Origin of the sequence: Parafilimonas sp., assembly GCF_051953455.1 — a bacterium.
In the GTDB taxonomy this organism is placed as follows: Bacteria; Bacteroidota; Bacteroidia; order Chitinophagales; family Chitinophagaceae; genus Parafilimonas.
In genome coordinates this window covers 1-57671 of record NZ_JBQCIT010000034.1, presented here as the reverse complement: position 1 = coordinate 57671, position 57671 = coordinate 1, and the positions used below count along the sequence as shown (strand labels likewise).

The 57671-nt window shown below is 39.7% G+C and carries 49 protein-coding genes and 2 pseudogenes (1 of these 51 running past the window's edge); 14 read left to right on the top strand and 37 right to left on the bottom strand.

The window, feature by feature from the left end; genetic code table 11:
* Both ACTHN6_RS13675 and ACTHN6_RS13670 read left to right on the top strand, forming a co-directional pair.
* Positions 1-472, top strand: the 3' portion of a protein-coding gene (locus ACTHN6_RS13675) for a hypothetical protein (protein ID WP_440436330.1). The gene continues 611 nt to the left of window position 1, outside the view; 472 of the gene's 1083 nt are visible here — the last part of the coding sequence; its start codon lies off the left edge, out of view; its stop codon occupies positions 470-472.
* A 22-nt stretch (positions 473-494) separates the two neighbouring features.
* Entirely contained in the window at positions 495-1247 is a 753-nt protein-coding gene (locus ACTHN6_RS13670; protein WP_440436329.1) for an energy transducer TonB, read from the top strand.
* Positions 1248-1503: 256 nt separating this feature from the next.
* On the opposite strand, the gene ACTHN6_RS13665 is transcribed toward ACTHN6_RS13670, so the two are convergent.
* A complete protein-coding gene (locus tag ACTHN6_RS13665; protein WP_440436328.1) occupies positions 1504-3618 on the bottom strand; it encodes a Helicase associated domain protein in 2115 nt (704 codons plus the stop codon).
* Positions 3619-3855: 237 nt separating this feature from the next.
* Positions 3856-4431 carry a hypothetical protein gene (locus ACTHN6_RS13660; protein WP_440436327.1) on the bottom strand — a complete coding sequence of 192 codons (576 nt, stop codon included), beginning with the start codon at positions 4429-4431 and terminating at the stop codon, positions 3856-3858.
* A 361-nt stretch (positions 4432-4792) separates the two neighbouring features.
* Here ACTHN6_RS13660 and ACTHN6_RS13655 point away from each other — a divergent pair, with 361 nt between their 5' ends.
* The 3 genes from ACTHN6_RS13655 to ACTHN6_RS13645 all read left to right on the top strand — a co-directional run bounded on the left by ACTHN6_RS13655 (position 4793) and on the right by ACTHN6_RS13645 (position 7652).
* Positions 4793-5272, top strand: a complete 480-nt coding sequence (locus tag ACTHN6_RS13655; protein WP_440436326.1) for an Lrp/AsnC family transcriptional regulator — start codon at positions 4793-4795, stop codon at positions 5270-5272.
* A gap of 61 nt (positions 5273-5333) precedes the next feature.
* Positions 5334-6302, top strand: coding sequence for an EamA family transporter (locus ACTHN6_RS13650; RefSeq protein WP_440436325.1), 969 nt, complete (start codon positions 5334-5336; stop codon positions 6300-6302).
* 153 nt (positions 6303-6455) lie between these two features.
* Positions 6456-7652 (top strand): MFS transporter, encoded by a 1197-nt coding sequence (locus ACTHN6_RS13645; RefSeq protein ID WP_440436324.1) that lies wholly within the window; start codon positions 6456-6458, stop codon positions 7650-7652.
* Between the two features lie 50 nt (positions 7653-7702).
* Here ACTHN6_RS13645 and ACTHN6_RS13640 read toward each other — a convergent pair whose 3' ends face one another.
* The 20 genes from ACTHN6_RS13640 to mraZ form a co-directional block, all read right to left on the bottom strand.
* Positions 7703-8038, bottom strand: a complete 336-nt coding sequence (locus tag ACTHN6_RS13640; RefSeq protein WP_440436323.1) for a hypothetical protein — start codon at positions 8036-8038, stop codon at positions 7703-7705.
* A gap of 170 nt (positions 8039-8208) precedes the next feature.
* Positions 8209-8973, bottom strand: a complete 765-nt coding sequence (locus ACTHN6_RS13635; RefSeq protein ID WP_440436322.1) for a hypothetical protein — start codon at positions 8971-8973, stop codon at positions 8209-8211.
* 22 nt (positions 8974-8995) lie between these two features.
* Positions 8996-9430 carry an ABA4-like family protein gene (locus ACTHN6_RS13630; RefSeq protein ID WP_440436321.1) on the bottom strand — a complete coding sequence of 145 codons (435 nt, stop codon included), beginning with the start codon at positions 9428-9430 and terminating at the stop codon, positions 8996-8998.
* Positions 9431-9550: 120 nt separating this feature from the next.
* Positions 9551-10120, bottom strand: coding sequence for a Crp/Fnr family transcriptional regulator (locus tag ACTHN6_RS13625; protein WP_440436320.1), 570 nt, complete (start codon positions 10118-10120; stop codon positions 9551-9553).
* A 275-nt stretch (positions 10121-10395) separates the two neighbouring features.
* Positions 10396-11898 (bottom strand): hypothetical protein, encoded by a 1503-nt coding sequence (locus tag ACTHN6_RS13620; protein ID WP_440436319.1) that lies wholly within the window; start codon positions 11896-11898, stop codon positions 10396-10398.
* Between the two features lie 420 nt (positions 11899-12318).
* Positions 12319-13185: a serine hydrolase gene (locus ACTHN6_RS13615; RefSeq protein ID WP_440436318.1), complete on the bottom strand. Its 867-nt coding sequence runs from the start codon at positions 13183-13185 to the stop codon at positions 12319-12321.
* Positions 13186-13262: 77 nt separating this feature from the next.
* A complete protein-coding gene (locus ACTHN6_RS13610; protein WP_440436317.1) occupies positions 13263-13781 on the bottom strand; it encodes an ExbD/TolR family protein in 519 nt (172 codons plus the stop codon).
* A 242-nt stretch (positions 13782-14023) separates the two neighbouring features.
* Entirely contained in the window at positions 14024-15838 is a 1815-nt protein-coding gene (gene ftsZ, locus ACTHN6_RS13605; RefSeq protein WP_440436316.1) for a cell division protein FtsZ, read from the bottom strand.
* A 164-nt stretch (positions 15839-16002) separates the two neighbouring features.
* On the bottom strand, positions 16003-17409 hold the full coding sequence (gene ftsA / locus ACTHN6_RS13600; RefSeq protein ID WP_440436315.1) for a cell division protein FtsA: 1407 nt from the start codon (positions 17407-17409) through the stop codon (positions 16003-16005).
* Between the two features lie 197 nt (positions 17410-17606).
* Positions 17607-18659: a cell division protein FtsQ/DivIB gene (locus tag ACTHN6_RS13595; RefSeq protein ID WP_440436314.1), complete on the bottom strand. Its 1053-nt coding sequence runs from the start codon at positions 18657-18659 to the stop codon at positions 17607-17609.
* Positions 18660-18713: 54 nt separating this feature from the next.
* Complete coding sequence (murC, locus tag ACTHN6_RS13590; RefSeq protein ID WP_440436313.1) at positions 18714-20117, bottom strand: UDP-N-acetylmuramate--L-alanine ligase; 1404 nt, start codon at positions 20115-20117, stop codon at positions 18714-18716.
* Entirely contained in the window at positions 20118-21275 is a 1158-nt protein-coding gene (gene murG, locus ACTHN6_RS13585) for an undecaprenyldiphospho-muramoylpentapeptide beta-N-acetylglucosaminyltransferase (RefSeq protein ID WP_440436312.1), read from the bottom strand.
* On the bottom strand, positions 21276-22583 hold the full coding sequence (locus ACTHN6_RS13580; protein ID WP_440436373.1) for an FtsW/RodA/SpoVE family cell cycle protein: 1308 nt from the start codon (positions 22581-22583) through the stop codon (positions 21276-21278).
* A 74-nt stretch (positions 22584-22657) separates the two neighbouring features.
* A complete protein-coding gene (gene murD, locus ACTHN6_RS13575; protein ID WP_440436311.1) occupies positions 22658-23998 on the bottom strand; it encodes a UDP-N-acetylmuramoyl-L-alanine--D-glutamate ligase in 1341 nt (446 codons plus the stop codon).
* A gap of 100 nt (positions 23999-24098) precedes the next feature.
* The gene (mraY, locus tag ACTHN6_RS13570) at positions 24099-25415 is read right to left on the bottom strand and encodes a phospho-N-acetylmuramoyl-pentapeptide-transferase (RefSeq protein WP_440436310.1); all 1317 of its coding nucleotides are present in this window, start codon (positions 25413-25415) and stop codon (positions 24099-24101) included.
* A gap of 39 nt (positions 25416-25454) precedes the next feature.
* Positions 25455-26918 carry a UDP-N-acetylmuramoyl-L-alanyl-D-glutamate--2,6-diaminopimelate ligase gene (locus tag ACTHN6_RS13565; RefSeq protein ID WP_440436309.1) on the bottom strand — a complete coding sequence of 488 codons (1464 nt, stop codon included), beginning with the start codon at positions 26916-26918 and terminating at the stop codon, positions 25455-25457.
* Complete coding sequence (locus tag ACTHN6_RS13560; protein ID WP_440436308.1) at positions 26918-29029, bottom strand: penicillin-binding protein; 2112 nt, start codon at positions 29027-29029, stop codon at positions 26918-26920. The genes ACTHN6_RS13565 and ACTHN6_RS13560 overlap by 1 nt, the downstream gene beginning before the upstream one ends.
* A gap of 17 nt (positions 29030-29046) precedes the next feature.
* The gene (locus ACTHN6_RS13555) at positions 29047-29397 is read right to left on the bottom strand and encodes an FtsL-like putative cell division protein (protein WP_440436307.1); all 351 of its coding nucleotides are present in this window, start codon (positions 29395-29397) and stop codon (positions 29047-29049) included.
* A gap of 174 nt (positions 29398-29571) precedes the next feature.
* On the bottom strand, positions 29572-30483 hold the full coding sequence (gene rsmH, locus ACTHN6_RS13550) for a 16S rRNA (cytosine(1402)-N(4))-methyltransferase RsmH (protein WP_440436306.1): 912 nt from the start codon (positions 30481-30483) through the stop codon (positions 29572-29574).
* A 9-nt stretch (positions 30484-30492) separates the two neighbouring features.
* Positions 30493-30945, bottom strand: a complete 453-nt coding sequence (mraZ, locus tag ACTHN6_RS13545; RefSeq protein ID WP_440436305.1) for a division/cell wall cluster transcriptional repressor MraZ — start codon at positions 30943-30945, stop codon at positions 30493-30495.
* Positions 30946-31282: 337 nt separating this feature from the next.
* On the opposite strand from mraZ, the gene ACTHN6_RS13540 reads away from it, so the two are divergent.
* A complete protein-coding gene (locus ACTHN6_RS13540; protein WP_440436304.1) occupies positions 31283-32533 on the top strand; it encodes an S-adenosylmethionine:tRNA ribosyltransferase-isomerase in 1251 nt (416 codons plus the stop codon).
* On the opposite strand, the gene ACTHN6_RS13535 is transcribed toward ACTHN6_RS13540, so the two are convergent.
* The 4 genes from ACTHN6_RS13535 to ACTHN6_RS13520 all read right to left on the bottom strand — a co-directional run bounded on the left by ACTHN6_RS13535 (position 32528) and on the right by ACTHN6_RS13520 (position 36304).
* Positions 32528-33403, bottom strand: a complete 876-nt coding sequence (locus ACTHN6_RS13535) for a lysophospholipid acyltransferase family protein (RefSeq protein ID WP_440436303.1) — start codon at positions 33401-33403, stop codon at positions 32528-32530. The genes ACTHN6_RS13540 and ACTHN6_RS13535 overlap by 6 nt on opposite strands.
* Before the next feature lie 16 nt (positions 33404-33419).
* A complete protein-coding gene (nadB, locus tag ACTHN6_RS13530) occupies positions 33420-35027 on the bottom strand; it encodes an L-aspartate oxidase (protein ID WP_440436302.1) in 1608 nt (535 codons plus the stop codon).
* Between the two features lie 155 nt (positions 35028-35182).
* Complete coding sequence (locus ACTHN6_RS13525) at positions 35183-35350, bottom strand: DUF1328 family protein (protein WP_440436301.1); 168 nt, start codon at positions 35348-35350, stop codon at positions 35183-35185.
* Positions 35351-35491: 141 nt separating this feature from the next.
* Entirely contained in the window at positions 35492-36304 is an 813-nt protein-coding gene (locus ACTHN6_RS13520) for an enoyl-ACP reductase FabI (RefSeq protein WP_440436300.1), read from the bottom strand.
* Positions 36305-36562: 258 nt separating this feature from the next.
* Between ACTHN6_RS13520 and ACTHN6_RS13515 the strand changes: the two genes are divergently transcribed.
* Positions 36563-37273: a hypothetical protein gene (locus ACTHN6_RS13515; RefSeq protein ID WP_440436299.1), complete on the top strand. Its 711-nt coding sequence runs from the start codon at positions 36563-36565 to the stop codon at positions 37271-37273.
* A 59-nt stretch (positions 37274-37332) separates the two neighbouring features.
* Here the strand turns inward: ACTHN6_RS13515 and ACTHN6_RS13510 are convergent, their stop codons facing one another.
* The 5 genes and pseudogenes from ACTHN6_RS13510 to ACTHN6_RS13490 form a co-directional block, all read right to left on the bottom strand.
* Positions 37333-38610 carry an amidohydrolase family protein gene (locus ACTHN6_RS13510; protein ID WP_440436298.1) on the bottom strand — a complete coding sequence of 426 codons (1278 nt, stop codon included), beginning with the start codon at positions 38608-38610 and terminating at the stop codon, positions 37333-37335.
* A gap of 45 nt (positions 38611-38655) precedes the next feature.
* Positions 38656-39047: pseudogene (locus tag ACTHN6_RS13505) on the bottom strand (four helix bundle protein).
* Positions 39048-39076: 29 nt separating this feature from the next.
* A complete protein-coding gene (locus tag ACTHN6_RS13500; RefSeq protein ID WP_440436297.1) occupies positions 39077-42088 on the bottom strand; it encodes an amidohydrolase family protein in 3012 nt (1003 codons plus the stop codon).
* A gap of 230 nt (positions 42089-42318) precedes the next feature.
* Positions 42319-42816, bottom strand: a complete 498-nt coding sequence (locus ACTHN6_RS13495; protein WP_440436296.1) for a GNAT family N-acetyltransferase — start codon at positions 42814-42816, stop codon at positions 42319-42321.
* Between the two features lie 41 nt (positions 42817-42857).
* Positions 42858-43976, bottom strand: coding sequence for a Gfo/Idh/MocA family protein (locus ACTHN6_RS13490; protein WP_440436295.1), 1119 nt, complete (start codon positions 43974-43976; stop codon positions 42858-42860).
* Between the two features lie 361 nt (positions 43977-44337).
* Between ACTHN6_RS13490 and ACTHN6_RS13485 the strand changes: the two genes are divergently transcribed.
* The 6 genes from ACTHN6_RS13485 to murB all read left to right on the top strand — a co-directional run bounded on the left by ACTHN6_RS13485 (position 44338) and on the right by murB (position 53203).
* Positions 44338-45009, top strand: a complete 672-nt coding sequence (locus tag ACTHN6_RS13485; protein ID WP_440436294.1) for a peptidase M10 — start codon at positions 44338-44340, stop codon at positions 45007-45009.
* 69 nt (positions 45010-45078) lie between these two features.
* Positions 45079-45489 (top strand): hypothetical protein, encoded by a 411-nt coding sequence (locus ACTHN6_RS13480; RefSeq protein WP_440436293.1) that lies wholly within the window; start codon positions 45079-45081, stop codon positions 45487-45489.
* A 179-nt stretch (positions 45490-45668) separates the two neighbouring features.
* Positions 45669-50477 carry a PKD domain-containing protein gene (locus ACTHN6_RS13475; RefSeq protein ID WP_440436292.1) on the top strand — a complete coding sequence of 1603 codons (4809 nt, stop codon included), beginning with the start codon at positions 45669-45671 and terminating at the stop codon, positions 50475-50477.
* Between the two features lie 109 nt (positions 50478-50586).
* Entirely contained in the window at positions 50587-51603 is a 1017-nt protein-coding gene (locus tag ACTHN6_RS13470; protein ID WP_440436291.1) for a PorP/SprF family type IX secretion system membrane protein, read from the top strand.
* A 109-nt stretch (positions 51604-51712) separates the two neighbouring features.
* Complete coding sequence (locus ACTHN6_RS13465; protein ID WP_440436290.1) at positions 51713-52102, top strand: T9SS type A sorting domain-containing protein; 390 nt, start codon at positions 51713-51715, stop codon at positions 52100-52102.
* 78 nt (positions 52103-52180) lie between these two features.
* Positions 52181-53203 carry a UDP-N-acetylmuramate dehydrogenase gene (murB, locus tag ACTHN6_RS13460; protein ID WP_440436289.1) on the top strand — a complete coding sequence of 341 codons (1023 nt, stop codon included), beginning with the start codon at positions 52181-52183 and terminating at the stop codon, positions 53201-53203.
* A gap of 14 nt (positions 53204-53217) precedes the next feature.
* Here the strand turns inward: murB and ACTHN6_RS13455 are convergent, their stop codons facing one another.
* The 6 genes from ACTHN6_RS13455 to ACTHN6_RS13430 all read right to left on the bottom strand — a co-directional run bounded on the left by ACTHN6_RS13455 (position 53218) and on the right by ACTHN6_RS13430 (position 57152).
* Positions 53218-53403 (bottom strand): hypothetical protein, encoded by a 186-nt coding sequence (locus ACTHN6_RS13455; RefSeq protein ID WP_440436288.1) that lies wholly within the window; start codon positions 53401-53403, stop codon positions 53218-53220.
* Positions 53404-53489: 86 nt separating this feature from the next.
* A complete protein-coding gene (locus ACTHN6_RS13450; protein ID WP_440436287.1) occupies positions 53490-54218 on the bottom strand; it encodes a DUF4290 domain-containing protein in 729 nt (242 codons plus the stop codon).
* A 168-nt stretch (positions 54219-54386) separates the two neighbouring features.
* Entirely contained in the window at positions 54387-55178 is a 792-nt protein-coding gene (locus ACTHN6_RS13445) for a TPM domain-containing protein (RefSeq protein ID WP_440436286.1), read from the bottom strand.
* A 117-nt stretch (positions 55179-55295) separates the two neighbouring features.
* Positions 55296-55757, bottom strand: coding sequence for a TPM domain-containing protein (locus ACTHN6_RS13440; RefSeq protein WP_440436285.1), 462 nt, complete (start codon positions 55755-55757; stop codon positions 55296-55298).
* Between the two features lie 9 nt (positions 55758-55766).
* Entirely contained in the window at positions 55767-56378 is a 612-nt protein-coding gene (locus tag ACTHN6_RS13435) for a LemA family protein (RefSeq protein WP_440436284.1), read from the bottom strand.
* 120 nt (positions 56379-56498) lie between these two features.
* Positions 56499-57152 carry a hypothetical protein gene (locus ACTHN6_RS13430; RefSeq protein ID WP_440436283.1) on the bottom strand — a complete coding sequence of 218 codons (654 nt, stop codon included), beginning with the start codon at positions 57150-57152 and terminating at the stop codon, positions 56499-56501.
* Positions 57153-57385: 233 nt separating this feature from the next.
* Between ACTHN6_RS13430 and eno the strand changes: the two are divergent.
* A pseudogene (gene eno, locus ACTHN6_RS13425) lies at positions 57386-57671 on the top strand (phosphopyruvate hydratase); the annotation flags it as partial.

Below are 57671 nucleotides of genomic sequence, written 5' to 3'. Positions count from 1 at the left end.
CTTTGTTTATTTATATGGCGCCGAAAGCACGAAATACAATAAGTTTATTCATGTGGCACGGTTTCCAAAATCAAATCCCTTCAATATTAAATACTGGAATGGCACGGCATGGGTAAAAAATGCCAGTCAAAGTGTACGCGTTCAGGGTGGCGTATCCGAAGGGTTTTCCTTCTTTGAATACCAGGGTAAACAATATCTTTTGTCGCAGGAAAACCTGCTCGGGCCCGATATTTACCTGTGGGATGCAGCCAGCCCTGTTGGTCCGTTTACAGGAAAAAGGCTTGTTTATACCACGCCGCAAAAAATCGGCAATTTTAATGTATGGACGTACAACGCAAAAGCACACCCGCAGTTTATTGATAACGGCAGGTTGCTCGTGGGTTATTGTTCCAATTCACAAACTGCGCAGGGCTTAATTAAAAATGCAGATACTTACCGGCCTTATTTTGTGTGGGTGAGTAACTGGCAGTAATTTTAATGGCTAAATTTTTTTCATGAAACATAAATCCTTAATTGTTGCGTTGGCATTCCCGTTTATTTGTTCAGCTCAAACCGACTCGTCTGTAATTTATACAAGCAAGAGCGGAAAGCTTACAACAAAAGACAGCGCTTTTATTTACAGCGTTAAAACAAAACATAACAACCTGTGGCATGTGGTTACGTACTTCAGCAGCAATAATAAACTGCAGTCGGAAGGGGATTTTGCAGATGATGACCTGCTTAAACCGGTTGGGAAATTTGATAATTACCTGGAAGATGGCACTTTAAATACCACCTGCAATTATGTAAACGGGCTGATAACGGATAAAACTTATTATTATAAAGATGGAAAGAAAAAATCGTTTATTGCTTATAATTCAGGCGGGGTGCCGCAGCAGAAGGGCTGGGATGAGAACGGGAAAGAAATTGCAGGTTTTGTAGTGGAACAGGAAGCAAAATTTAAAGGCTCCTGGAATAAATACCTTGAGAAAAAACTGGACGCCCGTGCCGTGAGCAAGTCCGGAATGCCGCCGGGTTTATATACAGTTACGGTGGCTTTTGTTGTCAGCCCTGATGGTTCAATAACAGATGTAAAAATTGATTCAGACCCCGGCCATTGCACAGCCTGCGCGGCAGAAGCCTTCAACATTATTTCAAATGCCCCTGCCTGGCAACCGGCCATCCAGAATAATGAACCGGTAGCTTACCGGCAAAAGCAAAATATAAGTTTTCAAATTACAGAAAATAAAAAAGGAAAAAAGGATTAAAAGTTGAATTCACTAAATAATAGTAGAAGCCGTTGGTGAAGAACACCAGCGGTGGCGGAGGTTTTCTTTTGATATAAGTTTTACACGGAAGAAAAGTTACAAACTTTAATATAAATGCGGCGAAGTTGCAAACTTCGCCGAGACACCCGAACACTTCGCTGAGCTGGGAAGGGGGAAGGTTGATTACAGATTACACTTCATTCAATCTTTCTCTTTCAAAAGAAAATAAATTAATACATATTACTTCGTAGTCTCCTCAATGACATTGGTACATAGGATGCATTGTTGCCTGCTGTTTTGTCCCAGGGGATGAATTTACTATCCACTGAAAATCTAATTTTTCAAGCTTTTCAATTCTTTCAGGAGTAAGCGATTTCCATTTTTGTCTCCAAGCAAGTCGTTGTCTAACTACAAAGTCATGCAAGTCCTCGTCATAAGACTTTTTAACAAAGCAATGCCCTTTTCTTGCTTTGTGTTCTGCAAGCATCTCGTAATATACATTCCATTCAATTTCATATCTGTCTTCAGATAGAAAAATAATTCCAAGTCCTTTCAGAAGATTAGCTTGCTCCAAATATTCTTCTTTTTTAAATCTTCTTCTTTGGTTATAAAGCCAATTGCCTATTTCTTTATCAATATAATTTCGGTCTATTTTATTAACATCAATTCCTGCTTCCTTCAAAGATTTTAGTTTCTCATAGTTAATCATCCATTCTCTAGTGATATAGCTTTTCTTTTTCCCACTTTTTTTCCTCTCACCGACTAATTTTACTCCGGTCATGCCTAATATCTCTAATCTTTGTTTACGCTCAGGTGTTGTTCCTCTTGTTCTTACTCTATAGACAAAGCCTCCTAATTTAGGGTCTCCAACATAATTCAACGGAACATCAAAATTTCCTTTTTCTTTAAAGTAATATAAAAGACGCTCTACACTAAGTTCAAATTTATGTTGCTCTCTATCCCAGATAAAACCTTCACCTTCCAAAAGAGCGATTCTTTCGGCTGTCATTGACAGCACTTTCCTTTTGTAATTTGTACTTTGACTATTACACCAAGTTCCTAAAAATGACTCTTCTGCGACTTCACCATTTTTCAATGGCTCCCTTCTGTATTTCTTCTTGAATTCCGAATATCTCGCCAAGTTATTTAGCCAAGTCACATCATCTTTTCTTGCATTCGATAAAGTATTATTAGGCAATTCCCAAGGAAAATTTATACTATCAAGCTTTTCTATTTGGTATGGTTCAAGTGTTCTGCGTATTCCTCTTTTGTACAGTCGTTGTCTTGTGCACCACCTTGCAAGAAATGTTAATTCATCAGTATTGTCCATTTTGTCTTCCACATAAGAAAGACCTGTTTCTTTATGGTATGCTTTTAGTTTTTCGAAATTTATTTCCCATGTTATTCTGTGTCTTAATTTATTGCTATCATCAAAATAAAAGCCAGCCTCTTCAAGTAATTCAAAATGCTCTGTTGGAATTAAATTGGTTTTATAAAGAACTTTTTGCTTTATATACCAATGATAAAAACTCCTGTCTTCGTAATCCCTAGGAACTAAAGGAGTATTATTTTCTTTTAGATAGTTTTTAAACTTCTCAAATCCTATATGCCAATTAGCTAAATACCTTTCAGTTATTACAATCCTCCGATTACGAATCCTGACGTCCGTTTCGGTTTCAATATCTTCTAGTTCGTCAATGCTGATTTCTTCTAATGGTATAGGCTTAAAGAAATTTTCTTCGTTATCATTTTTGGGGGCTTCTGGAGGAATAAAGTCCTCGCCTGCGAATAGTTTTTCCTCGTCATACAAAAGTCCTTCTGAAATCCATTTATCCAAATTCTCCTTAGTGAGTTTCGCAAGATTATTATGAGATTTTTGAATCAAATCTTTAAAGTGTTCTTCGATTTGGTTTAAAATTTTTATCCCCGCTGAATCATTTCCGATAAATTCTATCAAAACTGATGATTCTACGTTTGTTAATAGTCCGGGCTTTGTTACGTTTGATGAGCCAATAATAATTCGATGTGCTTTATCACCTTTAAAAACATAAATTTTAGGATGAAAGATTGCTCTTGGTATTTTTATAGGATTATGGTAGATAAATGTTGGTATTTCTAATTCTAATAGTTGCCTTAACGCTTGTTCTGAAGTGCCATTGTCATCAATTCCGATATAAAAGACAATCTCCCTAAAACAGTCTTTCCTTTCTTTTATTTTTTCTATAAAAATGCGGATTCCTGACAATGATGCATAGGCAATGAACCCCTGAAAGATGTCATAGTTAGGGTCACCAAATGAACTTCTTAAATAATTAGCAACTGTTCTATTTGGGTCTGCACCAAATCCATGTCCAATAAAATCAACTGTCATAGTGTAGAGGGTCAATTAAATAGCAGGCAACGTTTAAGGCTTGCCGCAGGGCTGGTATTTTATAACTATCTGCCCGGCAACTGAAGCCCTATTGAAAAACTGATGTTGAAGTTAACCACTAAAAGCCAAATAGAATTCAGTCAAGCCCGATATTAGTTGATAGTAGTACAACTGCCGATTGTTATTACGTCCGCCAGCCTTGCGGCAAACCTTTTGTTGGTGGCTGTACTTCTATTTTTACGGTTTGTGTTTTCTGAATTCAACAGATATGGTATCATTTTTTTCAAATAGACGTGAAAATCCTTTTTGTTCTACCTGCTGTAAATGTTTGTTTGTCTTTAGGCTTTCGGGCAAGTGTTCATAAACGCCGGTTTCTTTAGCCCAAGTAATTAAACTGCCCAGAAAAACATTTTGAACATTCCATGCGTAATCTTGTAACTCTAATAAAAAGTCTTTGACTTTAGCACAATTGTCGTCTGACGAAAGACTGTAGTTTGGGTCATTAAATAATGAATGGGCAAAGAAATTTCTGTCTTTTAAAAACTTAATCAAAATATTGTCAAAATCTGTATGAATTTCTGTTTTAGCTCTCACGCCATGTAATAGCTGTCCTAATGTTTTGTTTCTAACTTTTTCTTCATAGGAAAATAGGTTTTCATAAATAAATTCGTCGTCCTTGTGAAATACGAAAATGCTACAGATTTTGATTGCATTTTCTGCCATTTGTATCATATACAAAGTTTCCCCGGAAAGTTTAAAGCATGACTCTTGATTTTCTGTGAGGTCTGGATAGATGGAATAGTCCCATGGCATTTTACGAAGTGTTTAAATTTATTGAGGTGTCAATTGTATAGCCACCAACACGCTAATTTATGTAATATAATACGATCACATGCAAAAAATCACTATTTAAAATCAGCCAATTAATCTTATACAAAACAATTGTCGTTGGGACAATTCACCCCGTCATTTTAAGTGCAAACCCTATCCTAAAAAGTTAGGGTGCCATTTGTAATATTACAAACGCTATCCCCAAAAACCAGGGTGCCGCCTGCCATGCAGGCATACTGCTCCATCAATCTTTAATATCAAAAAAATCAGAACATAATTCTTAATAAAAAAAATATATCGAATTTTATTCTGAATGTTTTTAATTTTACAGAAAATTAGTCTGATGGATGTAATACTGGACGACACCGACATTAAAATACTTAACCTTATTCAGAGTAACGCCCGCATTTCCAATGCTGACCTTGCCCGTGAAGTGAATATGGCCCCATCGGCTGTACTGGAGAGGGTGAAAAAGCTGGAGCAGAAAAAAGTGATCACGCAATACAATGCCGTAATAAACCCCGATGCGGTACAGCAAAAATTACTGGCATTCATTTTTATTAAATCACAGGAAGGCTTTACCTGTTCCGCAGATACGGCAAAAAGACTGGCAGAAATTCCCGAAGTGCAGGAAGTGCATCACGTGGCAGGCGAAGATTGTTATCTCGTTAAGGTACGCACAGCCGATTCTGCAGGATTAATGAAACTGATGCGGAACAGCCTGCGGAAAATACCGAATATCCTGTCCACAAAAACAACCATTGTATTGGAAACAGTAAAGGAAGATCACCAGCTTGTGCTGCCTCAAAAAGATAAAACATAGCAGCAGCCGGGATTATTTGTTATGAGCAATTATATTTCACTAACCGAAGAAAGCATTTGTTATGAAAGCAACCGTAAAAAAAGAAGCACCGATTTTATTAGTAATTATTGCCTTTATCACGGTTTACCTGGTATGGGGCTCCACGTATTTTTTTATACAGAAAGCAGTACACGATATTCCGCCGTTTATTATCGGGGGCATTCGATTTTTGATAGCAGGCCTGTTACTAATGGCCTGGTGTATTTACAAAAAAGAAAAACTCTGGAATTTTCATCAAATTAAAATTGCAGCCGTAAGCGGCTTTTTACTGTTATTTATTGGAAACGGCGCCGTTATATGGGCTGAACAAAACTTAGCAAGCTCCCTTGTTGCCGTACTGGTTTCTGCAGCGCCTATATGGTTTGTATTACTTGATAAACCCAAATGGCATGAAAACCTTCGCAGCAAAGCCATCATTATTGGATTGATCGTTGGCTTCACAGGTGTGGTGTTACTCTTTAGCGAACGCGTATCATCGGCAGTCTCTAACACCGGCAGCATGTTGCAGGTGGCAGGCCTTGCCCTTTTGGTAATTGGTTCCATGTGCTGGGCAGGCGGCTCTTTATATGCAAAATATAAAAGCAGTGGCAGTGTAACTGTTAATACAATGTGGCAATTAATTGCTGCAGGTGTGGCCTTCTTTATTTTCAGTTTTGTTACCAATGAATGGAAAGGTTTTCAATGGCAACAGGTAAGCACTGATGCATGGCTGTCTGTATTATACCTTATAACCATGGGCTCGCTGGCGGCATACAGCGCTTATGTTTGGTTATTAGGTGTAAGGCCGGCTACGCAGGTAAGCACTTATGCTTATGTAAACCCTGTGGTGGCCGTATTGCTGGGCGTTTTGTTTGCAGGCGAACATGTAAGCCTGCTGCAGCTTACGGGTCTTGCGGTAATATTAACCAGCGTATTGCTGATTAATCTTGCCAAACAAAAGAAAGAAAAAAAGAAATTAATGCAGCCGTCTTTGGAAGTAAAGGCAGCGTGAATGTTCGCGCATTAATGCACGTATATTTTATTTGCAGGCACAACCGGGAAATAGCACAATGCTTTTGTACACTTCTATATCTTTTATTTTGTTTTACGTTGCAAAGCTGCATTACCTGCAACGCAGCCATTGCAGCGCATTCTTATTACATTTATGCAGAAAGTTCAATATCTCAAAGATCATCATAAACCCAAAGCAACCGTTCTCTCTTACATCCTCGTATCACTGGCAGGCCTGGCAACGGATATTTATTTGCCTTCGATGCCGCACATGGCTACCGGTTTGCATGTAAGCGAACAACAGGTGCAATTAACCTTATCGTCGTTTTTAATCAGCTATGGCGTTTCGCAGTTCTTTGTTGGCAGCCTGCTGGATATGTATGGCCGGTATGTTTTAAGCATGATCTCGCTTGTATTATTTTCAGCGAGCTCCTTTTTCATTGCCACATCCAATAATATAGATACGATCATTTTGCTGCGTGTTATACAAGGCATTAATATCGGGTTTATTGCTGTGGCAAAAAGAGCATTTTTTGTGGATGTGTATGAAGGAGAAAAACGTAAATATTATATCAGCATTATTACTATCGTATGGAGTATGGCGCCGATTGTGGCACCTTACATAGGCGGCTACCTGGAACATTTCTTCAGCTGGCGTGCCAACTTTTATTTTCTCGGGATATACAGCGGCCTGATATTTATCTGCGAAATTTTTTACTCCGGTGAAACGCTGAATAATTTTTCAAAATTCAAAATAAAAAATGTGCTTGCTTCTTATAAAGTGCTGCTTACCACACCGGCATTTCTCGTGGGCATGGGCATGGCAGGCATATCCTTTGGCGTAGTAATGATTTATGGTTTAAGCGGTGCCTTCATTCTTGAACATCGTATGGGTTACAGCCCGGTAGCTGCAGGTTATGCGGCGCTTGTGCTGGGCCTTGCATGGATGTGCGGCGGTTTTCTTGCCAAAGCCAATCTTCATAAACCATTGTTCAGGAAAACGTTCATTGCTATTCTTGCACAAATAATAATGGTGATATCAATGATTGCTGCAGCTTATTTTGGCAGCAATATTTATACATTGATTGCCTTTGCCGGGATCATTCATCTTATGAGCGGGTTTAATTTCACCAATTATTTTACGCGCAATCTTACGATGTTCCCAAACATGGCCGGGCTTGCGGCGGGCGTTACTTCAGGCGGCAATTACATTATTACTTCACTGCTGGCATACACCGTTGCTTCAACCATACAGGCGCAAAACCAGGAACAATTAGGTTTCAGTTATGCTGTTGCCATCGCTTTAATACTGCTGATATTTATTGTTTTTCAAAAAAGAAAGGAAGCGTGATGTTATAAAACAATCAATGCAACTCTCTCTTTTTAAAGAACAAACAATAGTTATTTTGAAATTTTGGTAATAACAAAATCTTCTGTACAGCAAGGTCCCGGCCCGCCTTGAAGTGTTGCCTTAACATCTCCGCTAATTGTTATCTGGAGATTATCAATCTGAAAATCTTCTTTTAAGTTACAAGGATTTAATTTACTGTCGATAGAGCCTTGTTCTATTATATAAAAACTTCCTCCTGCTGATTTTACAACTGCCGGCTGATTCTTTATTTGCCTTACTGTTGGTACATCTGAAAAACAATCTCCGGTTAAATCATTATCCTTTTCACAAGAAGAAAAAAATACTATTATCAATAAAACAATACTTATTAAAAGGGTATATTTCATGAGAGTTTTTTACATACGACAACCTGAAATTTCAGAACGTTGCAAAATAATTTAGACTAATGATGCAATAAAATTGCAAGCAATTTTATTGCATCATTTTTTTATTAAAATTTATACAACCATTATTCTTATCACATCCCTGCTTTTCTTCTTCCTTTTATAAGAGTACATCAGAACAATAATGGAATACCCATGGCGGCCTGTATAAAAAGTAAAGTGGTAAGAAGAAAATATACAGCCGCAAAAACCTGGACGATGCGTGCGCTTTTAGCGATAAAAAAACCAAACAACGGTAGTATTTGCAAAGCATGCATACCAAAAAAATGCGCTATGCGTAAATCGCCGTAGCGTTGACTCCAGTTTATTCCAGGCAGGCCTTCTCCTCCATCGGGCGCACCAACGGTGTGCGCAAGATGCACGCCCATTACGCCGCCTTCAAAACCAAATATTACAAACAATATTATCCCTAAACGTATGCTCCATATATAAGCATCTGGAACCATAAATTTTTTCTGTTTAAAAAACAGGTAGCCTATATAGCCTGTCCATGCTGCTAATACAGAAATGGCAACGCCCATGAATATAAACAACAGCCTGTAAAATATAGTAGTCGTGTTGAAATGCGAAAGCCTGCCATTGGCTGCCTGCCAGGTAATTACAAAAAGTTCATAGGTCATTACAAGCAGCACCATTTTTGAGAATTTTTTTACCTTATGTTGCGCTATTAAATAGTGCATGATCCAGCCCATTGTCCAGCAGTATAAAGCAACTGAAATAAAAAATTTGGCCGGTTTTATCCATGCATTTATGCCCAGTACAATCGTATCTGACAATTGTGTCATTAATATGCATACAAATGCTCCAACGAAGGAAAGTACGCCATACCAATACAATAAGGTATTGCGCCTTTTTAGTTCTGCTAAAAAAGCTTTCATTTTTATATATTTTTAAGATGATCTAAAAGTTCCCGGGGAAGTAGTGCTTTGTCTTTATCAATCTTATGATGAGAAATAACAGCAACCCGGCAGGGCCAAACAAAAATGTAAGCAGCATGCAGGGTGCCAGCAACCAATGATTGATATTATAACGAATGCCGTTGTTTTTAATAAACATACCTGCAAGCAGGTCAAAAGCGAGGTAGTGAACCCAGCCCGCAACCACCAGTTTATCGTTTTCAAAAAGTTTCTTTACACCGCTTAGTGAACTGAAACTTTCTATATCTGCAGGTTTAAATGTTGTAAACATGAGCCAGGTATAAACAAGCGCCATCAGCGTTATGATGATACTTATTATAAACTTATCAGAAGCCTGCCAGAAAGGAAGAAAAATAAGAATGATCCATCCTGCCATTGCAAGCATATTTGCTGCAGTAAATATTTGTTCCGTGTGCATAGCTGTAATTTGTTCTACAAATTTCTTTTACCTGCAACTTGTTTTCGTTGATATTTATCAATAAATAATAATCCACGAAAAAATTTCAAATACAACGGCAAGCATTTTATGTCCGTGATCTCAGCGCTTATTTCTTATGCGGCTTAAATGTTCAGGCGTAATGCCGATAAAGGAAGCAATCATGTATTGAGGAACGCGCTGTATTAATCCAGGTTCTTCATCAAGCAGAAACTGGTAGCGTTGTTCGGGTGTATAGGCGCGTAACATGGTGTTATGCTTTGAAAGCAATAAGTAAAGATATTCAGCAATCTTTCTTCCGAATATTTCAAACACAGGATATTGTTTATACAGGTTCTGCATGTTGCTAAAAGAAAGGTTTACCAGTTCGCAGTCTTCCAGAGCTTCCATGTATTGCGCAGCCGGCGTATGGGTTAAGAAGCTTGCATATTCACTTATAAAATCATTTTCAGTTATAAAAGCGGTGCATATTTCTTTACCGTCTTCAAGGTAAAATAAACGCATCAACCCTTTATTTATAAAACATACATGGCGGCATATCTCTCCTTTCCTGATAAAAAAATCGCCCTTCTTCAAATGCTGAATAGTCAGGTATTCTTCCATGGCATTCCAGCTTTCATCTGTAATAGCCGGAACAAGTGTTTTATAATAGGTTTTAATTTGCTGAAACATTTTTCAAAAGATTTGAACTTTTTATTTTGAAATAATTTTCATGCCGCGTAGCCGGCAGTGCAAAGCAACATACATTATTCAACTATTATCCAGATTGATAAAGGTATTCTCTTTTACTTGTGTGCTTTAAGTATTATTAAAAAAATAAACAGGTAAACTCATGAACTTCTGTAGAAGCTATATATCTGAATTTCGGATGGCGCTCTCCCAGCGTGCTTCAAACCAAACAATAATTCAGCTAAAAAGATGATAACATTATAACTAAGAAATAACTCTTATTCTTTCTTAGTTATAATGTGCTTATAATAAATGAAAGTCAGGCTATCTGCAACAGGTTTCTGCCGGAATACTACCAAAGAATTTAATTTAAGAGAGCTAACGGGTATATTAACTTGCTGCTCTTTATATTCTTTACGGAACAAAGGGTTACTGAGTATCTCCGCATCAGAAAGAAACCATGGCTTATTATCAGTACCCTGGGCAGGGCCCAGTATGATGATATCAGGCTGATGGCTTAAAACATAATTTCCATTTCCTTTTTCATGCCCGGGAACATGTTGCCACGGTGCCAGCATCGGAATATTTTTACGGTGCGAAATAGTTGTGTCGCACAATCCAAGCATATCAATGAATGTATGATTACTATCAAAAAAAGGAATGGCGCCCGCCGAGTTGGTAGCAATGAGCTGACCTTTCGGCAATATCGTTTGCAGGTAATTTCCAACAAGCGCTCCATTAAATGCTGCGGGGTCTGTTACTGTTGCATTTCTGAATTCCTGTTGATCATATATATAAATGAAGGTTACATTAACTGCTAAAAGCAGTGTTGCTGTTACAATGCTGCGCATAGATAACCTGCTTGCCAACTCAGAACAAAGCAATGCAATGAGCGGAATCAGGGGCACTAAAAATCTGAAGCCCAGCATGTGATCGCCGCCATAAATAATAATATAACCTGCATAAAGTACTATTGATAATAAAAGCAATGTTGCCTTGGCATTAAGTGTTTTGGCAGCAATGTTTTTCCACAACAGAAGGCTAATTGTTACAATCACCAATATAATAGAGGCAGCAAACCGGCTTGCATATAACCAGCCTTTATGCAGTTTTTCTAAAGTAAAATTTGTTTTGGCATAAAAAGTATTAGGAAGCAATTGCCCGTAATAATAATAACGGCTTAAAAAATAACTGCCGAAAAGTGCAGCAAATGTTATGGTGAAAACAAAAAAACAATTCCAGTTTTTAAGGCTTATATTCATTATAAACAGGTAAACTGCGCATAGCCCAAAAAGCAGCACCCCATCAGGCCTCGTCATTGCAGCGGCAGCAAATAGGAACCCTGAAAAAATACTGTTCTTAACTGTAACAGGTAAATAAAGCAGGATAGAAAAAGCCATGAACAAGATGGAAGCATACGTAACTGTTTCCAAACCGCCATATATCCAGATGATCATTCCCGGATAGGTGACAGCAATCAATAAAAACATCATCAGCAAAAGCATGCGCTTTGCTTTTGTACCTGAAAATCTTTTAATGAATAAGCACCAGGCAAAAAATATCATGAGGCTAAAGAAAATAAAGTTTACAATCCTAGGTGCAAGCAGATAGTCGCCGGTACTCCAGACTACAAATGAAGATAATACCAGGTGAAGAAAGTTGGTATATCCTTCCACTTTTTCACCCATGTTCCATCTTAGTCCTTTATGATCTAAAAAATTATGTACATAACGAAGGGTAATCATTTCATCGTCGTGGTAAAAATAACGGAACCTTATCATTGCGCAGAACAGGGTTATGGTACAAAAAACAGCTACTATAATTATTAATAGGCGGGGGGGGGGGTAAATTTTCATATACAATATTTGTGAAAACCGTATTAGGTATTATGATATGATCCAGGATCTTATTTAAACGGAAATCTATTTGGTTTTCGGATTATAGTTTTTGGGTTACAATATCTAAAATAAATAATAATCCTGAAAAGCGGTTTAAAAATAATTTTTCAAAATTTGTATTTGCAGTTGCAGCCTGCAGGTTTTGTTGATTTATGCAGATGATTGCATGAAAAATATTTTAAATCTGCTCTGCGGAGCAGGTTATATTCAATAACAATAATATCAGAATGAATTATTGTTTACCATTTACTGCAGCTGATTAACTGCAATTACTAAAAAAATTTATTTAGAGTATAATTCACTTTAACCCTTATTAAAATGCTTCCATAAAAGTGCGGATAATTTTCTTGTAAGCACCCATGCTTCATTATCGGCATTCCAGCTTGTGTCTTTGTTATTCTTTGTAAAAATGGAAAATATATAAGGGTTTTTACAATTTACATAAAGCACTTCATTGCGGCTTTCATCTACGGCGCCATTCTTATCGGCCACAAAAACGCCTGCCGGTACCTGGCTCATCGCTTCTTCATCCCAGTATTGTCTTCCAAGCAGGCGGAGCATTTTATCGCTGGCTTCTTTGCTGATAAGTTTCTTATCAACAATATCATTCATAATAGTCGCGATTTCACGGGGCGTTGTTTGTCCCCAGCCATATTGGGAACGGTAATTTTCCCTGCCGGGCGTTCTGCTGTTTACCCTTGTGTTTTTATAGCCTAAACTATCAAGCAATGCATTTATCGTTAAGCCGCCGCCTGCGAGGCCCTGCAGCCAAAGGCTTGCGCAGTTGTCACTTATCGTTAGCATCAGCATCATTACTTTACTTAATTCAATGGTGGTGCTGTCTTTAAAGTTGGAAAGAATATCATCGCCTTCACTATAATACAATGAATCAGTGTATAATAAGCGCTGGTGATAATCCAGTTCGCCATGCTGAATCTTATTCATAATACCGGTAAGAATGGAAATCTTTACAATGCTGGCGGTTGGAAAAACAGTATCCGCGTTTATACTTACAGTTTTATGATGTTTCAAATCATTTACATAAATACCTATATCACCATGAAAATCTTTTATGAGTTCAGTAATTTGTTGCTGCAGCTTAACATCTGCTTTTTGCGCATTTGAAACAATGCTTATTAATACAAGGGCTAATACAAATATTCTTTTCATGCAAAACGTTTAGATATATCAAATATATAATCCAACGTTTAATTGCAATGTTTGTTAACAACACTTTCCTTCACGGCTTATTCATTTATCATTTTTAATTCATCATCACCGGCATCCATCAATACATAGGTTTTTATATTGCAGATAAGCATTTCATCCAATGCATGTATAACATCTGCATAAGTTGATGCAGGCGTTGGCTTTATTAAAACCACCATACCGGCATCTGTTCCATAATCTTTTCTTACGGCAGCTTTTTTATCAAGAATAGCATTGCGCAATGCAGTGGTGCTGCTGCCAATATTTCTTTCATTATTAAGTTGTGTTCCATTGTAAACATGCACATCATTGTTTGCACCTAACAGTATATTCAGTGTTTTATTTTCAGGGATGAGTGATGGCGATGCAGGTTTTGTATCATCGGGTAAAGCAAGCTTCATGGAGGTGGATTGCTGAATGGTTGTTGTAAAAACGAAGAAAGCAATCAGCAGGAAACCAAGGTCAACCATGGGCGTAAGGTCAACGCGTAAGGAAGCTTTTTTTGTTTTGCGGACACCGGCTTTATGCGGATGTTGAGCAGGTAAAATATCGGCCATAAATTTTTTATTATTGAGATGAAACTTTTGCAGCTTTCCATAATAAGATTGCAATATTCATCGCATCATCTTTTTGATCTTTCATGAAGCAAAGACAGAAGCAAACTGAACGCTGCCATGAAAAACCTGCAGTACAAGGGAGTGACACAACGAAGATGATTGAATAACCGCTGCCGGTTACATAAAAAAATCCCTCCCGCAAAAGCGGAAGGGAAGTACAACTAAAACTCTATGCCAATCGCTTAGTCTGGCTTCTTTCCATCAAGAAAAGTATTGATGGTTGAAATTTGTGTGTTATTGTTATCGTCTTTCTTAACTGCTACCTTGCTGTAAAAATCTTCTACCGTAGTAAGCTTATTGTTGCCGAATAATTCAAGGTTACGGCGCACATAAGCCGGAACATTTTCATATTCATTATTGCCATCCATAGAATTCATATTGTAAGAAAGGTTACGCAGCTTATGTATGCGTTCTTCAGCGCGGCGTTTCTGCTCTTCCTCTTCATCGTTGGAAGGCAGATTGAATACGGCTGCCGGCGTTGATTTTACAGGCGCTTCATCTTTTATTACCACATCGAACTCAATTGTTTCCTCTTCAAATAAAGGTTGTTGCTTCGGCTTTTTAACCTCTTCCTTTTTTGGTTCCTCCTTCTTTGCTTCTGCACGTGTTTCATTCGGCTGCGCATAAATAGAAGATGGTTTATTTAAGAAGTTTGTGGAAGGCTTCGGCTCTTCTGCATGCTTTTCTTCGTACAGCATATTGAGAATGGAAGGTGTTTCTTCCACTTCTTCTTTTTCTTCAACAACAGGTTTTACTTCTTCATTTTTTGTTTCCGGAATTTCAAGTTCAAAATGCAGCGGCGTTTCATCTTTTATATCAAGCACCGGAGATGGGGCAATCACATGAGGCACTTCATTAACAGGCTCAGATAAAGTGGGCGCATACACATCTTTTTCAGGAGCAGCCTGCGGCTTTGGCGCTTCAGCTTTCTTTTGCCCTTCAACATCCAGCGTTAATATGATCTTTTCTTCTTTTGGTTTCTCCATTTTTTTTGCAGGCATTGTTTCCCTGTGCAATGCAGCCACCGGATCTTTTTGTTCAAAGCCTGTTGCAATTAAAGTAATGCCGATCTTTCTTTCGAGTGAAGGATCGTAACCCATACCAACAATTACATCGGTGGCTTCGCCTGCCTGCATGCGCAGATAGCTGTTGATGATTTCGAGCTCATCCATCGTGCATTCAAATTCACCTTCTGCACTGTTGATGTTAATCAGTATCCATTTAGCACCGCGTATATCATTATCATTCAGCAACGGAGAATTCAATGCTTCTTCAATAGCTTTCTGTGCACGGTTTTCGCCTTCAACGGCAGAACTGCCAAGGATGGCAACACCGCCATTTTTCATTACGGTGCATACATCAGCAAAGTCAACTATAATATGGCCGCGGCTGTTAATAATATCGGTGATACATTTAGCGGCAGTTGCCAATACATTATCAGCTTTGCTAAATGCTTCTTTCATTTTTAAATTGCCATATTGCATGCGCAGTTTATCATTGCTGATGATAAGCAATGTATCAACATAAGGCTGTAATCTTTTAATACCTTCTTCTGCCTGCAACAACCTGCGCGGGCCTTCAAAGCCAAATGGTGTTGTAACTATACCAACGGTTAAGATGTTCATATCGCGGCAAACCTGAGCAATGATGGGCGCACCACCGGTTCCTGTTCCGCCACCCATGCCGGCGCATATAAAAGCCATTTTGGTATTTACTTCCAAAATGCGTTTTATTTCTTCTAAACTTTCTTCTGTTGCATTGCGGCCAACTTCAGGGTTGGCGCCTGCGCCAAGGCCTTGTGTTAAATGCGGCCCGAGCTGCACTTTATTTGGTACTTCGCTTTGTTCCAAAGCCTTTGCATCTGTATTACATATAATGAAGTCTGTGCCTTCAATATTTTGAGCATACATAAAATTTACTGCATTGCTGCCACCGCCTCCAACGCCAAGCACTTTTATTATGGATGATTTTTGCTTTGGCAAATCAAAATGTATCATACGTTTTCGTTTTTGTGGTTAGTAAGTTTTTTAAGCTGTGAGCTGTCAGCCACGAGCTTCGAGCTCTTTTTGAATTTAATGGAATGAACTTTTTTAAATTTTCATCTCAGTTTGAGTTTTCAACTTTCAGCAACCACTGACAACTGACAACTCACAACTGGCAACTATTTTATCTCCTTATCATCTTCTTCTTTAAACATATCAATCAGGCTGTCTTTAAATTTATCCCAGAAGTTGTTTAAGCCCTTGCGTTTTGAAGTGTCAACTTTTTCTTTCTTCTCTTCTTTTCCATTCACCGGCAAATCTTCTTTTTTCAATACTTCAGGCACTTCAACTTTCTTAAACCTGTTATCAAACTCTTTACGCTTGTGTTCATAATCATTATAACCTTTTAGTATTAAACCAATGCAGGTTGCATACATAGGTTTCTTTAATTCATCTATATGATTGGGCGCAAGATGTTCGTTAGGATAACCGATACGTGCATTGATACCGGTGCAGTATTCTGTAAGCTGTATAAGATGTTTTAACTGAGAACCGCCGCCAGTTAAAATAATACCACCATTTAACGCACGTGCATCCAATCCAATCTGCTTTATATGATACGTCACAAAATCCAGTATCTCGCCCATTCTCGCCTGTATGATAGCCGCAAGGTTCTTTACACTTATTTCTTTTGGCGCCATGCCTTTTATTCCAGGTATGGTAATATAGGCATTGGCTTTTGCTTCATCGGCTAACGCCGTACCAAACTGCACCTTCATGGCCTCAGCCTGCGCTTTCAATACACCCAAACCCATGCGTATATCGTTCGTTATGTTTTCACCACCAAACGGTATAACAGCAGTGTGTTTTAAAATACCATCATAAAAAACCGCAAGATCACTTGTGCCACCGCCTATATCGAGTATGGCAACGCCTGCTTCCATATCAATATCGCTCATTACGGCGCTTGATGAAGCCAAGGGCTGCAGCACCAAATCTTTTGTTTTTAAACTGCTTCGGTCAACAGCGCGATAGATATTACGTATCGCATTCCTGTCGCCGGTAATGATGTGGAAGTTGGCACCAACTTTCACGCCATTATAACCAACAGGGTCTTTAATGTTTTGATAATTATCCACATGAAAATCCTGTGGTATAACATCAATGATCTGATCGCCTGCAGGAATAAAAGTTTTGCGCTGATTTTCCACCAACTGGTCAATTTCCCAGCGTGCAATTTCTGTTTCTGCGTTCTGGCGAACAATGTCGCCGCGTGTTTGCAAACTTTTGATGTGATGGCCAGCAACGCCTACATACACATCACGAATTTCAAGGTCCGGATTACTTTTTGCGCAGTTGGCCAGCGCCTGCTGAATGGCTTTAATCGTTTGATCAATATTCAGCACCTGGCCATGCTGAACACCGTTACTATCGGCACGCCCAAACCCGAGTATTTCCAGCTTGCCATACTCGTTTTTGCGCCCAGCGATTGCAGCAATTTTTGTAGTGCCTATATCGAGGCCTACAATAATCGGCATACCGGTATCGTCGTACGCAGTTTGTGTGCCGCTTGCATTTTGGTTCATAGATTCTGTTTTAGTTGTTTGTTGTTATAGAAAAGATCTCGCCCTCGTTCCCTCTCCACAAGTGGAGCGGGAAGCCTCTGTTTAAGAGCCACCATTAACCACACTGCGGGTGCCTGAACATCAGGGTATATAAATATTTTTTTAAAGAACTTTAATTATATAATCCTTCCAATCCGTTAATCTTTACCAAGACCCGTTCAGCCTTTCTTCTTCATTACAGCTTTAGGCTTTCTTTCCTGCTGCTTTTTACTGCTATTATTGCTGTTTGTTTTCTTTTCTGTTTTTTTATTTGCTTTGACAACCGGCTTCTTTGCTACAGGTTTTCTTTCCGCAACTTTTGAAGCTGGTATTGCAGCAGGCGCATCCACTTTTACAGGCTTTGATATTGGCGCTGTATAAGTTGTATCGGTTAAGGCTTTGCTAAGTTTTATGTCGCTTTGTTTTAACTGCCATAAAGCCCTGGCTGTATCAGAAGGCACGGTATAATCTTCACCTTTTCTAACCGCCACCACCTGGTCTTTATACTGCACATCAATAACACTGTATTTTTCAAAACCAACCTTGCTGAATACCTGTTTATAAAAAGCCATAAGCCTTGCAAGTTTTTCATCAATATTTTCCGCATTGCCGATTCTTATAACCTGGCCGCCAACCACAGGTACAATTTCATAAGTACGCTGCGATGTAATATTTATCTGTGCTGTTTGCGCATTCATAAAACTATCAGCAGATATATGCAAGGCGATCTGTTTCACATCATCCAGCACAAGACTGTCTGGCTTCGATAATATCTTTTTATCGGAAGGGAAAGACGTAAAAACGATCAACCTTGCCATTGCATTAGCATTTACCGGCAGGCGCATACCAGCACTGTCTATGTAAAAAGAGCTGCCGTTTGCTGTAAACACACGTGCCACAGGTTCACGTTCTGTGATTTTCACGTGCAGCGTTTGATGGTTATCAAAGAACAGTTCAGCATCTTTTGTCCATGCATTTTTTTCAAGCGCTGTCTCTGCTGCTTTTAAATCAATATCGTCTAAAGCTTTACCCGCATTAATGCCGCTGTTGCTAAGCACCTGAACCACATCAGCCTTTTTAATAAATATATTTTTTGTTGCCCCGTCAATACTGATTTCAATATTGCTGCAGGCCTTTGAATCTTTTGCTTTCATGGCAGCAACAAGCAGCACTACGCAGCATAAACCCAGCAGCGACCAGCTAATTGTTTTTATTTTTGTTTTTACACTCATTACTGCATTTACATAAACCTATAAGGTTTTAGAAACCTTATAGGTTTCTCGTATTTATGATTTCAAAATTTCTTTTACCGGCTGCACCAATACATCAATATCTCCGGCGCCCAGCATTATTACCAGTTGCGGTTTATATAGCTTTACCCAATCCAGCATAGCATTTTTATCCAGCACCTGCTTTTGCGGCAATTGCATTTTATCCAATATTAACTGGCTGGTTACGCCTTCCATTGGCATTTCACGTGCCGGATAAATGGGCAGCAAGACCACTTCGTCCGCTATATCTAAGCTTTGCGCGAATTCATCAGCAAAATCATTGGTACGGCTGAATAAATGCGGCTGAAAAATCACCGTCAACTTTTCTTCCGGATATAAACTGCGCACGCCCGTTAAGGCGGCTTTTACTTCAGCAGGATGATGGCCATAATCGTCAATTAAAACATGCTTGCTATTTTTTAAAACATATTCAAATCGCCTATGCACACCCTTGAAATTCTTCAGTGCGTTTTTTATCTTATTATCATCAATTTTCAAATATTTGCATACAGTTATAGCGGCAAGACTGTTTTCTATATTGTGCAAGCCACCCATATGCAATTCCACATCAAACAGCTTCCAGTGTTTGCTTATCACATTATATTTATAGGCGCCATTTTCCACTTTTATATCATCTGCATACACATCAGCCTCTTTATTATCGTAGCAATAAGTATAATGTGTGGTTGCCGTTAAATCTCCGGCCCTGTTCAACCCATATTTTGAAATAAGGCAACCATCTTTATGTATGCGTTTTGTAAATGCCACAAAAGCATTTTCCACTTCTTCAAGCGTTCCGTAAATATCAAGATGATCGGCATCCATGGCTGTTATCACGGCTATATCAGGCGATAGTTTTAAAAAACTCCTGTCATATTCATCGGCTTCAATTACATCAACATTATTATTGCTGCTCCAGAAATTAGTTTGATAGTTTGCTGAAATACCACCCAAAAAGGCATTGCAACCATAACCACTGTCACGAAGCATGTGCGCTATCATGGTGGTTACGGTTGTTTTGCCATGTGTTCCCCCTACGCATATATCGTAAGAATTTTCAGTTATCCATTGCAGCACATCGCTGCGTTTAACAACCGTATAATTATTTTGTTTATAATAAATCAGTTCTTTGTGGGTTGAAGGAATGGCCGGCGTGTAAACAACCACATCAGCATTTTTCGGAATCATATTTACATCTTCTTCAAAATGCACATCAATATCTTCCGCTTCCAGTTGCTGTGTGAGGGGAGTAACTGTTCTGTCGTACCCTGTAACCGTTGCGCCTTTGGTTTTAAAATAACGGGCTAATGCACTCATGCCAATACCGCCAATGCCTATAAAGTAAACAACAACATCGCCTCCATCTCCGCCAGTGGGCGGAACGTTTATAAATTGTTTTATTTTATGAGGTGCATTCATTTACTGTTTTTTATCCGCCAATATTTTTAATATGGATGTTGCTATTTTTTCATCCGCATTTTTTATAGCGAAGGCCGCAATATTACTGGCCAATGCTTCCTGCTTTGCCTGGTCTTTTGCAAGGTTGGTTATTTCATTAAACAACTTAGTTCTCACCATATCATCTTTTACCATCAATGCCGCATTCCTGTCAACCAGGTATTTTGCATTTACAGTTTGATGATCTTCCGCCGCGTAAGGAAAGGGCACAAAAATCACCGGCTTTTTTGCTACACATAATTCTGCAACAGACATGGCTCCCGATCTTGATACAACAAGGTCTGCAGCCGCATAAGCCTTTTCCATTTCATTTATAAAATCATTTGCCCACACATTATGTAATGCTTTAGCTTTTGACAGGTATTTAGCAGCCGTTGTTTTACCTGTTTGCCATATTACCTGCAAGCCTAAAGGGTTAAAATCTGTTATATGCCTGGCTATTACTTCATTAATACTTCTTGCACCAAGGCTTCCGCCAATAACCAGCACGGTTGGCTTTTTTCTTTCAAGACCGAAAAATGCCAGCGCTTCGGCTTTACTGATGCTGCTGCCTGCAATGCTTTTACGTACCGGGTTTCCGCTAATCTCAATTTTGTTTGCAGGGAAGAACCTGTCCATGCCTTCACATGCAACAAAAATTTTAGTGGCATGTTTGCCCAGTAGAATATTGCTCTTACCCGCAAACGAATTGCTTTCATGAATAAAGGTTGGAATACCTTTTCCCTGTGCAGACTTCAATACGGGAAAGCTTGAATATCCACCCACGCCAATTACTGCATCCGGCTTAAAGCTTTTCAGGATATTTCTAACCTGTAAAAAACTTTTAATAAGCTTGAATGGCAGCCATATGTTTTTTATCAAAGAGCCTCTTTCAAAACCTGCTATGGTTAAACCTTTAATACTATAACCGGCCTGTGGCACTTTTTCCATCTCCATTTTTCCTTCAGCACCAACGAATAATATTTCCGCACCGGGTTGCAATTCTTTTATCGCATTGGCAATAGCTATTGCAGGAAAAATATGCCCGCCAGTACCACCACCGGCAATGATGAAACGCTTGCCACCACCATGCTCCAAAGGAGTGTTTTTATATCCCTCTATATTTCTGTCAGCACTCATTTATTCTGCTTCTTGTTTTGCTTTTATCTTTTGATCATCAACTTCTGCTATACTTACTTTTGGCTGCGGATTTAATTCATCACCCGCAGGATTAATCTCTATATTTCTTGCTACGCTTAAAATAATTCCGATAGATGCGCAGGTGAATAAGAATGAACTTCCGCCCATACTTATTAATGGCAACGTAACACCCGTAACAGGTATAAGGTTTACGCCAACGGCCATGTTTGCAATGGCTTGTATTACCAACGTAAAACTCAATCCCAGCGCGAGAAAAGCACCGAATGCATAGGGGCATTTTCTAAATACCCTTATACACCTGAACAGGAAAACGAGATACAGGAATATGATGAATAACCCGCCCAGCAAACCATACTCTTCTATGATAATAGGATAAATGGAATCGTTATAAGCCTGCGGCAAATAATTACGCTGCCTGCTGTTGCCGGGGCCCAAACCAAATAACACACCGCCATTAGCTATTGCAATATTTTGCTGCTGCACCTGGTAAGGAATGTCTTCATCTTTCGCATAAATGAAATCCTGAGTGCGCTGTACCCATGTGCCAAACCGGCCCATTGAATTTAAGGAAGAGGCGATGGTTTTGTGGCTATTACTGTTGTTATTACTGTTGCCATCATAGGTGGACATGGCAATAGCAACAATTAATAAAACGGGAATGGCAGCTACAAATAAAACAAGCAGTATGTGTTTAATATTTACACGGCCAATAAACATCAGCAGCAGCGATGTTAACCCGGTTAACATCGCGGTTGAAAGATTGGCAGGCATAATCAACACACAGATAATTCCAACCGGTATGATTAATGGCAAAAATCCTTTCTTAAAATCCTTAATATCATTTTGCTTACGGCTGAGCTGCCTGGACAAATACATAAACAACGCAAGCCTTGCCAAATCGCTCGTTTGAATAGTAAGGTTAATAACAGGCAGCCTTATCCAGCGGCTTGCATCATTCACTTCAACACCAAAAAATAAAGTATAAACAAGCAGCGGGATAGAGATAAGATATAACCATAACGCCACCCTTGAATAAATAATATAATTAACGCGGTGCATGAAAAACACCACCAATACGCCTATTATGATAAAGGCAAGCTGCTTGAACAAATACACAGACGTATTACCATCATAGTACTTATAAGCAAGCGAACCTGTTGCGCTGTAAACTGCCAGTAAAGAAATAATGGCAAGCAGCACAACAACACTCCATATATATTTATCACCCCGTGCACGATGATGCAAATTATTGCCCCATTCCCGGCCCATGCCCATGAATGGCTGCATTGCATCTTCTATACTTTTAAATGTTTTATCTATCATACACGTTATCGTTTATCACCTTCTTATATTGAACCAGTTTATAAATTCTTTACCGCTTCCTTAAACTGCCTGCCCCTGTCTTCATAATTTTTAAATAAATCAAAGCTGGCGCAGGCAGGGCTTAACAGCACTACATCGCCTTTTTCTGCAAAATGAAAAGAAGCATTCACAGCATCTTCTGCGCTTGCCGTATCAACGATGGGAGAAATCAATCCATCAAATGCCTTATGGATTTTTGAATTATCAACTCCCATGCATACAATAGCTTTTACTTTTTCTTTCACCAGGTCTTCAATCAAACTATAGTCATTGCCTTTATCCTGGCCACCAAGGATTAATATCACGGGTTTTTCCATGCTTTCGAGTGCATACCATGTGCTGTTTACATTCGTAGCTTTGCTGTCGTTTATGAACTCTACGCCACGCACGGTTGCCACGCTTTCCATACGGTGTTCCAGGCTTTGAAAATCTGTAACAGCCACGCGTATCTTCTCCTTTCGTATGTCCATTACCATTGCGGCTATGCATGACGCCATAGTGTTATATTGATTATGTTTTCCCTTAAGGGCAAAGTCGTATACGCTCCACGTGGTGCGCTCATCGTGCAGGCGCAGCGTCATATTATTTCCTTTAATATAGCCGCCTTCGTTTGGTTCATTGTTCATAGAAAAAGGTAGTAAGTTTGTGTGTAATGTTATTTGCTTCAGTTTATTGGTAATTACCTCATCATCTGCGTTATAAATAAAATAGTCGTTGCTTGTTGCGTTTAATATTATCCTGAATTTGCTGTTTATATAATTCTCAAATTTGTATTCATACCTGTCGAGATGATCTTCTGTTATGTTCAGCAACAGCGAAACATCTGCCCTGAAATCTTTTATATCATCTAATTGAAATGAACTTATTTCAGCCACATATAATGGTTTAGGATTTTCAGCCACCTGCCTGGCAAAAGAATAACCAATGTTGCCCACCAAGGCACAATCCAATCCTGCAGTTTTGCAGATATGATAAATTAATGATGTGGTTGTGCTCTTACCATTGCTGCCCGTGATGGCAATAATTTTTGCATCGCCTTTAAACCGGTAGGCCAGTTCTATTTCACTTATAACAGGAATTGATTTGGCGCGAATGGCTTTCACCATTTCATTTTTTTCAGGAATGCCCGGGCTCTTCACCACTTCATCCGCGCTCAATATTTTATCAACCGTATGGCCGCCTTCCTCAAATTCAATCCTGACTTCACTTAATTGGGTTTTATATTTTTCATTCAGGTACCCGGCATCGCTTAAAAACACATCATAACCTTGTTGTCTGCCCAGCAACGCTGCGCCAACACCGCTTTCGCCACCTCCTAAAATCACCAGCCTGTATGACATGTTTTAAATTTTGTTTACCTTTTTATTCAAATTATATAAGCGCTTATATAATATTTAATCCTGTCAATCACCTAATCTATCAAACGTCTGGTTCAGACAGCTATCGCACTTTCAACGTAATGATCGATGCTACCACCAGCAGTATGGTTATAATCCAAAACCGCACAGCAATTTTATTTTCATGAAACCCTTTCTTCTGATAATGATGATGCAGCGGGCTCATTAAAAATACACGCCTGCCTTCTCCATATTTCTTCTTTGTGTATTTGAAATAAGTTACCTGTATTATCACACTTAAATTTTCAATAAGGAAAACGCCGCAGAAAATAGGGATCAATAATTCCTTGCGCACAATTATTGCCAGTGATGCAATAATGCCGCCCAATGCAAGGCTGCCGGTATCGCCCATAAACACTTGTGCGGGATAAGCATTGTACCATAGAAAGCCAATGCATGCGCCCACCAGCGCACCAACGAATATCATCAGCTCACTCAGGTTAGGGATATACATGATGTTGAGGTAATCGGCCAGCACATAGTTGCCGCTTACAAAAACAAATATGCCAAGACCTGCGCCGATAATGGCGCTGACGCCGCCTGCCAAACCATCAAGCCCATCTGTAATATTGGCGCCGTTTGAAACAGCTGTTACAATAAACGTAACAATAAGAATGTATGGGATCCAGGTAAACTTTTCAGCGCTTGGGCTTATCCAGCTTATGAGTTTACTGTAATTAAACTCATGACTTTTTACAAAAGGAATAGTTGTAATAGGTGTTTTAACTTCAGCAAAACGCCTGCTTATTCCATTTATATTGCGCTCAACTATGTTTGAATCGTTAGCCCTTCTTTCACCGAGCATTAAAGTTGAATCAACAGTTTGCTTGCCTATTAATTCACGTTCAACCACAACATTATTACTGAAGTATAAAGTTGTACCTATAATAATCCCCAAACCTATCTGGCCTATTATTTTTGAAACGCCGGCTAGGCCATCCGAATCCTTTTTGGAATAAGCTTTACCCGCGGCCAATGCTTTTTTGCGGGAAGTGATTTTAAAATAATCATCTAAAAAACCAATAAATCCAAGCCACACGGTGCACAGCAACATTAACCGTATATAAGTTTTTTCCAAATCTGCAAACAATAAAGTTGGAACCACAATCGCCAGCAGGATAATAATACCGCCCATGGTTGGGGTGCCTTTCTTTTGCTGCTCGCCCTGCAAACCCAAATCACGAACCGTTTCGCCAATCTGGTTTTTACGCAACAGGTTTATAACCCTTCTTCCATACACGGTGGCAATGATGAGCGAGAACAACACAGCCATCGCCGTTCTGAATGAATTATATTCAAACAGCCTTGTACCCGATATATCGTAGTGCTCATGCAACCATGTGAAGAAGTAGTATAACATATAAAGCTTTTAGCTGATAGCTATTTGCCATTAGCCTTTTTACTTGTTTAATAGTTCAAACATTTCACTCAACACTTCCTTATCATCAAAATGCAATTTTTGGTTGCCGATGATCTGGTATTTCTCATGCCCCTTTCCTGCAACCAGGATAATATCCTCGCTATTGGCGAAGCTTACTGCGGTTTTAATGGCTTCCTTCCTGTCAACAATAGATATTGATTTCCGCCGACCCGCACTGTTTAAACCCGCTTCCATATCTTTTAATATCTGCGCAGGATCTTCGCTGCGCGGATTATCACTTGTAAAAATGATACGGTTGCTTAATGCCGCAGCTATCCCCGCCATCTCCGGGCGTTTTGTTTTATCACGATCACCACCGCAGCCCACCACTGTTATCACCTGCTCATCGCCCCGGCGTAATTTTTTTATGGTTGATAACACGTTTTCCAATGCATCCGGCGTATGTGCATAATCAACAATGCCGATTATTCCCTCTTTACTGATGATGTAATCAAATCTTCCTTCGGCGCCGCTTAAACTACTTAAAACGAGTAATACTTTTTCATTGTCTTCACCCAGGCATATGGCAGCGCCATAAACCGCTAAAAGATTATAGGCATTGAATTCGCCAATCAAAAGAAAGTGCACTTCTTTATCATTGACCAGCATTACCAAACCGGTTAATGCATTTTCCAGCATCTTTCCTTTAAAATCTGCGACGTTCTTTAAACTGTAATAATATTTTTTGGCGGGTGTATTCTGTAACATAACCGTACCGCGCCTTTCATCAAGATTTGATAAAGCAAACGCATCGCTGGTAAGGTTATCGAAGAATGATTTTTTTACACGTATATATTCATCGAACGTTTTATGATAATCGAGATGGTCGTGTGTTATATTACTAAAAATGCCGCCGGCAAAATGCAGGCCTGTAATACGATGCTGATGGATGGCGTGGCTGCTGCATTCCATAAAAACATGCGTGCAGCCGGCATCAGCCATTTGTTTTAATAAAGCATTTAAGCTGATGGCATCAGGTGTTGTATGTGTTGAAGGAATAATTTCGTTGGCGATTTGATTTTGCACCGTGCTTATTAAACCGCATTTATAGCCAAGGCCGCTAAACAACTTAAATAACAATGTTGCTATAGTGGTTTTACCATTTGTTCCGGTAACGCCCACCAACTTTAATCTTTCAGAAGGTTCATCATAAAAATTATGTGCGATATAAGCCGCTGCTTCATGTGCATTTTTAACCTGTATATAAGTAACAGCATCGTTTAAAACTGCGGGCAGTTCTTCACACACAATGATTGCTGCGCCGTTATTAATTGATTGCTGAATAAAATCATGGCCATCAAACTTCTCTCCTTTTATGGCAATGAACATGGAGGCGTTGTTAACCTTGCGTGAATCAATAGTTATGCTATTTACATTCACATCACGGCTGCCATGAATGGCAATGATGCGCACTTTATATAATATGTCTTCCAGCTTCTTCACTAATTCAGATCAAGTTTTATTTGTTGCCCTTTTTCAATAGGCGTTCCTTCGGTTATTGATTGACCGGCCACTTTTCCCACACCATTTATTTTTACAACCAACCCTGCATTTTCACAGATGTATAAAGCATCTTTTAAACCAAGCCCTTTTAATGCAGGCATATATTTATTGCTTAAAGGCATATTTGCCAGCACGGGTTTATCCTGTTTATTATACATCCTGGCGAGAGTGGTTTTAGCGGAGTCTTTATATGAAATATTTATGTCGGAAAGAATTGATTTAATATCATCTTCATAACCGGCATAACTGTAGTTATCATTATCGCCGGCATTTACTGAAGCGAACTTAACATCTGGCTGCGGCGCATTTAAAGTAACCAGCCGGTCGGCAATTTCCCTGAACACAGGCCCTGCTACCAGTGCACCATAAAATTTAGCCGCATGCGGTTTGTTTTTTATTACTACAACGCAGGAGTATTGGGGGTTATCAGCGGGAAAATATCCGGCAAACGATGACTGATAAATATGATCTGCATAACCATGCTTGCCGTTTGCAACAAGGGCTGTGCCTGTTTTTCCGGCAACAGGATAGGTTGCGCCTTTAAACAAGCGGAAGGCTGTTGCGCCGGAATCTTTACAAACACCAATAAGGCATTCCTGTAGTTGCTTCAGCGTAATGCTGTCGCATATGGTTTCAATAGCATATGGTTGTTTTTGCTGCATAACATTTCCTTCCTGCATTACGCTGTTTAATAAATAAGGGCGCATCATTACACCATCATTGGCAACGGCATTATACAACATACATATATGCAGGGGTGAAACCAGCACATTATAGCCAAAAGCCATCCAGGGCAAAGTTGTAGCGCTCCAGTATTTGCTGCCGGGGCGATCAACAAAAGGTGAACGCTCACCATACAAATCAATACCCGTTAACGTATCAAGATGCAATGCTTTTAGATGATTAATAAACTGCGAGGGCTTATTGGCATAACTTGCATAAACCAGTTTTGCCATGCCCACATTGGAGCTTAGTTCAAATGCGCGTTTTACCGTAACATTTGTCTGTCCATGTTGCTCACTGTCATAAACCGTTCTCCTGTTTATCTGCCATGTTCCGCCTTCGAGGTTTACAACACTGCTGAGATTAAATTTTTTATCTTCCAGCACAGCAAGCATGGTTGCCAGTTTGAATGTGGAGCCGGGTTCACCCGGCGACATGGCGTAATTAAAATCTTCCCAATAAGAACCGTCTTTCTGGCGGCCAAGATTAGCAATAGCTTTTACCTTCCCGGTCTTTACTTCCATTACGATGGCGCAGCCATGTTCGGCCTCATTCTGCACCATCATTTTCATCAAAGCGTTTTCAGTAATTTCCTGTATGCGGCTGTCGAGTGTTGTTACAATATCTTTTCCATTCTTTGGTTCAATATCATAATCTTCGTTTACAGGTACAGCAACGCCTCCGGATATATATCTTACCAAACGCTTGCCGGGCGTGCCTTTCAGCAGCGTATCATAAGTTTGTTCAAGACCAACTTTCTGCGCATTCTCTCTTTCTAAACCAATTGTTCTGAATGCCAGTAGCTGGTAAGGGTTAAGGCGGATGTTCTGCACTTCGGCTATAAAACCGCTTTTATTTTTACCAAGCCGCACCAGCGGAAAAGTTTTCAATTGCTGGTATTCATCGAAGCTTACTTTTTTCTTTAAAGCGAAATAACGGGCTTTGCTTTTATAGCCTTTATTAAGAATGGCTTTATATTGGGCTGCTGTTTTATCCTGGAAAAGATCAGCAAGGCATAAGCTCAGAGAGTCAATATTTTCTTTAAATACTTTGCCGTTATCCTTGATCAACCCATCGGCTTTAAAATCAACATATATATCAAACTGCGGAATACTGGTGCTGAGCATTTGGCCATCTTCGCTGTAAATGGTACCGCGTTCAGCATCCACACTTTCAATGCGGGTGTGCATGCTGTCGCTCATGCCGCGCCAATATGCGCCCTGCACCTGCTGTATGTAAAATGCTTTACCAACAATACAGGCACATATTACAGCTATCACTATAAAACAGAGATATACGCGCCATAATATGTCTTTCTTTATTTCCATGTTTGAGCTATCAGCTATCAGTTATTTTTTTTTGTTGTTATTGAATCTGCCACCAGTTTTACCGGCGGTGTAGCACCGGGCTTTAAACCCAGCGCCGCAGCAGCCTGTGTTACCTGCGATTCGCGGCTACGGAACATTTCCAGGCTCTTCAAATTCTTATACTCATACTCCATATCTTTTACCTGCTTCTGTGTTATGTTAATGTCGCGAATGGTATTGTCTGCCCAATGCCCATTGGCGATATACACAATTGCCAGTACCGCCAGGAAGAGTAAAAAACCAAAATGCTTTACTATCCAGGCATAATTTATCCAACCCTTGCCCGGGGCAGTTTGCGCTGTTTCTGTTTTTTTACTGAATAAACCCATTGAATGATTTTGTTTATATTATTTAACCTGGCAGGTTCTGAACCTGCCGGGTTTTTTGCCGAATTATTTGATGGAGTACAAGGGAGTGACACAACCGTGATGCCACCTGCATTGTTGCTGATTACCAAATAATTTTTCAGCTATCGGTCTGGCGCCTGTAAGCGTGTGACCGCGTTATATTTTTTCTGCAACACGAAGCTTTGCACTGCGTGCCCTCGGATTTCGCTTCAACTCTTCTTCGCCTGGTGTTACAGGTTTTTTATACACTGTTTTGAATACCGTTTGTTTTTGTGCCGTACTAAAAGGATTGTTTTCATCTTCGCCTGTGCCTGCCTGTTTAAAGAAGTTTTTTACAATGCGGTCTTCTATGGAGTGGAATGTAATGATGGCAACTCTTGCGTGTGGTAGCAACACAGCGGGTAACTGATCAAGCATTTCGTTAAGGGCGCCCATTTCGTCGTTCACTTCTATTCTCAGCGCCTGAAAAACCTGTGCAAAATATTTATTGGGATTTCCTTTTACAACAGGCTGCAGCATTAACTTAAAAGACCCTATATCTTTTAGCGGCATTGTGCCGCGCTGTTGTACAATATGCCTTGCTAATGTTTTAGAATTGGAAACTTCGCCGTACTGTTCGAATAATTTGTGTAGCTGTGGTTCGCTGTACTGCATTAAAACCTGCGCTGCTGTTTTTGCTGTGCGCTTGTCCATACGCATGTCCAGCGGGCCGTTAAACCGCGTGGAAAATCCTCTCTCCGCCTCATTGAACTGGAAACTGCTTACGCCCAGATCTGCCAGCACTCCGTTTACTTTTTCATACTGATGCAGTTTCAAAAAGCGCTGCAAATGGCGAAAGTTATGCGGAACAAAAATGAGCCGTTTATCGGCCGGGATATTTTGCTGCGCATCAGCATCCTGGTCAAAGGCAATCAATCTTCCTGCTTCACTTAATTTTTCAAGAATGCCTTTTGCATGTCCCCCACCGCCAAAAGTGCAGTCAACATATACGCCGTTAGGCTGAACATTAAGCGCATCAATAGCCTCATTGAATAAAACAGGAACATGATACGATGATTCAGGCTGCATATAACCGTTTTAAAAGTTTATGCCGTCTGTAACATCTGAGGCAAGGCTTGCGAAAGCGTCAGATGAAAAATCTTCAAAGAGCTTTTTATACTTACCGGAATCCCAAATTTTTATTTTATCAATGTCGGAGGCGAGCAAAATATCTTTCCCCAGCCCTGCATATTCCCTCAACGAAGGCGGCAGTAAAATTCTTCCGGCACTATCCAGCTCCACATAACTGGCGCCGCCAACAAACAATGTTCTGAATTGGCTTACCTTCGGATTGAATTCATTCAGCTTTTTAATTTTCTCTTCAATGGTTTCCCAGCTTTTTTGTGGATATAGCAACAAACATTTTTCAAAACCACGGCTGATTACCATAGTGGTGGTTCCTTCCGGCATTTGTTTTTTCAACCCGCCGGGGAGAAGGAAGCGCCCTTTGGCATCAATTGTTGCTTCATATTCACCCAGAAAACCAGCCATTTAGAGAATTTAAAGAACGAATGTATAAAATAATGACACAAAATAACACTTTTTCCCACTTTAATTTGAAATTTGGGCTTTTGATATTTTTCCACATATTTATTTCTGGATCAAATCCAGTAACAACAAGGGTTTTGAGGCTTTTTAATTGAAAAATCTTTTAGTTTATGTGCAGATATGGTGGATAAGCTGTGCCTGGAGATGGTTTAATTGTGAGTTCAAAAGTTTGAGTAATAATAATCGATTGTATTGAATAGGTAAATTACCTGGTGCAACTTTGCACCTTCCTGCCTTTGTGCTTACAGTATTTGAAGGCGCAAAAACATACAGAAGAAAAATGAACAGTTCCCCGAAACAGTTAGAGATAAAAGATTTTGATTACGATTTACCGGATGAAAAAATAGCCAAACACCCGCTGGCGGAAAGAGATGCCAGCAAATTGCTCATATATAAAGACGGGGCAATAAAGGCTGATAACTTTACTCATCTCGCCAATTACCTGCCTGAAAACGCCCTCATCATTTTTAATAATACAAAAGTGGTTGAAGCAAGATTGCTGTTTAAAAAAGCAACCGGCACAACCATTGAAATTTTTTGCCTTGAACCAGCCGATGATTATGCAGATATTACCACGGCTATGCTGCAGCATAAAAAAGTTTTATGGAAATGTTTAGCGGGCAATGCGAAGAAATGGAAAGATGAAATACTCGTAAAGAAGATTTTGCATAACGGGAAAGAAATGGAATTGAGCGCAAAAAAAATAAGCAGGCGGGGGGAGAATTTTATAATTGAATTTTCATGGAATGATGAACAGTTAAGCTTTGCAGAAGTATTGCATATTGCCGGTGTAATTCCGTTACCGCCCTACATGCACCGCGATGCGGATGATGATGACAAATCGCGTTATCAAACAGTTTATGCAAAATATGACGGCTCTGTTGCAGCGCCTACAGCGGGCCTGCATTTTACAGATAAAGTTTTTGAAAAGTTATCAGCAAAAAATATTGAACGGAATTTTGTAACGCTGCATGTGGGCGCAGGCACCTTCAAACCTGTAAAAACAGCAACCATTGAAGCGCATGAAATGCATTCGGAGTTTTTTGAAGTAAGTGCTGCGTTAATTCAAAAACTTATTCATCAATCAAACCAAAATATTATTGCGGTTGGCACAACAAGCCTGAGAACCCTGGAGAGCTTGTATTGGATGGGGATAAAAGTTGGTCGACGATCACCGGTCAAAAGTCAGCGGAACATTACTATTGAAGATATAACGATTCATCAATGGGACGCGTATGAGTTGAATGATGAAAATATTTCTCTTGAAGATGCATTGCATGCTTTACTTGAATGGATGAAAGCAAATAAGCACGATAAGCTTATTGCTAAAACACAGATCATTATTGCACCGCCTTATAAATTGAAAGTTGCTAATGTTTTAATTACCAATTTTCATCAGCCTAAATCTACATTGTTGTTATTGGTGGCTGCCGTTATTGGCAACGACTGGAAGAAAGTTTATGATTATGCATTGAACAACAACTTCCGCTTTCTGAGTTATGGCGATAGCTGCTTATTCTTTTCTTCATAAAGCACGGTGTTTTGCGGGGTCGAATGTGCGCTTCCAGCGACGGTGTGTCCACAAATAATCTTCAGGTTGCTCACGAATATTTTCTTCAATTAAACCTCTTGTTCGTTTTGTAATTTCTCCTTCGGCCAACTGCCGCGGGCTGGTTGTTATTTCAATCAAATCAGCATGATAATAGCCGCGTTTTATCTTCTTAAATTTTGCATACACACATACACTGTTATTTAACCTTGCCGTTTTTTCGGGGCCCGTAACAAATGGCACCATCTTTCCAAAAAAAGGCAGCCAGTAAGCCAGGTTATAATGACCGGCATTTTGGTCGGCTACAAATACCAGGCACGATTGTTCTTTGCTGTAAGGTTTGAAATCTTTTAGAAAAGTTGTGGCGCCAATCATTTTTGCATTAAAACGTGTGCGCAGTTTAATAAATACTTTATCCATGGCTTTGTTGGCAATAGGCATATATACCACCAGCACAGAAAATTTTGAAGCAAGGCTTACAGAAAGGTTCGCATATTCCCAGTTAAAAAAATGACCAAGGTGCAACTGCACATTTCTTTTTTCTTTATAATATTTATCCAGGAATTCATAATCCCACGTCATGCGCTTTTGTAATTGCGCAGGTGAAAGGCTGAAAAGCTTTATTACTTCAATAAAATTATCTGTAAAATTTTTGTAGAATTTTTTTGCAATACGTTTTCTTTCTTCGTTTGTTTTATCCGGAAAAGCAATGGCTAGATTGGAAAGCACAACATTCTTTCGGTATTTTATTACATAATATATAAGCAGATAAGCTATATAGCTAATGCTATATAGCAACCAGAAAGGCAATAAAGAAATAAGATAGAAAAAGCCGTAAAGAACGTAGTACATTCAAGAAAGATAATATTTACAAAATTATATTTTGCAGCAGCCTGCTCTTATTTGGATGATCTGTATTATAATGCAGGCCGCGACTTTCTTTCCTGAACTCCGCACTTTTTACAATAAGATAGCCAACCGAAATAAGGTTGCGCAGCTCACACAACTGGGGTGAGACTTTCGTTGATTTGTATAGTGCTTCCGTTTCAGTAAATAATAAATCAAGCCGTTTCATGGCGCGGTCAAGCCGCACATCGTTGCGAACAATACCAACATAATCACTCATTATCTGCTGCAGCTCTTTCAGGCTTTGCGTAATGAGGATCATTTCTTTTGGTTCCGAAGTGCCAAGCGCATTCCAATCGGGGACGGCACTTTCCAAATCGTCAAAAGATTTAAGGCTGTTTATTTTCTCAATAGTACTTAAATAAGCACGATGGCCAAATACCATTGCTTCCAAAAGACTGTTACTTGCCAACCGGTTGGCGCCATGCAAACCCGTGCTGGCGCATTCGCCACAGGCATATAAATTAAGGATGGATGTTTGTGCCCATTCATTGGTTTTGATGCCACCGCAACTGTAATGTGCCGCCGGCGCCACGGGTATCATGTGCTTTGATACGTCAATGCCAATGCTTAAACATTTTTCATAAATATTGGGAAAATGATGAATGAATTTTTCCATGTTCATGTGCCGGCAATCAAGATATACATGTTCGGTACCGGTTATCTTCATTTCATTATCTATGGCACGGGCAACTATATCACGTGGGGCAAGGTCTTTTCTATCATCATAGCGTTCCATAAATGCTTCCTCATTTTTATTGCGAAGAATGCCACCATCTCCACGCACAGCTTCCGTAATAAGGAATGAGGGAGAAACACCGGATTCATATAATGCTGTGGGATGAAACTGGATAAACTCCATATTTTCCACTCTGCCCTTTGCACGATAAACCATTGCAATGCCATCGCCGGTTGCTATTTTAGGGTTAGTTGTGGTACGGTACACCTGCCCGCAACCACCCGACGCAAGCACAGTTATGGGTGCGAGTATTTTTTCAATGTGATTGGTATTAATATTTAGAACATACACGCCATAACAGGTAATATCTGTTGTGGACTTTGTAACGAGATAACCAAGATGATGTTGTGTAATGATATCAACCACAAAACAATAATTGATAAACCTTATGTTTGGAAACTTCTTTACCTCTTTTAATAAAGCGCGCTCAATTTCCCTTCCCGTTACATCTTTATGATGAAGAATGCGGTTTTCGCTGTGGCCGCCTTCACGGCCTAAAGTATATTCGCCGGTTTCGTCTTTATCGAAACGGGCGCCATAGCCAATTATCTCACGAATACGCTCCGGGCCTTCTTTTACAACAATCTCAACAATGTGTTCATTGCATAAACCGTCGCCGGCAATCAATGTGTCATCAATATGTTTATCAAAGCTGTCGTTCTCATCATCCCAAACCCCGGCAACACCGCCTTGTGCATATTTAGTGTTGGTTTCATCTGCTGTAGTTTTTGTAAGAACGATAATTTCTTTTTCAGGAAAAGTCTTCGCCATCTTAATAGAATAGGTTAACCCGGCGATACCTGAACCGATAACCAAAAAATCTGTTTGCATGAATGCAAAGAAACATGATTATCTTTTTGAAATAAAAACTGCTTAAATTTTATAATGCCGAAGTGTTGATCAATAGCTTATTATTTGTCCGTCAAGCCATACAAATAAAAAAGCGCAGGCTTTAAAGCCTGCGCTAAAATAAATTTTGATGGCCGCTAAACGTCTGTGCTTCTTCTGCCGAATATTAATGACAAAATAAACAGCACTAAAAACAGGAAAAACAAGAACTTGGCTATACCTGCTGCACCCGCTGCGATACCACCAAAACCAAATATTGCAGCTATTATAGCTACAACCAGAAATATTAATGTCCAACGTAACATAGTATTAAATTTTAATGATGAACAATGCATACAGTAAATAAAATACCGTGCCACCTTATTTTTCCTTAGAAAAAGCGCCTGTTGTATTTAGTCAGGTATTATCAGGAATAAAATTCCACAAAATGTATAACCATGCGTACATTATTTTTCCATTTGATCAACGATCTGTTGTGTAACCCCCGTAAAGCTGAAACCACCGTCGTGAAAAAGGTTCTGCATGGTTACCTTTTTTGCATAATCGCTGAAAAGCAGCGTGCAATAGTTAGCACAATCCTCGCCGGATGCATTACCCAGCGGGCTCATTTTTTCGGCATAAGCCATAAAGCCATCAAAGCCCTTTACACCGCTGCCGGCCGTAGTTTTTGTGGGCGACTGGGATATGGTATTTACCCGCACTTTTTTCTTTATCCCATAATAATAGCCAAAGCTGCGGGTAACGCTTTCAAGCAATGCTTTGGCATCGGCCATTTCATTATAATCAGGGAATACACGCTGTGCAGCAATGTAAGTGAGTGCTACCACGCTGGCGCTTTCATTCAGCGCATCCAAATCCCAGGCGGTACGCAAAACACGGTGCAGGCTCATGGCTGAAATATCCAGCGTTTTCTGATTGAAGTTATAGTCGATTTCCGTATAAGCTTTTCCTTTGCGCACATTAAGGCTCATGCCGATTGAATGCAGAATAAAATCAATGCCGCCGCCAAAATGTTTCATGCTTTCTTCAAACAGTTTTTTAAGGTCATCCATATTTACCACATCAGCAGGAATAACAGGTGCATTGCCACACTCAGCAGAAAGCTTATTTATTTCACCCATACGCAGCGCAATGGGAGCATTGGTTAAAACGAGTTCAGCGCCTTCACGATAGCAGGCCTGTGCAGTTTTCCAGGCAATACTTTGTTCATTCAATGCACCGAAGATGATGCCTTTCTTTCCTTTTAGTAAATTATACATGACTTTAATTTAAAGTGGTAAAAGTAAATTAATTCGTAACCTGAATTGCCTGCAAATAAACAAACTGTTTAAAATATAAAGCCCTGCGAATTTATATAACTTAATAATCCGCTTTATTCTGTCCAAAAACAAATAGCAGATTGACACAGCAGTAGGTATTGCGGTTTGCCGGTTAAAAATAAATCCCCCTGTTTTTACAACTTATTCTTTTTTATCTGAATTTTATTCTTTCAGCACTTCTAAAAAATTTTAATTACAATGAAAACATCAATTCTTACTTTACTAGCAATTAGTTTTTTAACCTGCGCAAAAGCGCAAACAGCCGAAGAAATTATTGCAAAACATATTGACGCTATCGGCGGCCAGGATAAATTGTCGCAAGTAAATTCTGTGTATATGGAAAGCAGCACAGAAGTAATGGGTAATCAATCTTCCACCAAAACATCTATTGTAAATGGAAAAGGCTATAGAAATGAATCTGACTTTAACGGCCAGAACCTGGTGCAGGTGGTAACAGATAAAGGCGCCTGGATGATTAATCCATTTGCAGGATCAACAGATGCAGCAGCATTGCCTGAAGACCAGTTTCATGCTTCAGCAGACCAGGTTTATATTGACCCTTTGTTTAACTATGCTGCAAACGGCGCAAAGGTTGAATTAGAGGGCCAGGAAAAAGTTGGTGATGTAAATGCCTATAAAATCAAGTACACCAACAAGTATAATTCAGATATTACTTATTATATAGACCCTTCAACCTGGTATATAATACAGGTAGTAAAAACAGGGGAAGCGATGGGACAGCCTATAACAATAACCGTAACGCCTTCAGATTATCAAAAAACAGATTCCGGTATTGTTTTCCCCAATAAAACACACCTGGACATGGAGCAGTTTGCCTTAGATGTAACCGTCAATAAAATTGAAATAAATAAAGAAATTGACCCGGCAATTTTTGAGATGTCTAAATAATACAAACGGATTTACTTATTATAAAAAGGCCGGCGATTGCCGGCCTTTTTATAATAGCATTATTTACTTAAACCATACTTTGTTTTATAGCGCTCGTATAATTGTTTTTGTTTGTTATCAAGATTTATCTGCCTGCCCTGTATAAAAGCATAATCAATGATGCTTGATTTAACATCCAAAACATCACCATCACTTATAATAATATTAGCGTCTTTGCCTGTTTCAAGTGATCCTGTTTTTTTATCAATACCCAAAATTTTTGCGGCATTCAATGTTATAGCTTGTAATGCCTGTTCTTTGGTAAGGCCGAAGCCAACCGCCACGCCTGCATTGAACATAAGGTTCCGGCCGCGGTTCATTTCATCGAAATCATTAATACAGTACAGCACACCTGCCTGCTGCAATTGGTATGGCAATTTTGCATAGGTATCAACATCGTCATCCTGCATTATGGGCAATGTATGCATTTGGTTGAGTATAACGCCAATATTATTCTGTTTGAGATAACCAGTGATTTTATTGGCTTCCGTGCCGCCAACAATTACTGTTTTAAATCCAAACTCTTTTGCAAATTCAATAGCAATCATCATTTCATTTACCATTTCGCAATGCACAAAAAAAGTTTGTGTTTGGTTGAATAAACGTTTTACTGATTCAAACTTTATATTGGTTATTGTATGTGATGGTTCAGCAAGGTAAGCTTTCGCTTCGCGGAAGAACGTACGCACCTCATCAATTTGTGCGTAAGCTTTCTTTAAAATATCATCAACATCACTATTTCCCCGGGTTGACATTAGTGAAGGCATACGAAAATGAATACCATTATCTTTTTGATATGCGGCATCTTCCCAGTTCCAGCCATCTAATTGCATAACAGATGAAGTGCCACTGATAATGCCGCCATCAGGAACAATGTTTGCCAGTAAAATACCATTGCTTCTAACGGTGTTAATAATTTTTGAATCAGTATTGTAGGCAACCAATGATTGCACACCAGGATTTAGTTCGCCTAATTCATAATCATCGCGTTCGGAACGTATAGCGCCTATTTCATTCAGGCCAATCTGGCTATCGCTTAAAATTAAACCGGGATAAATTTGCTTGCCGGTGCAATCAATAACTTGTGCACTGCTTACATCAGCAGATTTACCAACTGCCGTAATTTTTCCATTTGTAAGAACAATTGTTCCATCTTCAATTACTTCTCCATTTCCAATATGAATGGTTGCATGCGTTAAAGCTATTGGCTGTGTTTGCGCAGGCGCTGGTAAAACATTTGATTGCGCAGAACTTTTTAAGATAATTATTGAAAATAGAATTGAGAGAATATTTTTCATTTTTAACGTTTAAAGTTTAATGTCTAATGTTTACTGTTCTTCTGTTCAGGATTTCTTTCTAACACCAGCAACTTTAGATTTTAAGAGATATTCAATAAATTTTTGAATACAACTGCTGATGTGAATAATTAAATTATATAGATGTTCAAATTCGTTTGCTGAAAGATATTTTCTATCTAATGCCCTATATAATTGCGACCTGACTTCACCTGCTGAGCCTTTTGCATAGCCCAGGAAAACAATAAATTCGGCTCTGCTTCCCGCTCAAAGCCTTCCGCAATATTATCCATAACCGAACCACTGGATCTTTCTATTTGGTCAATAAGACTAAAGTTTCTTTTAAATTTTCTTTCGTTAATATAATCGCCAAGAATATTATAAAGCTCCCTTGCAAGCTTCCAACCTTCAACATCTTCAAAGCATTTAATCGTTGCCATAAACGTTAAACGTTAAACATTGAACTAAATTAAAAACCTCCAATCATCGCCCCAACCCTGTCTTCTTCGCATTCGTTTATTTGATCAAAAGTTCTTGCAGCAGGCTGTGTTTTGGCTCCTTCTTTTTTAGCAGCCAGCATTTTTTGAACAAGCCTGTTTCTTTCATTCGCTATATAAATGCGCATGGTTGAATCACGTTGCCTGTCGTAATATTCAATACCATCAACAAACGTTTTTTGTGCGGTTGCATATACGCTTAATGGATTATCATTCCATAAAACAAGGTCAGCATCTTTGCCAACTTTAATACTGCCTACACGATCTGCAACGTGCAGCATAATGGCAGGATTTAATGTACACATTTTAAATGCCTGCTCCGGTGTTATACCACCGTATTTAATGGTCTTGGCAGCCTCCTGGTTTAAATGACGCGCCATCTCAGCATCATCACTGTTTACAGCAACCGTTAAACCAACATCCGTCATTAAAGCGGCATTATAAGGAATGGCATCCTGCACTTCAGCTTTATAAGCCCACCAGTCGCTGAAGGTGGATGCATAAGCGCCGTGGGCCTTCAATTTATCGGCTACTTTATACCCTTCAAGAATATGCGTAAAAGTGTTCACTTTAAAATGAAAGGAATCGGCAACATGCAGCAGCATATTGATTTCGCTTTGCACATAAGAATGACAGGTTATAAATCTTTTTGCATTTAAAATTTCCACCAATGCATCTAACTCTAAATCTCTTCTTTTACCCTCGCCTTGTTTCTCATAATCTTCAGCGCGGGTAAAAGCATCCGTTAAAACCTGTTCTACGCCCATGCGTGTATTGGGAAAGCGGCTGTTGGTAGGGGAATAAGAACGCTTCACATTTTCACCTAAGGCGAATTTTATAAAGCCATCCCAGTTTTCAAATTTCATATCTTCAGCATCCTTACCCCATCTTAATTTTATTAACTGCGTTTGGCCGCCGATAGTATTACAGCTTCCATGCAGAATATGAGAAGACGTTACACCATCTGAAAGCTGTCGGTATATCTGTATGTCTTCAGGGTCTATTACATCGCCCACACGCACTTCTGCGGTTACAGATTGTGAACATTCATTTATACCGCCGGTTGCTGCAATATGTGAATGCTCATCAATAATGCCGGGCGATAAATACATACCGGTTGCATCAATTTGTTTGGCACCTGCGGCAGAAAGGTTTTTACCAACAGCAGCAATCTTTCCTCCTTTAATTAATACATCTGTGTTTTGTAAAATGCCGGCAGCTTCATTAGTCCATACCGTTGCATTTTTAATTAAAACATTTTCCTGTTTGGGCATGGTTTTAAAACCATATCCAACAAACGGATATAGCATGCTTGTATCAATAAATTCCTCTTTCTTTTTTGGTTTAGCCGTATCAGGCTTTTCGATATATGGTGATGATGCCACCATATTCCAGGCTACCGTATTTCCGTAAGCATCATAACCGGAACCATTCCATACATTGTTACTAATAACGCCGGTAAGAAAATTGTTTTTGGAACTGTCTGGTTTAGCGCTCCATCTTAAATTAACCGAATTATTGATGACGCTTAATTTAACATCAGTTTCCGTGGTATCACCTGCAGGCTTAATAGTGGCAGAAAGCTTGCCAGGCTTGCCTTCTACAGCCACATCATATTGCCTGTTGTTATTATTTTGTTTGATGGTGAGCTTATAATTACCGCGATAATCGTTCCAACCATTATTCGTTAATATAAATTTCTTACCCAAAATCCAGTTTTGCAGGAAAACTGTTTTTTCATCAAATACAGGGCCTGTAGTAATAATGAAATCGGCAAGCTTGCCAACATCAATACTGCCTATTTTATCATAAGCGCCAATTAATGTGGCAGGCGTTTTGGTTAAAGCATCCAGGGCTTTTGATTCACTCAATCCATTATCAATTGCTTTACGAAGATTATCCAGGAATTCACCAGGTGCGGTACCGCTGGCAGTAAGTGCAAAATTCAAACCTGCCTTATCAAACATACCCGGTTCAAGCGGCGCCATTTCCCAATGCTTCATTACGCCTAAAGCAACAAGGCTTGTGGCATTGGGGTCTTCCACATCAATAGCTTTTGGAAAGTTCAATGGCAGAATAAAATTTGCTTTGGTGGCTTTCATTTCTGCCATGCGCTGGTATTCGTTGCCACCGCCTTTAATAATATATTGCACACCAAATTCACCAGCAATTTTTGCCGCACGCAATACGTTCCATTTTTCACCGGCATCAAAAATTTGTGGTAATGATTGATTATCATTCCAGGCTTGTAAAGAAAGATTGGTGCCTTCGCTGGTTGACTTTTCCCTGTCTTTAGGTTTAAGATTTTTATACCACGCCGCATCAAGATAGGTTTGCCGTAATAAAGCAATCGCACCCATTAAAGATGTTGGATAATCCTGCGTGGAACTGCCTTTACTGAACGAATAAAAAGCAGCAGCTCTTTCCTTCAGCATATTAAAATTTTCCTTTTCATCGCTTAACGTAACAAGCGTGCCTGTGCCACGTGCAATGCCATCCTGCAAATGCGAAAGCACAACACCAAAGCCTATACCGCGCATGTCCTTAGCCTTATCATTATTTTCAGCATATATTTTATAAGCATCCGTTTCAGGACGGATAGCTTCGTTCCACCCATAAGCGCCTTTTGTATTGCTTACCGGTTGCACACTGTAGCCGCGGCGTTGTGCCGGTTGCGTTGCCGCTGTAATGCCATAATTGCTGATAAGATCAATAAAGGAAGGGTAGATATATTTGCCTTTGCAATCAATGCTTGCAGCATCTTTTGGCACAGACAGGTTATTACCAACAGCAATTATTTTTCCTTCCTTAATAATAAGCGTTGCATCTTTTAGGGTTGTTTTGGAATCTTTCACAATAGTGGCATGTGTGAAAGCAATGTAGCCTGTTCGATAATCATGGATTCCGTTAACGGGAAAGGTTTCCTGTGCATACGAGGCTGAAATAATACAACAAAAAAAGAGAAGCAGTCTGGTTCTTTTCATGAGTGAATTCAGATTTTACTAAAAAGGTAAAATTAACTGCTTACACTTTATAATAAAAAGGTTTGTTGTAAAAACAAAAGATGGCGGCAAGCCATTTATCATTAATGAGTCGTGAGTTATGTGCGTGCATGGTGAATAAGCCGCTGAATATGCGGTATTCACTCCGCAATTGATGCTACACATGAAATGAGCACACTTTATCGGTCATATCGCTGATGCAGGCCAGGAGGTTATTGTTCAGCAAAACTAGAATGAATCATCCAGATGCTGCAGGTTGTATGGCCTGAGTTGCCTAATGGTTTATCTATCTTTTCAAAACCATATTTTTCATATATGCTTACTGCCTTTGCAAATTGTGGCAGGCTTTCAAGATAAAGTTTTGTATAATTCATTTCTTTAGCAGATTGAAAGCATTGCAGCATTAACTGCTTCCCGATTCCCTTGCCGCGTATTTTGTTTGAAAGATAAAATTTGGCGAGTTCAGCACAATCTTCCTCAAGCCCGCTGGTTGGATAAATACCGCAACAACCCAGCGCCTCTCCATCAACCTCTGCCACCCAAAGCACCGAACGTGGCGTTTGAAATAATGCATATAAATCATCTGTTGTTGGGTCTGTATAAACTGTGCCGCAGGTGGGCGCTTTAAATTCATCAAACACTTCTCTTATCATTGCTGCTAATAATGCATTGTCTTCCTGTTTAACTTTCCTTATAATTATATTATTCACTAATCTCTTTTATGCAATTTAAACTTTGTTGAAATTATCTTCTATGCCATCATCACCTTCTCTCCCGTAGATGCAGCTTCATAAATAGCATCGATCACCTTCATATCTTTTAATCCTTCCTCACCTGTAATATGCAATGGCAAAGGTTTATTTTCCAATAGCAATTTGCTTATTCCATCCATTTGGGCAGCCTGCTGGTTTATATCAGGAAAATGCAATTCGCCATTACTGGTTTTACCTTTAAAAGGGCCATAACTTATGCCCGGGCTTAATTCAAACTGGCCATCATCTGCTGATGCAAAAAGCCGGTCAACATTACAATTATAAGTGCTGGTACAATTGCTTACAAGGCCACTTGGAAAATCAAGCTGCCACATAATAGAGGCTTCTACCTCTGTAAATAATTCCTTATTGGTGACAGGGCCAAATTGTGCAGTAACAGAGAGCGGTTCTTCACCTGAAATATACCGGCTGCTTTGTACACAATAAATACCCACATTCATTAACGGCCCGCCGCCTGACATAGCTTTTTTTAAACGCCATTCATTAGGATCGGAAGTGCGGTAACCAAGCGAGGCTTCAATTAAGCGCACCTGTCCAAAAACTTTTTCCTGGCCTAATCTTTTCATCTCCAGGTTATACGGTTCATAATGCAGCCGGTAACCAATAGCCAGTTGAACGCCTGCATTTTTGCAGGCTTCTATCATTTCTTCACAATCAGCCGCGTTTAAAGCCATTGGTTTTTCACATATAACATGTTTGCCCGCCTTTGCGGCACGAATTGTATATTCTTTATGCATTGAATTTGGCAAAACGATATACACAAGATCTATATCCTTATTATTTATTATGTCATCAAAATTCTGGTAGTTGTAAATATTCTTATCGGGAATGTTGTATTGTTTTTTCCAGGCTTCTGCTTTTGAAGGGGTGCCTGTTATTATACCTGCAAGTTTGCAATACTCAGCATCCTGAAATCCATCGGCAAGAATGGAGGCATAGCGGCCAAGTCCGCATAAAGCAATGTTGAGTTTTTTGCCGGTATATTTTGAACCTACATCTCTTGACAATAATAATGAAGGAACAGCAACGGCAGCAGTAGATGCAGTAACGGCAAGACCGGTATTTAATAAAAAAGACCGGCGTGATAGTTTTTTCATTCGTACTAGTTTGCTTTTTCAATGGTTTCATAAAACCTCGCTATGTACATATTCCCGGTGTAAGGAATATTATCATGCCCGGTTTCATACGTTGGTTTTATACTGAGCTAAGCTAACAGCAGTAACCCTGAAAAAATTTATAAAATAATATGAGCGGCAATTATTTATATAGCAGCGTTTAAAATAATCCCGTACACTTGTTGCTGCATGTAATAGCCCGGTAACGGTATGCAGTTGAAGGGAGTAACTTCCCATCGGAACAGGCCAACTGTGATGCCATTTACACGACTGCAGGCAATTAAAAAATATTTCAAAGTTTTGTGAAGTAAATGGTTTTATTAAGAGCACTAAAAACAAAACAATGGGTGAAGCTGAAATTGATATAAACAATAAAACACTTACAATTCGTTCGCACATTATTACGTATGGCAATGCCGCTGATGCCGCTGTAACTGAACTGATACGTAGCGAAATTGAAACAATGTGGAATGAACCGCAGGCAACTGTGCCTGTAAATAAAACGCTTTTGCGTGTTATATTTTCCATAACGGCCGAATGGAAGCCGGAAATTGATATGGATGAAATTATTATGAACACCAATGGCCGCAACAATTATTTCCGTATAGAAAATTTTGCGCACGGCAATATTTCCTTTGTAGATGATATTGGCTGCAACAGCGGCTATTTTTTACTGGAAAATTTATATGCAGGTTCTACCACTGCAGCACATGAATTCGGTCATACGCTCGGGCTTCTTCATCCAGAAAATATTGATATTAGAGGAAAAGGCGTACCGGGCATCATGTATCCCCGCGGCACACTCGTAGATGCACAGTATCAATATGACCCATCGAAACCTGCAGGCGTAAAAGGCGGCACTATGTGCCCTGTTCATCGCAGGGTTTTTCAAAGCGATATCGATAATCTTAAGCTCCACCGGCTAAGGTTTAAAAACAGCAGGGATATTGTTGGCGGGTTTACCAACATATATCATCACAGTCACGGGCAAGAAGACCTTTCTTCTTTTGCATAACAGAGGCAATCGTGGCACATTCAGGTTAATCTGGTACAGTTATAGTACAGCTTTAAGAAAGATAACGATATGTTTGACAAAATTCTTGAGCTCGCAAAGGAACATTTTGAGAATAATCCAGAACTCAAATCAAAGCTTACGGATGAACAAAAAGATGCTGTTGCAACAGAAGTTGCAACCCATTTAACTACCGGTCTTACCAATCACGAAGCCCTGCCCGGGGGTACCGGCAGAATACTTTCCCTGCTGGAAGGTGCCGGATCGGCAGGTAATCCTCTTACAAACGCAATGGAAGGCGGCCTTATCAACAGCCTTGCCTGCAAGTTTGGACTGTCACCTGCAGTAACGGGAGCTATCGCAGAGGCATTGCCTGGTTTATTACAAAAATTTGCTTTAAAAGCAAAGGATCCAAACGATAAAAATATAACCACTAAGGATATAACACGGCCCATAAGCGATAAAACCATTCCGGCAATTTAAATTATCGGAAAGACCAATTTGTCTTATTTACACATTAAGTGCTAAATAACTGTAGTAAAATTGATTGAAATTAAATTTTTAAAAAATATATATTTTTTTGAATGCTAAAATTTTAAAAAAAATTTAGCAAAAAATGTTTTAGGGTTTTTATTTTTCGCTAAGTTGCACTGCCCCGAAAAATGAATAAGCCGACTAAATTTTTATTAATTGTAGTTGTGCTGTGTTTTTGTGTAAAAACCAACGCGCAATTACATGCCGACTTTACGTCCAGTCTTTCAGGAGGATGTTCTCCCCTGGTAGTTGACTTTACCGATATTTCATCCGGTGATCCTACATCCTGGTATTGGGATTTAGGTAATGGCATTATATCCACCAATCAAAATCCAAGCGCGGTTTATATAACGCCCGGTTCATATGCCGTTAAACTGCATATTCAAAATTCGCAGGGCGAAGATTCAATAATTAAAACAAACTATGTAATTGTTTACGATAATCCAACCGCCGAATTTAGCGGAACGCCAACTGACGGGTGTGTGCCTTTTGAAGCCGGGTTTAAAGATCTGAGCACACCCGGATCTGGCTCAATAGAATCATGGACCTGGGATTTTGGCGACGGGGTTATATCAAATGAACAAAACCCGGTACATAAATATACGATTGTTGACAGTTTTGATGTAACGCTTACCGTTACCAACAGCTTTGGTTGCCGCCAGTTTATAAATAAGCCAGCCTATATTGTTGCCAATGGTTTAATCCAGGCAAAATTCACTTACGACTACAACAGCGCTTGTACAGAGCCGGTTACAGTAAAATTCAGCAATACTTCTGAGGCAACACAGGAATTAAGCTTCCAATGGGATTTTGGCGATGGCAGTGCCCCAAGCACTGAAAAAGATCCGCAACACACTTATTTAAGCACAGGAGATTTTACCGTAACCCTCGTGGCCTCCAATAATATTGGTTGCACCAGCACTTATGTGCAGCACATTACAATTGGAAAATCAAAGTCGGACTTTACTTATACAACCGCATGCCTTGGCGCACCAATAACTTTTACAGATTCCTCGTCCTTAAAACCACTCAGTGAAAAATGGAGCTTTGGCGATGGTGCCACAGCGGTTGGTGATACGGTAATCCACACTTTTACAAAACCAGGCAATTACGACGTAAAGCTGGTGGCCGATTTTGGCGGATGTAAAGCTTCTGTTCAAAAAACCATATCTATTCAGGCTGAACCTGAAGCTGATTTTGATGTTGTTGGAAATACATACAGTTGCAGTTATCCGGCAACAATCAGCTTCAGCAATAAATCAAAAAATGCAAAGAATTATAAATGGATATTTGGCACTAATGCTTCCAGCGATAGTGCGAATGCATCTTACACTTACACTAAACCGGGTAAATATACCGTTACGTTAATTGCATTCAATGCCAACGGCTGTTCAGATACCATAGTAAAACCCGGCTTTGTCCAGGTTGGTGCCCCGCAAATAAAAAGCATTAAAAACCTGCCTTTTAAAGGCTGCGCCCCGCAAACACTTACGTTAACACCTGTAATTGATACAGGGTATGCAATAGCATCTTACGCATGGGATTTTGGCGACGGAACCACATCAGATAAGGCTATACCTGTACATGAATATAAGCAGGCAGGGGTTTATAATGTAAAGCTGGTTATCAAATCAAAGGAAGGCTGCTCAGATACTTTATTAATGTTGAATGCAGTTTCATTAAGTGTTAAGCCTGATGCTGATTTTACGGCAGTGCCCACCGATGCCTGTGCATCGAAGGCTATTCAGTTTACCAATAATTCAACAGGAGCGGTTTCCGAGTGGATATGGAACTTTGGCGACAATACAAGTTCTACCCAGCAAAATCCTTTACATAATTATGGGGATTCAGGGTATTTTGATGTAACGCTTATTGCCGGCCAGTATAAATGTTATGATACAATTGTAAAAAAGGCATATATCCATATAAACCCGCCTGTGGCCCGGTATAAAGTTGTCTATGATTGTAAAAATCCTTTCACCTACAGTTTCCAGGACGGATCTACAGCGGCCAAAACATGGCGTTGGGATTTTGGCGACGGCCAAACTTCAACGGTTCAAAGCCCCTCTCATACTTATAAATCAAAGGGCACATTTTACGTAACACTTACCGTGTCAAACGGCGCCTGTGAACATACTACCATTGATACCATCCGGGTGGTGGATGAACATCCTGCTGTTCAATACAATTTCGTTTCATCCAACACTTGTAAATATGATTCGCTTCGCTTTTCTGTAACCAATTATGATGCTGCCGGCATACAAAGCTATCAATGGAATTTTGGCGATGGAATCAAAGTAAACAAGGGCAGGAACGACAGCATTGTTTATCATTCCTACAATACTTCAGGCACTTATGCGCCTTACCTGGTAGTAACAGATGTGAATAAATGTGTTGACACCATACAAAATAATATTTCTGTAAAAGTTACCGGGCCCACAGCGGCATTTACCAATAAAAAAGGTGATTGCCTTAATTCAACCATATCTTTTGAAGATGCTTCAGCACCAGAGTCCGGAAATAGCCTGAAAACCTGGATATGGAATTACGGAGACAATACGAAACCGGACACCTTAGCCGGCGGTCCTTTCAGCCATACTTATACCACGAAAGGTAATTTTAATGTTTGGCTTAAAGTAATAGACAATAATAACTGTTATGATACCGCCACTTATAACAGCCTGAGTATAACGCAGCCTGTTGCAGCTTTTGGTGTAAGTGATACGATCAGTTGCTCTAACAACTCTATAAAATTTATTGACTCCAGTGAAGGCGCCGGAATGAAGTATAGCTGGGACTTTGGCGATGGCAGTGTTTCAAAGCTGCAATCACCTTTACACCAGTACGCCTATAACAATACATACGGTGTAAAGCTTGTAATAAAAGATAAAAATGGTTGCGCTGATTCTTTAGTCAAACCACAATACATAACCGTTGCAGATGCTGCCGCAGATTTCTCTTTAACTGATAGCCTTTTTGTTTGCCCCCCGGCCTTTGTTGACCCGTCCAATTCGTCCAAAAGCTATAAAGGCATTTTATGGGATTTTGGAGATGGTAACACATCAGAAGAAACAACGCCTGAACATTATTATACAAGAGCAGGCGTATATCAACTTAAATTAACTGTTTATGGATATGGCACGTGCACTGACACCATGACGAAAAAAATTGTGGTAAAAGGCCCGAAAGCCACCTATAACTATGCGCCGCTCACAGGCTGCGATGCCATTGCAGCAAGGTTTTCAGCTAAAGGTGAAAATGTTGCCAAATACACATGGGATTTTGGTAATGGGGAAGTGCTGAACACTACAAATACCTTTGTACAATACAGCTATATAAAAACAGGTAAGTATTTACCCAAGCTTGTTATTGAAGACACAAGCGGTTGCCGTGTTGCCATTATAAATAAAGACACTGTCACCGTTGCTTCCGCCAATGCAAAGTTCAGTACTGAACGTGTGGCAGGCGTGTGCGATTCCTCTTTATTTGATTTTAAAAATGCAAGCAACGCAGCTTATGATAATATAACTGCCTATAAATGGAAATTTGGCGATGGGGATTCTGCTGCGGAATCACATCCGAAACATTACTACAATACAGAGGGTAAGTATAATGCTTTGCTCCACATTACTACCCGTCTTGGCTGCACATCAGAATTTAAATTACCGGTAGATATCAAGATTGATGCATCGCCCGAAATATCGGCGGTTATCCCGGCAAGCACTTGTGTAAATGATGGTATTTCGCTTTCTGCAACAGCTAATGCCGGTTCTCCGGCAATTAATAGCTGGCAATGGAACCTGGATGACGGCAGCCAGCTTAATACGAGTAATGTCACGCATACTTATACTGATGCCGGCACCTATAATGTGGCAGTATCTGCTACAACGCAAGCTGGCTGTTCCGATACGGTAATTCAAAAACTGCTTGTTGCGCCGCTCCCTTCAACAGATGCGGGCAATAATGTTATTATCTGCCGCGATCAGTCAGTAAAACTGCAGGCGTCCGGCGCTGATAATTATGTATGGAACTCAAGTGCCGCGCTCTCCTGCCAGGATTGTGCAGCACCCAATGCATCACCCAGAAAGAATACCACCTTTTATGTAACGGGCATCAGCGGGTATGGCTGCAAGGCATCCGACTCTGTTACAGTTGAAGTAAAACAACCCACTGTTATTAAAGCGAGTGCGCCGGATACGGTTTGTGCAGGCACCATTGTTAATTTAATTGCATCTGGCGCTGAAACTTATAAGTGGGGGCCGGCTGATTTGGTGAAGAACAGTACGGACTCTGTAACATCATCCACACCCACATCATCTACAACTTTTACAGTAGTTGGTACAGACAGCCAGGGCTGTTTTTCCGATACGGCTTCCTTCTATGTGAATGTTTTTCCTATACCAACCATTCAGTTGACGGATTCTGTTGTCAATCTTACCGGGGGAAACAGTTACCAGGTTAATGCCACCGGCTCTCCCGATGTAACAAAATGGTTATGGAAACCTGCCATAAATATTTCATGCACTAATTGCCCTAACCCGGTAATCAGCCCGAAACAATCAACTTTTTATACGGTGAACGCATCAAATGTTGCCGGTTGTTATACAGAAAAAATTATAAGAGCAAACGTATTGTGCAATGGTGAAGATAACCTGTTCATTCCAAATACATTCTCCCCAAATAATGATGGAACGAACGATTATTTCTATCCACGCGGAAAAGGTTTAATGACCATAAAGTCTATAAGAATATTCAATCGTTTGGGAACACAGGTGTTTGAACGCAGCAATTTTCCTGCAAACCAGCAATCGTATGGATGGGATGGGAAATATGCAGGCAAAGCACTGCAGCCAGACGTATATGTTTATATAGTTGAGATCACCTGCGAGAATGGCCAAAAGATAAGTTCGAAAGGGAATGTGACTTTATTGCGCTGATTTTTTTTAGAAGAACTGATATAAAATCTGTTTTAAATCCAATATCCAAACCATGTATTTTAAGAATACTTATTCTGAATGCATTATTGCGACAGTAAAAAAAATATCAATGCATGCGCTGGCATTGTATTGTTGTTGCTGCGCGTTAAACGCTAATGCACAGGACCCTCATTTTTCCCAGTTTTTTGAAGCGCCGTTATTACGCAATCCGTCGCTGGCGGGGCTGTTTGCCGGAGATATAAGGCTGCAGGCCGTTTACCGGAATCAATGGCAAAGCGTAACAACGCCTTATCAAACATCTTCGGTAAATTTTGAGTATAAGCAACCGATAGGACGCGGCAATGATTTTATTACCACAGGAGCGCAAATATTGTTTGACAAGGCCGGCGTTACAAATTTTACTACCACTAATATTTATCCTGCACTGAATTATCATAAATCGCTCAACGATTCAAAAAGCAAATACCTTTCATTGGGCATAATGGGTGGCTATGTACAAAGAAGGATAGACCGGAGCAAAATAACTACTAATAACCAGTTTGACGGTAATGGTTACAATCCTGCTTTAAGCGATGGTGAAACGCTTACCAAATTCAGTTACCATTACTGGGATGGAAGCATAGGTTTATCATTCAATTCTTCCATTGCGAACAGTGAAAGAGATTATTATTTTATTGGGGTGGCATATCATCATTTCAATAGACCAGTTAATTCTTTTTATACGAATCCACCGGTTGAATTAAACCCAAAGCTCGTGCTTTCGGGAGGAGTGCATTTTTCTGTTAATGATTATTCGGACATTATTATACAGGGTGATTATTCAAATCAAGGCAACTATAATGAGGCCATTGGTGGTTTTACATATAGCAGAAAGCTGGGCGATGATTATGAAAACCCGCTTTATCTTATTCATCTCGGCGCATATATGCGTTGGAAGGATGCGATAATACCGGTAGTAAAGCTTGATTATCTTCCTTTTTCTGTTGCGGTAAGTTACGATGTAAATATTTCACAACTTAAAACAGTAAGCCAGTACAGGGGCGGGTTTGAAGTATCACTAACTTATGCAGGTTTCCTTGACCGGGATAACTCATCAAAAAATGCGGTATTATGCCCGAAATTTTAAAACAGATCAGCCGTCAAATATTAAAGAAATGCAAAATCTTGGAATAAGCTGCTAAAATGGGCGGCAATTTGGTCAATATGTTTATTAACTATAATTTTATTATAAGAATATGAATAAAATTTTTACACAGCAACCTTTAAAACGTTTAATACATGTAGCACTGGCAGCAATAGCCTGTGCCATTTTGATTTTATATTCTAATGTAGTAAACGCCGTAAGCCCACCTGTTAGTATAAATGTTCAGGCAAAAAATGTTAAATGTTACCCTAACCCTGCTATATCGTTCATAAATTTTGAAGTGTCTCAGAAATATGTGAATAAAAATTACGTACTGCAGGTTTTTAGTTTTACGGGTAAAAAAATGTACGAAACCACATTAACTACTTCTAAACTTATGCTCACATTTTCAAACGATTATTACCGCGGTATTTATGTATATCAATTAAGGGATGCAAGCGGGAAAATTGTAGAAACAGGCAAATTCCAGATAAACAAATAAATCATTTAAATATTTTCCTGAGGCCTGGCTAAAGCAAGCCGGGCTTTTTTATTTTTGGTTGAATTAAAGCTATTTATCTTGAATTTACTGCAAAACATTTCACTCAAACCATACAATACTTTTGGCATTGGCGCAACGGCCCGTTTTTTTTCAGGCTTTTCTTCCATTGACGATTTGAAAGAGCTGCTGCTTTTTCAAAAGCATCAAAAATTAAAAAGCTTAATACTTGGTGGCGGCAGCAATGTGCTTTTTACCAAAGATGTTGACGGGCTGGTTTTAAAAAACGAATTAAAAGGGATAGCACTGGTAAAAGAAGATGCCCATCATTATTATGTAAAAGCAGCTGCGGGCGAAAACTGGCACCGGTTTGTTATGCGTTGCATTGAACATAATTATGCCGGTCTTGAAAACCTGAGCCTTATTCCGGGAAACGTTGGTGCATCGCCCATGCAGAATATTGGTGCTTACGGTGTGGAAATAAAAGATGTATTTGAAAGCCTGGAAGCCCTGCATATTAAAGATCACTCAACCAGAACTTTCAGCGCCAATGATTGCGAATTTGGCTACCGTGAAAGTGTTTTTAAAAAGCAATATAAAGATGAATATATAATATTGAATGTTACTTTCCGACTAAACAAGCGGCCGGTTTTTAATACTTCTTACGGCGCCATTGAACAGGAACTTGAGAAAATGAATGTCCGCGAATTATCTATTAAAGCTATATCACAGGCCGTAATTAATATCCGCAGCAGCAAACTGCCTGATCCTGCAAAAATTGGAAATGCAGGAAGCTTTTTTAAAAACCCTGTAATCTCAATAAAACAATTTGAAGAATTGCAGCAAACAAATGCCGGCATGCCGCATTTTGCAGTTGATAGCGCTCACGTAAAAGTTCCTGCCGCCTGGCTTATTGAACAATGCGGGTGGAAAGGTTTCCGTGAAGGCGATGCGGGAGTACACGTGCATCAGCCGCTTGTGTTGGTAAATTATGGCAATGCAACTGGTGATGAGGTTCATGAACTATCCAATAAGATTATAACCAGCGTTAAAGCCAGGTTTGAAATTGAACTTGAGCGCGAAGTAAACATTATTTCAATTTAAAAGCGTTGCTTTTATCAGTCTTTAGGGCCGGCAGTGTTTTCTGTTTGGTTTTTAGCGGCCTTACTTTTTTGATAATTCACCTGTTGCTCGTGGTTATAAACTTCTTCCTTATACCCCTTACCTTTTGCGGTAAAAGGCCTTGTGTTTTTTTTATTTGCAGAAGTACCTTTTTTAGCGGCCTGCTTTATGGTTCTCTTCATAGTTGCATTTTTATATAACCTATACAAATATTAAACCCGCTTTGCAAGCGGGTTTAATATTATATCTCTCAGAATGAAGAAAACTTTTATTTAAAACGCTTCTTAAAATTCTGGTTCCGGCTATTGCCGTTATTATTACGGTTGCGATTGTCACCGCGGTTATTGCCATTATTTCGGTTGCGGTTGTCACCGCGGTTATTACTACTACGGCCTCCAAAGTTTTGTCTTCTTCCATTATTACCTCTGCTGCCATAATCATCGCGTTCAAAAGCCGGGGGGCGGTGTTTTATATAAGGCGTATTACTAAACTCAAGCTGGCCACCTGTCATTTCATTCAGTTCGGTACGAATGGCATCATCATGCACGAGTTCCTTATGCCAGTTGCTGTAAGCGAGTTTCATGTAATAGGCAATAGCATTGGCAAAACCTTCCTTCTTTTCAGCATCTTCTTCATTAAGCGCCTTATCAATAATGATTTCAAGGTTTTTACCAAGATGAGAAAATTTGGGATAGCGTTTTGGATAAGGCAGCGGATCAGGTTTCTGCTTGTATGTTTCCTTTTGCGGAATAGGATAAGGGCTGTCAACATCCAGTTTAAAATCACTAATAAAAAACAGGTGATCCCACAGCTTATGCCTGAAGTCTTCCACATTTTTCAAATGAGGGTTTAAAAAACCCATTAGTTCAATCAGCACCTGGGCCTGTTGTTGTCTTTTCTCCCTGTCTTCAATAGTTAGAAGGTATTCCACCATTTTTTGTATGTGGCGGCCATATTCACGCATACTCATATCGTTGCGTGTAGTATTGTATTCCATTAAAATAAAAGTATTAATCAGCAAATGTAATTTAATCGGCTAAATCGTGCAACCTGTAAAATCTTATTGCCATGTTATAAAAAGGGCTACAGTTCAATCAGCAGTAAATGAAAGGTGCAAAGTTATAATCATTTTAGGAATTTTCATGCACCACTTTTTGTGGGTTATTTACCAGCCGCCACTGGCGCCGCCACCACCGCTGCTTCCGCCGCCAAAACCGCCGAAACCACCGCCGCCGCCACCACCGAATCCTCCTCCTCCAAAGCCACCACCGCCTCTACCCCAACTTCCACCACCGGGAAAAATAGTTGGGATTATCCAGGGATTAAAACCTCTGCGGCTCATCATGCCGCCGCCACGTCCGCCACCTCTTCCCCTGCCTATGATAAAGAAAATAATTATAAGAATTATGATGAAGCCTATTATGTTACCACCGCCACCATTATCATCATCATCTTTGGTTTTACCACGCTCTTTATATTCGCCTGCAGCAGCTTTTTCCAGGGAATTTATTGCTTCGTCAATACCTCTGTAATAATCGCCGTTCCTGAAATTCGGCGTAAGATCATTTTTTATAATATCGCCTGACTGCAAATCAGTAATGGCGCCCTCCAGGCCATATCCTACTTCTATCCTTATTTTCCTGTCTTCTTTGGAGATAAGTAATAAAATACCATTATTATGTTTTGAACCACCTATGCCCCATTCACGAAAAAGCTTAACGGCATAATCTTCTATCGGCACATCATTCAGGCTGTTAATGGTTACCACGGCTATCTGGTTACTGGTTGTATCATTAAAAGCAACGAGCTTTTGTTCCAGGATATGTGCCTGCTCGGGTGAGAGTAAATTAGCATCATCAACAACCAATCTTGGCGGGTTTGGTGCCTTTAAAACTTCCTGGGCACAAAGACTGATTGAGGTAAAGACAAAAAATAATATGTATAAAAAATGTTTCATTAATATTAAAATAGAAAGCCGCTGCAGATATAAAAGTGCGGGTTATAAATACACAGCACAATGCGAGTGCTTAACATGCTTATTTAAAATAATTGCTGCCAAAAAAATTATTGTACTTTATCTTCCAAATACAATATCATCCGGCAATTCATTTTTATCTGTTGAGGCATCGTAAGGAAAATGCGTTTTAAGTAACTGGCCAATTTTAAGAACCATTCCGGCGGTGCCTTCTGCAATATGATCTTTTTTAAACTCACTCATCATTCCTTTTACCGCGTCATTCCAGAACTGCTGGCCGGCTTTATTATAAATACCCTCATCTGCAAAAACAGCAAACTGGTGATGCACTGTTGCTATATACACCAGCACCGCATTACGGTTTACCGTTTCATTCATTTTAAGCTGGAAAAAGATTTCTGCTGCACGGTCGAGCGGATCAACAAAGCGGCACTTACTTTCAATAAACAAACGTACTTCACCGCTTGTTTGCTGCTCAGCCTCACGAATGGCATCAAGAATTTTTGTTTGTTCTGCCTGCGAAAAAAATTTTTGCTGCTTAGATTTAAATAAAGAAAACATTAGCAAAAATTATTTTTTATCAAAATCTACAGATGGAGCTTTTTCAGCGCCGGCATCAGCCTGGAAAGGTTGTTTGGGCGTGAATCCAAACCATCCTGCATAAAAGTTATTCGGGAATGTTCTGATAGTGGTATTATATTCCTGCACAGCCGTATTAAAATCGTTCCTGGCCACTTTAATGCGGTTTTCAGTGCCTTCCAATTGTACCTGTAAGCCACGAAATGCATCATTAGCCCGGAGATTAGGATAATTTTCTGTTACTACCAATAACCTGCCAAGCGCCTGTGACAATTGTCCCTGGGCCTGTTGAAATTCCTGTAATTTTTCAGGTGTAAGATCGTTTGGATCCACTTTTACCTGTGTGGCAGATGCCCTTGCTTTAATAACATTTTCCAGCGTAGTTTGTTCAAAATTAGCTTCACCTTTTACAGTGCTAACAAGATTGGGTATTAAATCGCTGCGGCGCTGGTATTCACTTTGAACATTTGCAAATTTTGCTTTTACGTTCTCATCAAGTGCCACACCTTTTTTCTGGAAAGCGATCGAACCACAACCTACACATCCCCCAATAAGAACAATTAATCCCAGAATTACTATAAGAGCCAAATTTTTTGTTTTCATTACTGATTGAATTTTTGTTAAAGATAGCTATCAAAACAAATACCTTTTCTGCAAATATGACGAGACGTCATTCCATTTTTTTGATACCAGGCTGCAATTTGGTTAAAGCAGCTTATACTATTACTTAAGCGCAAGCAAAACAAAGCTTGCTTTTATATTTTGTTTATTGATGAGTGGTATTTTGTTGCCCGGCGTAAAAAAGAGAAAATCTCCAGCCGCCATTTTTTTGGTTGTTTCTATTTCACCTGCAATACAAATGAGCAGGTAAGCGCAATGGCCGGCCGGTATTGTTAAAGACTGGTTGGGTTCTATATCTAATTTATAAACATTAACGAGTTGCTCCTCAATAGCAGTTGTAAGGTTTTGCTGCTGAAGCAAAGTGCAGGCATCCGGCGAGGCGGAAGTTTTTACCAGCTCAATATCCATTACATGAAAAACATTGGTGCTATCGTTATATACCCGGTGTGTAACAGGCTTTGCCGCATAATCCATGTATAAAACCTGTTGCGGGTAAACCCTGGCAGGCAGCTGGCTCTGGCCAGCCATTACCTCAGCGCCCATTACTGATTGCGATAAAAACACGATGACAGAAGGTGTTGCATGAATATGATATAAGCTTGTATCGCCTGGAGCAAGGTGTACATCCAGTAACCGCACATAGTCATTTTCCAGCACTTTTTTATGCCTGGGCTCTTCCACTACCGGTACCTGCGCCTGCAGCGTGCTGGCAGCGCTACTTATTAAAAGTAAGAGTACAATTTTTTTATAATTCATAGCAGGATTTTAATGATAACAGTTAATCTAAGTAAGTTAAACTTATTTAATGTATTTCTGCAGGTACTTTTTTATGATTAACCTTTAATTGCGGCAACAGTTTTTCATGTCGCAATAACATTGTTTCTTTGCAACGCTTAAAACCAACAAGTACAGGTTGTACAAAGTATCAACCGCTATGCGGCTTTCCGGGATACATCCTGTTCGGATAAATCAAAATAAAATTAATATTTATGAGCAGCATTGTAAAAATTCATGCAAGACAAATTCTTGACAGCCGCGGCAATCCTACCGTAGAAGCTGATGTTATAACAGAAGCAGGCTTTTTAGGCCGTGCAGCCGTGCCAAGCGGCGCCTCAACAGGTATTCATGAAGCGGTGGAGCTGCGTGATGACGATGCCAAAGTGTACACCGGGAAAGGTGTTTTAAAAGCTGTATCAAACGTAAATAAAATTATTGCCGATAAACTAGCTGGTTTTGAAGTGAGCGATCAAACCGGCCTTGATGCCAAACTGATTG

What these genes read in the sequence shown, in the direction of transcription:
- ACTHN6_RS13640 (WP_440436323.1), bottom strand. Translation starts at nt 8,038, where the DNA reads ATGAAATATACCCTTTTAATAAGTATTGTTTTATTGATAATAGTATTT.
- ACTHN6_RS13500 (WP_440436297.1), bottom strand. Translation starts at nt 42,088, where the DNA reads ATGAAAAGAACCAGACTGCTTCTCTTTTTTTGTTGTATTATTTCAGCC.
- ACTHN6_RS13480 (WP_440436293.1), top strand. Translation starts at nt 45,079, where the DNA reads ATGTTTGACAAAATTCTTGAGCTCGCAAAGGAACATTTTGAGAATAAT.
- ftsA (WP_440436315.1), bottom strand. Translation starts at nt 17,409, where the DNA reads ATGAACCAAAATGCAAGCGGCACACAAACTGCGTACGACGATACCGGT.
- ACTHN6_RS13610 (WP_440436317.1), bottom strand. Translation starts at nt 13,781, where the DNA reads ATGGCCGATATTTTACCTGCTCAACATCCGCATAAAGCCGGTGTCCGC.
- ACTHN6_RS13455 (WP_440436288.1), bottom strand. Translation starts at nt 53,403, where the DNA reads ATGAAGAGAACCATAAAGCAGGCCGCTAAAAAAGGTACTTCTGCAAAT.
- ACTHN6_RS13665 (WP_440436328.1), bottom strand. Translation starts at nt 3,618, where the DNA reads ATGACAGTTGATTTTATTGGACATGGATTTGGTGCAGACCCAAATAGA.
- ACTHN6_RS13595 (WP_440436314.1), bottom strand. Translation starts at nt 18,659, where the DNA reads ATGAGTGTAAAAACAAAAATAAAAACAATTAGCTGGTCGCTGCTGGGT.
- ACTHN6_RS13660 (WP_440436327.1), bottom strand. Translation starts at nt 4,431, where the DNA reads ATGCCATGGGACTATTCCATCTATCCAGACCTCACAGAAAATCAAGAG.
- murG (WP_440436312.1), bottom strand. Translation starts at nt 21,275, where the DNA reads ATGAGTGCTGACAGAAATATAGAGGGATATAAAAACACTCCTTTGGAG.
- nadB (WP_440436302.1), bottom strand. Translation starts at nt 35,027, where the DNA reads ATGCAAACAGATTTTTTGGTTATCGGTTCAGGTATCGCCGGGTTAACC.
- ACTHN6_RS13515 (WP_440436299.1), top strand. Translation starts at nt 36,563, where the DNA reads ATGAAAACATCAATTCTTACTTTACTAGCAATTAGTTTTTTAACCTGC.
- murC (WP_440436313.1), bottom strand. Translation starts at nt 20,117, where the DNA reads ATGAATGCACCTCATAAAATAAAACAATTTATAAACGTTCCGCCCACT.
- ACTHN6_RS13450 (WP_440436287.1), bottom strand. Translation starts at nt 54,218, where the DNA reads ATGGAATACAATACTACACGCAACGATATGAGTATGCGTGAATATGGC.
- ftsZ (WP_440436316.1), bottom strand. Translation starts at nt 15,838, where the DNA reads ATGATACATTTTGATTTGCCAAAGCAAAAATCATCCATAATAAAAGTG.
- ACTHN6_RS13540 (WP_440436304.1), top strand. Translation starts at nt 31,283, where the DNA reads ATGAACAGTTCCCCGAAACAGTTAGAGATAAAAGATTTTGATTACGAT.
- ACTHN6_RS13510 (WP_440436298.1), bottom strand. Translation starts at nt 38,610, where the DNA reads ATGAAAAATATTCTCTCAATTCTATTTTCAATAATTATCTTAAAAAGT.
- ACTHN6_RS13435 (WP_440436284.1), bottom strand. Translation starts at nt 56,378, where the DNA reads ATGAAAACAAAAAATTTGGCTCTTATAGTAATTCTGGGATTAATTGTT.
- ACTHN6_RS13620 (WP_440436319.1), bottom strand. Translation starts at nt 11,898, where the DNA reads ATGATAAGGTTCCGTTATTTTTACCACGACGATGAAATGATTACCCTT.
- ACTHN6_RS13520 (WP_440436300.1), bottom strand. Translation starts at nt 36,304, where the DNA reads ATGTATAATTTACTAAAAGGAAAGAAAGGCATCATCTTCGGTGCATTG.
- ACTHN6_RS13630 (WP_440436321.1), bottom strand. Translation starts at nt 9,430, where the DNA reads ATGCACACGGAACAAATATTTACTGCAGCAAATATGCTTGCAATGGCA.
- ACTHN6_RS13525 (WP_440436301.1), bottom strand. Translation starts at nt 35,350, where the DNA reads ATGTTACGTTGGACATTAATATTTCTGGTTGTAGCTATAATAGCTGCA.
- ACTHN6_RS13560 (WP_440436308.1), bottom strand. Translation starts at nt 29,029, where the DNA reads ATGGAAATAAAGAAAGACATATTATGGCGCGTATATCTCTGTTTTATA.
- ACTHN6_RS13445 (WP_440436286.1), bottom strand. Translation starts at nt 55,178, where the DNA reads ATGAAACATTTTTTATACATATTATTTTTTGTCTTTACCTCAATCAGT.
- ACTHN6_RS13670 (WP_440436329.1), top strand. Translation starts at nt 495, where the DNA reads ATGAAACATAAATCCTTAATTGTTGCGTTGGCATTCCCGTTTATTTGT.
- ACTHN6_RS13475 (WP_440436292.1), top strand. Translation starts at nt 45,669, where the DNA reads ATGAATAAGCCGACTAAATTTTTATTAATTGTAGTTGTGCTGTGTTTT.
- ACTHN6_RS13580 (WP_440436373.1), bottom strand. Translation starts at nt 22,583, where the DNA reads ATGCAGCCATTCATGGGCATGGGCCGGGAATGGGGCAATAATTTGCAT.
- ACTHN6_RS13490 (WP_440436295.1), bottom strand. Translation starts at nt 43,976, where the DNA reads ATGAAAAAACTATCACGCCGGTCTTTTTTATTAAATACCGGTCTTGCC.
- ACTHN6_RS13430 (WP_440436283.1), bottom strand. Translation starts at nt 57,152, where the DNA reads ATGAATTATAAAAAAATTGTACTCTTACTTTTAATAAGTAGCGCTGCC.
- ACTHN6_RS13655 (WP_440436326.1), top strand. Translation starts at nt 4,793, where the DNA reads ATGGATGTAATACTGGACGACACCGACATTAAAATACTTAACCTTATT.
- ACTHN6_RS13625 (WP_440436320.1), bottom strand. Translation starts at nt 10,120, where the DNA reads ATGTTTCAGCAAATTAAAACCTATTATAAAACACTTGTTCCGGCTATT.
- ACTHN6_RS13645 (WP_440436324.1), top strand. Translation starts at nt 6,456, where the DNA reads ATGCAGAAAGTTCAATATCTCAAAGATCATCATAAACCCAAAGCAACC.
- ACTHN6_RS13650 (WP_440436325.1), top strand. Translation starts at nt 5,334, where the DNA reads ATGAAAGCAACCGTAAAAAAAGAAGCACCGATTTTATTAGTAATTATT.
- ACTHN6_RS13615 (WP_440436318.1), bottom strand. Translation starts at nt 13,185, where the DNA reads ATGAAAAGAATATTTGTATTAGCCCTTGTATTAATAAGCATTGTTTCA.
- mraY (WP_440436310.1), bottom strand. Translation starts at nt 25,415, where the DNA reads ATGTTATACTACTTCTTCACATGGTTGCATGAGCACTACGATATATCG.
- mraZ (WP_440436305.1), bottom strand. Translation starts at nt 30,945, where the DNA reads ATGGCTGGTTTTCTGGGTGAATATGAAGCAACAATTGATGCCAAAGGG.
- ACTHN6_RS13555 (WP_440436307.1), bottom strand. Translation starts at nt 29,397, where the DNA reads ATGGGTTTATTCAGTAAAAAAACAGAAACAGCGCAAACTGCCCCGGGC.
- ACTHN6_RS13465 (WP_440436290.1), top strand. Translation starts at nt 51,713, where the DNA reads ATGAATAAAATTTTTACACAGCAACCTTTAAAACGTTTAATACATGTA.
- ACTHN6_RS13470 (WP_440436291.1), top strand. Translation starts at nt 50,587, where the DNA reads ATGCATGCGCTGGCATTGTATTGTTGTTGCTGCGCGTTAAACGCTAAT.
- ACTHN6_RS13485 (WP_440436294.1), top strand. Translation starts at nt 44,338, where the DNA reads ATGGGTGAAGCTGAAATTGATATAAACAATAAAACACTTACAATTCGT.
- ACTHN6_RS13635 (WP_440436322.1), bottom strand. Translation starts at nt 8,973, where the DNA reads ATGAAAGCTTTTTTAGCAGAACTAAAAAGGCGCAATACCTTATTGTAT.
- ACTHN6_RS13440 (WP_440436285.1), bottom strand. Translation starts at nt 55,757, where the DNA reads ATGTTTTCTTTATTTAAATCTAAGCAGCAAAAATTTTTTTCGCAGGCA.
- ACTHN6_RS13535 (WP_440436303.1), bottom strand. Translation starts at nt 33,403, where the DNA reads ATGTACTACGTTCTTTACGGCTTTTTCTATCTTATTTCTTTATTGCCT.
- murD (WP_440436311.1), bottom strand. Translation starts at nt 23,998, where the DNA reads ATGTCATACAGGCTGGTGATTTTAGGAGGTGGCGAAAGCGGTGTTGGC.
- rsmH (WP_440436306.1), bottom strand. Translation starts at nt 30,483, where the DNA reads ATGCAGCCTGAATCATCGTATCATGTTCCTGTTTTATTCAATGAGGCT.